The organism is uncultured Roseovarius sp. (assembly GCF_963972555.1).
GTDB classification, from domain to species: domain Bacteria; phylum Pseudomonadota; class Alphaproteobacteria; order Rhodobacterales; family Rhodobacteraceae; genus Roseovarius; species Roseovarius mucosus.
In genome coordinates this window covers 224,311-280,069 of the sequence record NZ_CAXAUM010000003.1, presented here as the reverse complement: position 1 = coordinate 280,069, position 55,759 = coordinate 224,311, and the positions used below count along the sequence as shown (strand labels likewise).

General features: G+C 62.1%; 53 protein-coding genes and 3 tRNA genes (2 of these 56 running past the window's edge). 27 read left to right on the top strand and 29 right to left on the bottom strand.

The window, feature by feature from the left end:
• The 4 genes in view from AACZ65_RS04770 to lptF are tightly spaced (at most 5 nt apart) and all read right to left on the bottom strand, a layout consistent with a single transcriptional unit that may run on beyond the window.
• On the bottom strand, positions 1-943 hold the 5' portion of the coding sequence (locus tag AACZ65_RS04770) for a peptidylprolyl isomerase (RefSeq protein ID WP_339668456.1). 302 nt of this gene lie to the left of the window's left edge; 943 of the gene's 1,245 nt are visible here — the first part of the coding sequence; its start codon is at positions 941-943; its stop codon lies off the left edge, out of view.
• 5 nt (positions 944-948) lie between these two features.
• Positions 949-3,120, bottom strand: coding sequence for an LPS assembly protein LptD (lptD, locus tag AACZ65_RS04765; RefSeq protein WP_339668455.1), 2,172 nt, complete (start codon positions 3,118-3,120; stop codon positions 949-951).
• Positions 3,117-4,208, bottom strand: coding sequence for an LPS export ABC transporter permease LptG (gene lptG, locus AACZ65_RS04760; protein ID WP_339668454.1), 1,092 nt, complete (start codon positions 4,206-4,208; stop codon positions 3,117-3,119). Before lptG ends, lptD begins: the two co-directional genes overlap by 4 nt.
• Positions 4,205-5,326 (bottom strand): LPS export ABC transporter permease LptF, encoded by a 1,122-nt coding sequence (gene lptF / locus AACZ65_RS04755; protein ID WP_339668487.1) that lies wholly within the window; start codon positions 5,324-5,326, stop codon positions 4,205-4,207. Before lptF ends, lptG begins: the two co-directional genes overlap by 4 nt.
• A gap of 149 nt (positions 5,327-5,475) precedes the next feature.
• On the opposite strand from lptF, the gene AACZ65_RS04750 reads away from it, so the two are divergent.
• Positions 5,476-6,963: a leucyl aminopeptidase gene (locus tag AACZ65_RS04750; protein WP_339668453.1), complete on the top strand. Its 1,488-nt coding sequence runs from the start codon at positions 5,476-5,478 to the stop codon at positions 6,961-6,963.
• Positions 6,963-7,421, top strand: a complete 459-nt coding sequence (locus AACZ65_RS04745; protein ID WP_339668451.1) for a DNA polymerase III subunit chi — start codon at positions 6,963-6,965, stop codon at positions 7,419-7,421. The genes AACZ65_RS04750 and AACZ65_RS04745 overlap by 1 nt, the downstream gene beginning before the upstream one ends.
• A gap of 6 nt (positions 7,422-7,427) precedes the next feature.
• Here AACZ65_RS04745 and AACZ65_RS04740 read toward each other — a convergent pair whose 3' ends face one another.
• On the bottom strand, positions 7,428-7,724 hold the full coding sequence (locus tag AACZ65_RS04740) for a septum formation initiator family protein (protein WP_037269723.1): 297 nt from the start codon (positions 7,722-7,724) through the stop codon (positions 7,428-7,430).
• Positions 7,725-7,853: 129 nt separating this feature from the next.
• Between AACZ65_RS04740 and AACZ65_RS04735 the strand changes: the two genes are divergently transcribed.
• Positions 7,854-9,485, top strand: a complete 1,632-nt coding sequence (locus tag AACZ65_RS04735; protein ID WP_339668449.1) for an acyl-CoA dehydrogenase family protein — start codon at positions 7,854-7,856, stop codon at positions 9,483-9,485.
• A gap of 38 nt (positions 9,486-9,523) precedes the next feature.
• Here the strand turns inward: AACZ65_RS04735 and AACZ65_RS04730 are convergent, their stop codons facing one another.
• Positions 9,524-10,240: a PA1136 family autoinducer-binding transcriptional regulator gene (locus AACZ65_RS04730; protein ID WP_339668447.1), complete on the bottom strand. Its 717-nt coding sequence runs from the start codon at positions 10,238-10,240 to the stop codon at positions 9,524-9,526.
• Positions 10,237-11,103 (bottom strand): glyoxalase III HchA, encoded by an 867-nt coding sequence (gene hchA, locus AACZ65_RS04725; protein ID WP_339668446.1) that lies wholly within the window; start codon positions 11,101-11,103, stop codon positions 10,237-10,239. The genes AACZ65_RS04730 and hchA overlap by 4 nt, the downstream gene beginning before the upstream one ends.
• Positions 11,104-11,394: 291 nt before the next feature.
• Here hchA and AACZ65_RS04720 point away from each other — a divergent pair, with 291 nt between their 5' ends.
• Positions 11,395-11,829: a hypothetical protein gene (locus tag AACZ65_RS04720; RefSeq protein ID WP_339668444.1), complete on the top strand. Its 435-nt coding sequence runs from the start codon at positions 11,395-11,397 to the stop codon at positions 11,827-11,829.
• Positions 11,830-11,951: 122 nt separating this feature from the next.
• On the opposite strand, the gene AACZ65_RS04715 is transcribed toward AACZ65_RS04720, so the two are convergent.
• The 3 genes from AACZ65_RS04715 to AACZ65_RS04705 all read right to left on the bottom strand — a co-directional run bounded on the left by AACZ65_RS04715 (position 11,952) and on the right by AACZ65_RS04705 (position 15,538).
• Complete coding sequence (locus tag AACZ65_RS04715; protein ID WP_339668443.1) at positions 11,952-13,748, bottom strand: ABC transporter transmembrane domain-containing protein; 1,797 nt, start codon at positions 13,746-13,748, stop codon at positions 11,952-11,954.
• 100 nt (positions 13,749-13,848) lie between these two features.
• Positions 13,849-13,922, bottom strand: a tRNA-Gly gene (locus AACZ65_RS04710).
• A gap of 56 nt (positions 13,923-13,978) precedes the next feature.
• The gene (locus AACZ65_RS04705) at positions 13,979-15,538 is read right to left on the bottom strand and encodes an asparagine synthase-related protein (RefSeq protein WP_339668441.1); all 1,560 of its coding nucleotides are present in this window, start codon (positions 15,536-15,538) and stop codon (positions 13,979-13,981) included.
• Positions 15,539-15,722: 184 nt separating this feature from the next.
• Between AACZ65_RS04705 and AACZ65_RS04700 the strand changes: the two genes are divergently transcribed.
• Positions 15,723-16,616, top strand: a complete 894-nt coding sequence (locus AACZ65_RS04700) for a hypothetical protein (RefSeq protein WP_339668439.1) — start codon at positions 15,723-15,725, stop codon at positions 16,614-16,616.
• Here the strand turns inward: AACZ65_RS04700 and rlmB are convergent.
• Complete coding sequence (gene rlmB, locus AACZ65_RS04695; protein ID WP_339668437.1) at positions 16,598-17,374, bottom strand: 23S rRNA (guanosine(2251)-2'-O)-methyltransferase RlmB; 777 nt, start codon at positions 17,372-17,374, stop codon at positions 16,598-16,600. The genes AACZ65_RS04700 and rlmB overlap by 19 nt on opposite strands.
• A gap of 135 nt (positions 17,375-17,509) precedes the next feature.
• Here rlmB and AACZ65_RS04690 point away from each other — a divergent pair.
• From AACZ65_RS04690 to AACZ65_RS04675, 4 genes are all read left to right on the top strand, one after another.
• Positions 17,510-17,593: transfer RNA gene (locus AACZ65_RS04690), tRNA-Tyr, on the top strand.
• Positions 17,594-17,802: 209 nt separating this feature from the next.
• Entirely contained in the window at positions 17,803-19,218 is a 1,416-nt protein-coding gene (locus AACZ65_RS04685) for an amidohydrolase family protein (protein ID WP_339668436.1), read from the top strand.
• The gene (locus tag AACZ65_RS04680) at positions 19,215-19,946 is read left to right on the top strand and encodes a hypothetical protein (RefSeq protein ID WP_339668435.1); all 732 of its coding nucleotides are present in this window, start codon (positions 19,215-19,217) and stop codon (positions 19,944-19,946) included. The genes AACZ65_RS04685 and AACZ65_RS04680 overlap by 4 nt, the downstream gene beginning before the upstream one ends.
• Before the next feature lie 91 nt (positions 19,947-20,037).
• Positions 20,038-21,042, top strand: coding sequence for a hypothetical protein (locus tag AACZ65_RS04675; protein ID WP_339668434.1), 1,005 nt, complete (start codon positions 20,038-20,040; stop codon positions 21,040-21,042).
• Between the two features lie 21 nt (positions 21,043-21,063).
• On the opposite strand, the gene AACZ65_RS04670 is transcribed toward AACZ65_RS04675, so the two are convergent.
• Genes AACZ65_RS04670 through AACZ65_RS04640 form a run of 7 tightly spaced genes read right to left on the bottom strand, consistent with a single transcriptional unit; the run spans position 21,064 to position 27,466 of the window.
• Positions 21,064-21,993, bottom strand: coding sequence for an AEC family transporter (locus AACZ65_RS04670; protein ID WP_339668432.1), 930 nt, complete (start codon positions 21,991-21,993; stop codon positions 21,064-21,066).
• A 5-nt stretch (positions 21,994-21,998) separates the two neighbouring features.
• Positions 21,999-22,796 (bottom strand): MBL fold metallo-hydrolase, encoded by a 798-nt coding sequence (locus AACZ65_RS04665; RefSeq protein ID WP_037268313.1) that lies wholly within the window; start codon positions 22,794-22,796, stop codon positions 21,999-22,001.
• On the bottom strand, positions 22,796-23,587 hold the full coding sequence (locus AACZ65_RS04660) for a TatD family hydrolase (protein WP_339668430.1): 792 nt from the start codon (positions 23,585-23,587) through the stop codon (positions 22,796-22,798). Before AACZ65_RS04660 ends, AACZ65_RS04665 begins: the two co-directional genes overlap by 1 nt.
• 20 nt (positions 23,588-23,607) lie before the next feature.
• Positions 23,608-24,732: a DNA polymerase III subunit delta' gene (locus AACZ65_RS04655; protein ID WP_339668428.1), complete on the bottom strand. Its 1,125-nt coding sequence runs from the start codon at positions 24,730-24,732 to the stop codon at positions 23,608-23,610.
• Complete coding sequence (gene tmk, locus AACZ65_RS04650; RefSeq protein ID WP_339668426.1) at positions 24,729-25,355, bottom strand: dTMP kinase; 627 nt, start codon at positions 25,353-25,355, stop codon at positions 24,729-24,731. Before tmk ends, AACZ65_RS04655 begins: the two co-directional genes overlap by 4 nt.
• Positions 25,352-26,515 (bottom strand): D-alanyl-D-alanine carboxypeptidase family protein, encoded by a 1,164-nt coding sequence (locus tag AACZ65_RS04645; RefSeq protein WP_339668425.1) that lies wholly within the window; start codon positions 26,513-26,515, stop codon positions 25,352-25,354. The genes tmk and AACZ65_RS04645 overlap by 4 nt, the downstream gene beginning before the upstream one ends.
• 15 nt (positions 26,516-26,530) lie before the next feature.
• On the bottom strand, positions 26,531-27,466 hold the full coding sequence (locus tag AACZ65_RS04640) for an SPOR domain-containing protein (RefSeq protein ID WP_339668423.1): 936 nt from the start codon (positions 27,464-27,466) through the stop codon (positions 26,531-26,533).
• Between the two features lie 269 nt (positions 27,467-27,735).
• Here AACZ65_RS04640 and AACZ65_RS04635 point away from each other — a divergent pair.
• Positions 27,736-27,823 (top strand) — tRNA-Ser (locus AACZ65_RS04635).
• 15 nt (positions 27,824-27,838) lie between these two features.
• On the opposite strand, the gene AACZ65_RS04630 is transcribed toward AACZ65_RS04635, so the two are convergent.
• Positions 27,839-30,178: a Tex family protein gene (locus tag AACZ65_RS04630; RefSeq protein ID WP_339668421.1), complete on the bottom strand. Its 2,340-nt coding sequence runs from the start codon at positions 30,176-30,178 to the stop codon at positions 27,839-27,841.
• Between the two features lie 83 nt (positions 30,179-30,261).
• Positions 30,262-30,732: an Rrf2 family transcriptional regulator gene (locus AACZ65_RS04625; protein ID WP_339668419.1), complete on the bottom strand. Its 471-nt coding sequence runs from the start codon at positions 30,730-30,732 to the stop codon at positions 30,262-30,264.
• A gap of 58 nt (positions 30,733-30,790) precedes the next feature.
• Between AACZ65_RS04625 and AACZ65_RS04620 the strand changes: the two genes are divergently transcribed.
• Genes AACZ65_RS04620 through AACZ65_RS04585 form a run of 8 tightly spaced genes read left to right on the top strand, consistent with a single transcriptional unit; the run spans position 30,791 to position 39,950 of the window.
• A complete protein-coding gene (locus AACZ65_RS04620; protein ID WP_339668417.1) occupies positions 30,791-31,258 on the top strand; it encodes a hypothetical protein in 468 nt (155 codons plus the stop codon).
• Between the two features lie 11 nt (positions 31,259-31,269).
• Complete coding sequence (locus AACZ65_RS04615; protein WP_339668415.1) at positions 31,270-33,477, top strand: 4Fe-4S binding protein; 2,208 nt, start codon at positions 31,270-31,272, stop codon at positions 33,475-33,477.
• Positions 33,478-33,479: 2 nt separating this feature from the next.
• A complete protein-coding gene (gene nosZ, locus AACZ65_RS04610) occupies positions 33,480-35,432 on the top strand; it encodes a TAT-dependent nitrous-oxide reductase (protein WP_339668414.1) in 1,953 nt (650 codons plus the stop codon).
• A 3-nt stretch (positions 35,433-35,435) separates the two neighbouring features.
• Complete coding sequence (locus AACZ65_RS04605; protein ID WP_339668413.1) at positions 35,436-36,770, top strand: nitrous oxide reductase family maturation protein NosD; 1,335 nt, start codon at positions 35,436-35,438, stop codon at positions 36,768-36,770.
• Positions 36,739-37,632 carry an ABC transporter ATP-binding protein gene (locus AACZ65_RS04600; protein ID WP_339668411.1) on the top strand — a complete coding sequence of 298 codons (894 nt, stop codon included), beginning with the start codon at positions 36,739-36,741 and terminating at the stop codon, positions 37,630-37,632. Before AACZ65_RS04605 ends, AACZ65_RS04600 begins: the two co-directional genes overlap by 32 nt.
• Positions 37,629-38,462 (top strand): ABC transporter permease subunit, encoded by an 834-nt coding sequence (locus AACZ65_RS04595; protein WP_339668409.1) that lies wholly within the window; start codon positions 37,629-37,631, stop codon positions 38,460-38,462. Before AACZ65_RS04600 ends, AACZ65_RS04595 begins: the two co-directional genes overlap by 4 nt.
• On the top strand, positions 38,459-39,034 hold the full coding sequence (locus AACZ65_RS04590) for a nitrous oxide reductase accessory protein NosL (RefSeq protein ID WP_339668407.1): 576 nt from the start codon (positions 38,459-38,461) through the stop codon (positions 39,032-39,034). The genes AACZ65_RS04595 and AACZ65_RS04590 overlap by 4 nt, the downstream gene beginning before the upstream one ends.
• A 1-nt stretch (position 39,035) precedes the next feature.
• Entirely contained in the window at positions 39,036-39,950 is a 915-nt protein-coding gene (locus tag AACZ65_RS04585; RefSeq protein ID WP_339668405.1) for an FAD:protein FMN transferase, read from the top strand.
• A gap of 6 nt (positions 39,951-39,956) precedes the next feature.
• On the opposite strand, the gene AACZ65_RS04580 is transcribed toward AACZ65_RS04585, so the two are convergent.
• On the bottom strand, positions 39,957-40,415 hold the full coding sequence (locus tag AACZ65_RS04580) for a GatB/YqeY domain-containing protein (protein WP_037268281.1): 459 nt from the start codon (positions 40,413-40,415) through the stop codon (positions 39,957-39,959).
• 162 nt (positions 40,416-40,577) lie between these two features.
• On the opposite strand from AACZ65_RS04580, the gene carA reads away from it, so the two are divergent.
• Both carA and AACZ65_RS04570 read left to right on the top strand, forming a co-directional pair.
• The gene (gene carA, locus AACZ65_RS04575) at positions 40,578-41,726 is read left to right on the top strand and encodes a glutamine-hydrolyzing carbamoyl-phosphate synthase small subunit (RefSeq protein ID WP_339668402.1); all 1,149 of its coding nucleotides are present in this window, start codon (positions 40,578-40,580) and stop codon (positions 41,724-41,726) included.
• Positions 41,727-41,820: 94 nt separating this feature from the next.
• Positions 41,821-43,752, top strand: a complete 1,932-nt coding sequence (locus AACZ65_RS04570; protein WP_339668401.1) for a glycosyltransferase family 2 protein — start codon at positions 41,821-41,823, stop codon at positions 43,750-43,752.
• On the opposite strand, the gene AACZ65_RS04565 is transcribed toward AACZ65_RS04570, so the two are convergent.
• The gene (locus tag AACZ65_RS04565; protein ID WP_037268274.1) at positions 43,693-44,337 is read right to left on the bottom strand and encodes a GntR family transcriptional regulator; all 645 of its coding nucleotides are present in this window, start codon (positions 44,335-44,337) and stop codon (positions 43,693-43,695) included. The genes AACZ65_RS04570 and AACZ65_RS04565 overlap by 60 nt on opposite strands.
• Positions 44,338-44,445: 108 nt before the next feature.
• Here AACZ65_RS04565 and AACZ65_RS04560 point away from each other — a divergent pair, with 108 nt between their 5' ends.
• The 3 genes from AACZ65_RS04560 to AACZ65_RS04550 all read left to right on the top strand — a co-directional run bounded on the left by AACZ65_RS04560 (position 44,446) and on the right by AACZ65_RS04550 (position 46,629).
• Positions 44,446-45,090, top strand: coding sequence for a pyrimidine 5'-nucleotidase (locus AACZ65_RS04560; RefSeq protein ID WP_339668397.1), 645 nt, complete (start codon positions 44,446-44,448; stop codon positions 45,088-45,090).
• Positions 45,091-45,175: 85 nt separating this feature from the next.
• The gene (locus tag AACZ65_RS04555) at positions 45,176-45,394 is read left to right on the top strand and encodes a hypothetical protein (RefSeq protein WP_339668396.1); all 219 of its coding nucleotides are present in this window, start codon (positions 45,176-45,178) and stop codon (positions 45,392-45,394) included.
• A 32-nt stretch (positions 45,395-45,426) separates the two neighbouring features.
• The gene (locus AACZ65_RS04550; RefSeq protein WP_339668395.1) at positions 45,427-46,629 is read left to right on the top strand and encodes a UbiH/UbiF family hydroxylase; all 1,203 of its coding nucleotides are present in this window, start codon (positions 45,427-45,429) and stop codon (positions 46,627-46,629) included.
• 3 nt (positions 46,630-46,632) lie between these two features.
• Here AACZ65_RS04550 and AACZ65_RS04545 read toward each other — a convergent pair whose 3' ends face one another.
• From AACZ65_RS04545 to AACZ65_RS04535, 3 genes are all read right to left on the bottom strand, one after another.
• Positions 46,633-47,760: an aminotransferase class V-fold PLP-dependent enzyme gene (locus AACZ65_RS04545; RefSeq protein ID WP_339668393.1), complete on the bottom strand. Its 1,128-nt coding sequence runs from the start codon at positions 47,758-47,760 to the stop codon at positions 46,633-46,635.
• Positions 47,761-47,824: 64 nt separating this feature from the next.
• Complete coding sequence (locus tag AACZ65_RS04540) at positions 47,825-48,283, bottom strand: Lrp/AsnC family transcriptional regulator (protein WP_037268264.1); 459 nt, start codon at positions 48,281-48,283, stop codon at positions 47,825-47,827.
• Positions 48,280-48,735: an Lrp/AsnC family transcriptional regulator gene (locus AACZ65_RS04535; protein WP_037268261.1), complete on the bottom strand. Its 456-nt coding sequence runs from the start codon at positions 48,733-48,735 to the stop codon at positions 48,280-48,282. The genes AACZ65_RS04540 and AACZ65_RS04535 overlap by 4 nt, the downstream gene beginning before the upstream one ends.
• Positions 48,736-48,862: 127 nt before the next feature.
• Between AACZ65_RS04535 and ilvC the strand changes: the two genes are divergently transcribed.
• A complete protein-coding gene (gene ilvC / locus AACZ65_RS04530) occupies positions 48,863-49,885 on the top strand; it encodes a ketol-acid reductoisomerase (RefSeq protein ID WP_037269717.1) in 1,023 nt (340 codons plus the stop codon).
• 65 nt (positions 49,886-49,950) lie between these two features.
• Positions 49,951-50,868, top strand: a complete 918-nt coding sequence (locus tag AACZ65_RS04525) for a DMT family transporter (protein WP_339668388.1) — start codon at positions 49,951-49,953, stop codon at positions 50,866-50,868.
• A 133-nt stretch (positions 50,869-51,001) separates the two neighbouring features.
• Here AACZ65_RS04525 and folP read toward each other — a convergent pair whose 3' ends face one another.
• The 4 genes from folP to AACZ65_RS04505 form a co-directional block, all read right to left on the bottom strand.
• On the bottom strand, positions 51,002-52,012 hold the full coding sequence (folP, locus tag AACZ65_RS04520; protein WP_339668386.1) for a dihydropteroate synthase: 1,011 nt from the start codon (positions 52,010-52,012) through the stop codon (positions 51,002-51,004).
• 75 nt (positions 52,013-52,087) lie between these two features.
• Positions 52,088-52,486 carry a DUF4864 domain-containing protein gene (locus tag AACZ65_RS04515; protein ID WP_339668384.1) on the bottom strand — a complete coding sequence of 133 codons (399 nt, stop codon included), beginning with the start codon at positions 52,484-52,486 and terminating at the stop codon, positions 52,088-52,090.
• Positions 52,487-52,539: 53 nt separating this feature from the next.
• Positions 52,540-52,944: a cytochrome c gene (locus AACZ65_RS04510; protein WP_339668382.1), complete on the bottom strand. Its 405-nt coding sequence runs from the start codon at positions 52,942-52,944 to the stop codon at positions 52,540-52,542.
• A gap of 77 nt (positions 52,945-53,021) precedes the next feature.
• Entirely contained in the window at positions 53,022-53,999 is a 978-nt protein-coding gene (locus AACZ65_RS04505; RefSeq protein WP_339668380.1) for an Ldh family oxidoreductase, read from the bottom strand.
• Positions 54,000-54,203: 204 nt separating this feature from the next.
• Between AACZ65_RS04505 and fabF the strand changes: the two genes are divergently transcribed.
• On the top strand, positions 54,204-55,463 hold the full coding sequence (fabF, locus tag AACZ65_RS04500) for a beta-ketoacyl-ACP synthase II (RefSeq protein ID WP_339668379.1): 1,260 nt from the start codon (positions 54,204-54,206) through the stop codon (positions 55,461-55,463).
• Positions 55,463-55,759, top strand: the 5' end (the start) of a protein-coding gene (gene mltG / locus AACZ65_RS04495) for an endolytic transglycosylase MltG (protein WP_339668377.1). The gene runs 861 nt beyond the window's last position; only the first 297 of its 1,158 coding nucleotides appear in the window; the start codon lies at positions 55,463-55,465; the stop codon falls past the right edge of the window. Before fabF ends, mltG begins: the two co-directional genes overlap by 1 nt.

Below are 55,759 nucleotides of genomic sequence, written 5' to 3'. Positions count from 1 at the left end.
CGTAGAGATCATCGCAAGTATCGACCGCGGCCCTAACCTGCGCCGCGCGCTGCAGAGCCGCTTCGCTGCGCCCACCGGGTATGTAATAGGCCGCGTATTCAATGGCGGAATATTCGGGCGTCGGCACCGTCGTCTCCTCGATGTCGCGCATGTAAAAGAGCGCCAAGGCTCCATCGAGCGGCAGCGGATCAGATACCTCGCCGGGGGCCAGCCCCAGCACGATGGGACGCAGCCCGGCGGGCAATTCCGACAGCGAAACCCAGTTCATCCGCCCACCCCGTCCAGCAGAAGGCGCGGCGGAATAGCGGCGTGCGGCCTCAGCGAATGCGCCTTCGCTGGCGGATTCGGCAATGGAGGCAGCCAAGGCTTGCTTTGTCTCTGCGTCCTCAAGACTTGTGACGGGCAGGATGATTTCCGACAAGAGCACACGCACCGCAGCACCACCTGTCAGAGCGCGCGTCGCGCGTTCCAGATCATCCTCGCTCACAGAGACACGGGCGGCAAAGCGCGCGCGCGTCAACTCGCGCCATGTGATCCCTGCGCGCACGAATTCGCGGAACGACTCTTGCGAGACACCTGACTGCCCTAGTGCGGTAATAAGCTGTTCGGCAGTCATATTGGCGCGTCCGGCAAATTCTTCCATCCCGGCCCGCACCATATCCTCCTCAAGCACCAGCCCCGAGATCCGGGCCGCATCAAGTTTGATGCGCTCCTCAATCAGTTGCTCGCGCGCCAGTCGCTGCGGGTCGCCGGGTGCGCGAAACAGCGTCAGAAGACGCGCACGCTGCTGCAACTCATAGCCGGTGATTGCCTGATCATTGACATGGATTTGCGGCGAGAACAGATTTTGCGCCTGCACCATACCCCCGCTCAGGGCCCCCCCCGTTACGCCGACAACGGCAAGGGTCAGAGCGGCAGTCAGGCGGCGGAGGATGGGTGTCATTCTGGTCAGTTCCTGCAAGTCCGGGTAAAGCTTGGGTCACGGGTCGCGGAGGAGAACCCCTTAAACCCTACCGTAAAGCCGATGTTGGTTTCCGGTTCAAGGATAGTCGAAGAGGTAAACCGGCGCGAGACCGAAAGCGTGACGTCCACGCATTCATTTGAATATGTCAGCCCTGCGCCGGCGCGGACGCTGCGCTCAGCCGCCGCATCAAATCGCCATTCGGCATGGCCGGTCCAGTGCTGAGCGAAACGATAACTGCCGTCAATCGCCCACTCGGACACTTTCGCGGGCCGGTTTTCGGCGGGATCAGCCGACAGCCAGACATAAGTGGCCGCAATGTTTGTGTCATCATTGCGCCAACTGGCGCGAGCCTCGGCCTTGGTCGTGTCGAACATGGCATCGAACAGCCCCCGCGCTGTGACGGTCAGGCCGGTGGCATTGCGGAACTGCCCGGCAATCAGGAGGTCCGAGGCTCGGGCGCGCAAGCCCGAAGACTTGGCAAAGCTGGGCGTCAGGCCGTCGCTCTCCAGCAAGCGCTCGTCGCGCCAGACTTGGCCCAACGCAAGGCTCCCTTGCCAACCCGCCGGATCAAACCGGGTATAGCTCACCCCATAAGCGGCAGTGTACCCACGCTCGCGGCGGTCGGGGGCATTGAACCGTGAGGGATTGAAAAGATTGCCCTCGTCAAACTCGATCAGTGTCGCCTCATCAAGCGGAATATCGGGATTCGATCCGCCGCTCCACGACAATTGCGCCACGGGCTCGATCACATGGGTCACGGCATGGCGGGTCGATTTGAGCAGCGGCCATCGCAGTTCCAGCGCGAGCGTGGGGGTCAGTTCGGTCGCCTGCGATGCGGCGGTGACACCGGCTTGCGAAATCTTGAAATGATCGACGATCAACCCGGTCTGAAGGGTGGCCAGCACGCCAGCCGGCAGGGTCCAGCCGCGATACCAGTCCACGCGGCTGGTGAGCCGCGTCACATCGCGCCCATCGGCAAAACGATCCAGCGTGGCCAGCGTCGAATCAGAGCTGCGGTAATGGCTGTGCAATGCCGCCCCAAAGCGCAGCTCGCCCCCGAGACGCGCCGGAAAGAACCGCCGTTCATACTCGGCATTGCCCGCAAACGTGGGCAAGGTCGCGTTGCTCTCGCCCACGCGACGCGACTGGAAATGCGTGATCGCACCGCGGATATATTCGTCGCGGCGCGCACGTTCGATCGACACCTCATTGATCAAGCGGTCCTTGTCGGAGAACCCGTGATCCAGCAAGAACGTATCGTCGCTCGCCAGTTCGACATTGAACCGCAGGGTGAAATCCTGCGGCAATTCGAACCGCCCCGCACCGAACAGATAGCCGCGGGTTGGATCGGGGCTGAAATCATCTTCAGCCACTGCACCATTGAATTCGATCTCGCCCTTGCGAAACACCTGCCGATAGCGGAACTCAAGCCGCTTGGAATTGGTCGCAAGGAACGGTGCAAGCGTCAGGTCGCGACTGTCGCCAATCGGAATGAAGTAAGGCACGCGGATGCCGGTGCCCAAAAGCGACGAATTCACCAGCGAAGGAGTCAGAAACCCGCGTGACCGATCAACGGTCGGATCAGGCAGGCGCAGACGCGGCAGATAGAGAACGGTTGTGTTCAGAATGCGAAACTGCGCGTTGTCAAAATAGAGCTGACGTTCCTGCTCATCATGGATCACCCGCTGTGCCCGGATTTGCCAGAGCGGCGGACGACCGTTGTCACATACCCGGCAAGACGTGACGGCGGTCTTGTAAAGCTGGTTGAAGCGCGCATCGGTGCGGCGCATCTCGACCGCCGCCAGTTGCAATTGATCCTGCATGACGATCCGCGCCCCGCGCAGAATGCCATTGGTCAGATCGCGGTCAAGCTCGGCACTATCAGCCACGACCAACGCCCCCTCGACATCCGCCAGGGTCAGCGGCCCGGTGATCACCAACTGGCCGGTGTCGTGGTCATAGGCAATTTCGCGCGCCGTGAGGCGGCGCCCCTGATAGAGTGCTTCGACATTGCCGGTCGCAATCAGGCGGTTGTCCGCCGTCAGACGCACATCATCCGCGACCAGAACCGCCGGATCAGAGGGCGGTTCCTGCGCCGCAAGCGGGGGTGCAAGACAGAGCAGCAAAGCAAGGAGAAGGCGCAAAGACCGGGTCATCCGTCCTCCAGATGCAGCAGGATACCGAGACCGATGAAGAGCGATGCCACAGGCGGCGCCCAGGCCGCCAGAAGGATCGGAAGCTGGCCGTTCTCGCCCAAGATATGCGCGAAATTGCGCACGTAATGCAGGCCGAATCCCAAAAGAACCGCCGTCAGCACCGAGAGCCCGACATTCGCCCCGCGCGTGTGCCCCATGGTCAGTGCCGCCGAAATCAGAACAAGCGCCACCAGAAAGACCGGCTGCGCCAATTCGCTCTGGAACCAGATGGCATAGCGACGCGCAGAAAATCCAGCCTCCTCCAGTTGATCTATGAACTTCGGCAACTCCCAGATCGGGATGTATTCCGGGCTGCCGAAACTGTCGAGAATGCGATCCTGGGTCAGGTCCGAAGGCACGCTCAATTGCGCCTCTTGGCGTGCGGTGGCCTCGGGGTTGATGTTCTCGGCGAGGTCCCAGATCTTGGCGTCTTCAAGCAGCCACGCCCCCGCCTCAAGCCGCGCCGTATTGGCGCTGATACGTCGCAGGGGCTGGCCGTCAGGGGCAAAGTCGTAAAAGCTGGGACCATACAGGGTGCTCAGATCAGAGCTGGACCGGGCTGCATAGATCACCGTCTGGCCGGCCGTCCCCCCCTGCCGCAACCAGAGCCCCTCCGACGCAATGGCAAGATCAGAATAGGTTCGACCAGAGTAGCTGTTGACCAGATCGTGATGCCGTTTCGCGGTGGCCGCCACCAGCGGATTGCCCACCGCCAGCCCTAAAAGGCCAATAGCAAGCGCCACCGCCGCAGGGGCCAACAGCCCGCGCAGCGCGGACCGCCCCGAGGCCCGCAACACCACCATTTCGGACGAGCGCGCCAACCGCAGGAAAAGTGCGACCGAGGCAAGGATCATCACCAGAGGAATGATCTCGTAATAGGCTTCGGGCAGTTTCAGCAGCACGATTCCCAACACCTGCCCAAAGGCCAGTTCCGGGAAATCGCCCAACTCATCCATCAGGTCAATAAGCCCCATGATCACGATCATCGTGATCGTTACCGCCATGAAGCTGATGAAGAAACGACGGCCGAAGTAGCGTTCTAGGATCATGTCGACACCTCCGCCGCGGAACCCCTGTGGCGCAGCCGCTGCCAGAGGCCCGGATAGCTGGCCAGCGTCAGCAATAGCCCCGAAAGCGCCAACCCGATCAACGCGGGAAGATATAGCAGCGGCCAGAGCGCCGCGCTGACCAGAACCGGTGCGAGAACGAGGCTCTCGACAATCTTGAGGCCCACCAGAAGTCCAAATGCCAGAAGTATCTGACGCCAGACGCCAAACCGGCTATGCGCCCCCACAAGCAGGGTGCAGAATCCAACCAGCGCCGCGATGACACAGAGAAGGGCCGCAGTGACGCGGCCATGCATTTGGGCCATCACGGCCCCGACACTGACGCCCGTACGCTCAGCAACGCTCTCCGGGTCTCGCAGCATCTCGAGCGTGCTGGCAAACGCCACCTCATCGAGGTTGACCACATCTCGCTGAACAAGGCTGCTGATGTCATAGGAAAAATCATCAAAATAGGTCGTGAAGAGCCGGTTTTGCTCCGCGCGGATATTCTGGGCAAGACCGGATACCATGACCAGCCGCGTGCCGCCCCCCTCTTGCACCAGATAGGCGCGGGACGAGGTATAGGTCACAGGTGCCTCTGGGTCGCGCCGATCAGACAGGAACACGTCACGCAATTCGCCCGACAGCGTGATCTCGCGGATATAAAAGGTCACGCCGGGGGCCGGATGCAGAAATTCGCCCTCGCTCAGCAATTTGGCGGTGATGTTGCGCGACACCTCGTCCAGCCGCAAGCGCAACTGGCTCAGACTAGTGGGAATGAGGAAATGCGCCAGGAGCGACATCATCAGGGCGACAATCACTCCAAACACAAATACCGGGCGCGCCAGGCGCAACGGTGAATAGCCGGTGGCCTGCATCACCGTCAGCTCGCTTTCGCTGGACAGGCGGTTGACCACGTAGACAGCAGAGGCAAAGGCCGCGATCGGCAGCACGACGCCGATCACCCCCGGCAGCGTCAATGCCGTGAATTCCACAAACACCCAAGCGGGCTGGCCATCCCCGATCAGCCGGTCGAACATGCGCACCGCCTTGTTGATCCAGAAGATCGAAACCAGAACGAGCGCAAAGAAACCGAACAAAACCATGAATTGCGACAGCATGTATCTGTCGAATCTGGTCACACTTATCCCCCGTGGCAGCAGTCTTGCCGGGCAACCTAGCGGAATTGATTGCGGGGGAAAACTGCTAACTGGTCATTGGCGACGAGCCGCGCTAGGTCTTGGGCTAGCCGAACCAAGGAGAGCCCCCGATGACCCAACCCGTGCCCGTTGTCTTTGCCGAAACTGACCTGGAGGCGCTCGCCACAACGCCCGGTCGTATCGCCGTGATCATTCCCCCTGAAGGCAAGCTGGATGCAGGCGCGCGCAAGATCAACCGCATGACGCGCGGCGCCCTGGCGCGGCTGGTCGAGGCGGCGGCCCTGAACGAAAAGAAACCGGGCGACGTGATCACCATCAACTGGCCCTCGGGCATGGCGGCAGAGGCGGTCGATGTGGTCATCCTGCCGCGCAGCGCCAGCTCCGCCGAGAGCCGTCGCGCAGGCGTCAATCTTGGACGTATCAAGGGAGACAAGCCACTTTTGATCCTAGGGTCGGCGCTTCGTCGCCCGGTCGAGGTCCTGTTAGGTGTGCTCTTGCGTGCCTATGAATTCACCCCGCACAAGTCGCAGCCCAAGGCCGACACCACCCCCAAAGAGCCCGGTGCCGTCACGCTGATGACCGGCAGACCGGATGAAATCAAAGCCGAGGCTGCGCCCACTTTGGCCCTCGCCGAGGGCGTGTTCTTCACCCGCGATCTCGTCAATGAGCCTGCCAATCACTTGACCACCACCGAATTCGCCAATCGCATCTCCGCGATGAAGGATCTGGGTCTCAAGATCACCATTCTTGAAGAAAAGGACATGGAGAAGCTGGGGATGGGTGCGCTCTTGTCCGTCGGCCACGGCAGCGTCAGCCCGTCAAAACTGGCGATCATGGAATGGCTGGGCGGGCCAAAAGGCGAGGCTCCTCTGGCCCTGATCGGCAAGGGCGTGGTGTTCGACACCGGCGGTATCAGCCTGAAACCGGCAGCGGGCATGGAAGAGATGACGATGGACATGGGCGGCGCCGGCGTGGTCGCTGGTGTCATGCGTACGCTGGCTCTGCGCAAGGCCAAGGCAAACGTCGTGGGCCTTGTAGGCATCGTGGAAAACATGCCGTCGGATCGTGCGACCCGTCCAGGCGATGTTGTGACCTCAATGAAGGGTGACACCATCGAGGTAATCAACACCGACGCCGAGGGACGGCTCGTGCTGGCAGATGTGCTCTGGTATGCGCAGGAAACCTACAAGCCGCGCGGCATGGTTGATCTGGCAACCCTCACCGGAGCCTGCATCGTGGCCTTGGGCCATGAGAACGCCGCCGTTCTGAGCAACGATGAAGGGCTCTGCAACGCCTTCCTGCGTGCGGCCAAGACCGAGGGCGAAGGTGCGTGGCGCTTGCCACTTGGGCAGGGCTATGCTGATATGATCAAAGGCCAGATCGCCGATATAAAGAATTCCGCCGGACGCCCCGCAGGCACGATCACGGCAGCCGAGTTTCTTCACCGTTTCGTACAAGAGGGAATGCCATGGGTGCATCTCGACATTGCGGGCGTGGCCAGTGTCAAGGCTGACACGACCTATGCACCCAAAGGCGCGACCGGCTGGGGCGTTCTGGCGCTCAACCGTCTGGTGGCGGACATGCTCGAGGAGAGTTGATGGGGGCCGCCTATTTCTATCATCTGACGCGCCAACCGCTTGAGGCAACGCTGCCCATGCTCTTGGAGAAATCCTTGGGCGCGGGCTGGCGGGTGGCGGTGCGGGGACGGGATGCAGCGCGGCTTGCCTGGCTGGATGAGCGGCTCTGGCTGGGGCCAGAGGATGGGTTTCTGCCGCATGGCATTGCTGGCGGGCTGCAAGATGCCGATCAGCCAGTTTTGCTGACAACTGAAAGCGCTTGTCCGAACGGGGCGGCCTGCCTCATGGCAATCGACGGGGCAGAGGTGCGGGCCGAAGAGGTACAGGCGATGGAAAGGGTCTGCATCCTCTTTGACGGCAATGACGATGCAGCGGTTCAGGTGGCGCGCGGTCAGTGGAAAGCGCTGACCGGCGCAGGCTGCGCCGCGCAATACTGGTCCGAAGCGGGCGGTCGTTGGGAGAAAAAGGCCGAGGCGTGACGCAGATCAGCGGATCACGATCTCGTCGCTGCGCAGCAACCCAAGCACGTCGCGCGCCTGCTGATCCAATAGATCAAGGTCAAGATAGCCATCCGACAACCGCCGGGTCAGGTTCTCCATCCGCGCCACACGAGCGTTGAGTGCCTCAAGCTGGGCCTGCAACTCTACACTTTGCGCGTCGATTTCCGCGCGGCGGAACAGCCCGTAGTCCCCTTGCACAGCCGCAAATGTAAAGTACGCCCCCAGAAAGAAAGCAATTAGGAAAAAGATCAAAAGGCCCCAAGGGCGGCTGCGGGGTGTCATGCTCTGGTCTGCCTCTTCATACCGCCTCGTATCGGGCGTTTCCGGCACCATGCCACAGGCGGGACGCTTTGTGAATCCCCTTTCACCAGACAACTCTACGCTCTAGCATACCCGCCAAAGGAGAGCCCGATGCACGGCAGCCCGCCAAAGGACATGCCCGGCACCCATGAGGTGACCAACCAGCCCGCGCCACGGGGCGATCTCGATCTCTGGGCGAATGATCCGGGCTTGCAGAGCCATGCAACGGCAGCAGGGGCAGATCCCGAAGTGCTTGCGGCCTATGGCACACGGATTGGCACCGAAACCCTTCGCGCGGCGGGGCGCGCGGCCAATCGACACCCGCCGGAACTCGTGCTTTTTGATACAGGCGGGCGCAGATTGGACGAGGTGCTCTTTCACCCCGCTTATCACGACCTCATGCGCGTTGGTATCAGCGCAGGCTACGCGGCTCTTCCGTGGGAGGGGGCAAAGGGCGGTCATGCCAGCCATGCCGCTTTGGTCTATCTCACCTCTCAGGTGGAGCCGGGTGTGTGCTGTCCAATGACCATGACCTATGCCGCTGTGCCCGCACTCCGGGCGGACAAGGCGCTCTTTGCCGACTGGGTGCCCAAGCTCACGGCCCGTGCCTATGACCCGGCTCCCAAGCCACTCGTGCGCAAGCCAGGTGCCACACTCGGCATGGCAATGACCGAAAAGCAGGGGGGATCGGACATTCGCGCCAATACCACCACCGCCACGCCCGAGGGTGATACCTATCGCCTCATCGGGCATAAATGGTTCTGTTCCGCACCGATGTCGGATGGGTTTCTGACTCTGGCGCAAGCGCCTGAAGGGTTGACCTGTTTTCTTGTGCCCCGTTGTTTAGACGACGCGCGCAATGGTATTCAGATTCAGCGCCTTAAGGATAAACTTGGAAACCGCGCCAATGCGTCCGCGGAGATCGAGTATAACGGGGCAATTGCCTATCGTTTGGGCGACGAGGGCGCAGGGCTGCGCACCATTCTCGAAATGGTGCATCACACGCGACTGGATACGGCCATGGCCCCGGCAGGGTTGATGCGCGCGGCACTGGATCACGCACACTATTGGACGCGCAATCGGTCCGTCTTTCAAAAGCAACTGATTGACCAGCCCTTGATGCGCGCCGTTCTGGCAGATCTCATACTCGATTGGGAGGGCACACTAGCGCTTGGGCTACATGTGGCGCGAGCATTTGACGGGCGCAGCGCCGCTGAGCGCGCGTTTGCCCGGCTTGGCGTAGCGCTTGCGAAATTCCTCGGCAACAAGCTTTGTCCCGGCGTGGTTTATGAGGCGATGGAGATCATGGGCGGCATGGGCTATGTCGAAGACACCCCCCTGCCCCTCTTGTATCGCGAAGCCCCGCTCAATTCGATCTGGGAAGGATCGGGCAATGTCATCTGCCTCGACATCCTGCGGACTCTGCGCAAAGAGCCCTTGGCCGGCGAGGCGTTGAGCACGGAACTGGCCAGCGTCGCGGGGCAGGACCGGCGCTTTGACGCTGCCCTCAAGGCGCATATGCAGAGCTTTCCCAAATTGCCCGAAGAGGCGCAGGCGCGGTGGTATGCCGAAAGCCTCGCCACGCTTCTGACAGCCTCGGTGCTGATGCGGCAGGCACCCGGTGTTGTCGCCGAGGCTTATATCGCCACGCGGCTCAGCGAGCCACGCGGACGGGTGGCCGGGGCAATCGGCACGCTCGACACTACAGCGATTCTGGCACGGTTGGGCGATGGGGACACCTGATCAAAGCACGCCAAGCTTGGGAACAGGTGAACTGTCGCTCAGTCTGGTAACCCATCCAATTGACCAAGCCGAATGGCCGCCTGCACCGCCTGTGCCGTGGTCTTAACAGCCAAACGATTGCGCGCGTTACGCAGGTGATTTTCAACCGTCCTCTGAGAAATTCCCAGAGTGCCGGCAATCTCGGCCCCTCGGCGCCCGGCCGCAACCCAAGCCAGAACCTCGCGTTCGCGCGTCGACAGAGGGCCCGTTTCGGGGCTCTCACCTTCGATCAAGGCGCGGCTGACCCGAAAGGCCTGCTCCGCCAACAAGGTCAACAAAAGTTGCACCCGCCGAGAGGCGTCGATGCGGCTGCCTCCAAAGCTCACCGCACCCTCCAAGCCAATCGGCCCGTAAATCGGCACCTGAAACCCATTGGTGCCCGACAGGCTCGGGGTGCGCACAACCCGATATTCGGCATTCGGCGTCTTGGTCCAGAAAAACGGCACGCTGAACTTAAGTACATTGAGGGTGATGGGGCATCTCTGGAGATAGGTTTCGGCATCAACTGTGCTGCCATCACCGAACCAATCACCTTTGACCCAATACACTCTGCTCACGATCTGCTCCCGCTGCGCAGCTGCCGAAAACAGCAGCACCCGGTCATACCCAAGCGGTTCGCAGGTCTCGCAGATAACCTGCGAGACCCCTTCAAGCGTTGTGGCCTCCTCCAGCCGCAAAAGAACTGAAAGAACCGAATCCGCGGGCTCATGGCTCACTTGTTGTGCACCTCAGCCAACAGTTCCGTCGCCGCCAGTTTGCCCAAGCCATTACCAGCCAAAGGGCTGTCACCGGTCAGGATTTTACCATCCTTGTGGACCTGACCGGAAATACCCTCGTTGAGAATCTCAAAGCCGATGGCCTGCAATTCCTCTCCGAATTTCCACGTCAGATGCCCGGGCATATAGCCAATCTTGGGGGTTTGCGCGTCCATTGCATCCGGAAAGGCCACGATCTTGCGGCCTTTGTAGATCGTGCTGTCCTTGCCCACGGCCAAAAAGGCAGCAGGGCCGTGACACAGCGAGATCAGAAACTTGTCCTCGGCTGCAACCCATTCAAGCAAGGTCTTGACCTCGGCACTCTCGGGCAGACCAATCAATGCACCATGCCCACCTGGGATAAACACCCCGATGTAGTCTGACCCTCCCTCAAGCACCTTTGCGACGACATCTCGCAATTTCATAGGTGCTTTCAAGGCTTCGGCATATTTTGCGAACAGGCCCATTACCTCAGGGTCCTGCCTCGGCATGGCCCAGAGTTCAAACTTGGCTGGATAACCAGAAATCGTCGCGAAATCGAAGCCAAACCCGGCCTTATCAAGATGATAGAGCGGAAGGAGGGTCTCGACTGGATGATTTCCGGTCGAAAACATCGTGCCATTCTCCATCCGCAAATAGCGTTCATCTGCACAGATCACCAAAATCTTCCAGCGCCCCCCGGAATAGGGACGAGGATAGTCCGCCCCCGACAGATCGGAAACCGGCGCGGTAAACTGGCTCAGGGAATAGGGCGAGGGGAAAAAGGCATTATCTTCGGCGGGATCGGGCGTGGGGCGCATGTCCGAGGACTGTGGTGTCGACATCTAGTACTCTCCGTTTCAGGCATGAGGTTACACAATTATGCCGCCAGTCGCGCTGACAAAATGGGGGAAATCCCTCAGTTTTGGTATCTCGACACGAAAGCGAGCCCAGTGAAGACGCAGAATTTGGCGCAATTTCGAACCCAGAGGGTCTGTCAGCTTTCTCTGAAGCTGCCTCAAATTCTTCTTTCCGAATGTGATTGATCCAGATCAAGGTCGATAGGCCTGCACACAGCCTAGGGTGACCCTGAAAACACGGATTCAGAATTCATCTTTGCTAGAAAAGAGGACATCATGCGCGAAGTCATCACCGCAGCGGCGCTCGGTCTGGCCACCCTCACAAACCCCGCCACCGCCGAAGACTCCAAAAAGATGGTTACGATCCTGACCAGTGCAGAGCCGCAAACCCAACTGATGGGCATGGTCCTAACCATGCAGACGATACAGGCCGGGGCGAGTTCTTATGTGTTGCTCTGCGGACCCGCTGGAGACTTGGCTCTCAAAGAGGCACCGGCCAGTGCCACCGCGCCACAGGCCCCCATGGGCATGAGCCCGCAAGGCCTGATGCAGAAGATCATCGAGGCTGGGGCCACAGTTGAGGTCTGCGCCATCTACCTGCCCAACAAGGGCGTAGATACGACAGCTTTGGTCGAGGGGATCAGCGCCGCAAAACCGCCTGCCGTGGCCGCGCGCCTTCTGGCGGATGAGACGCGGATCATGTCCTTCTGAGGGCTGATCTGCGGGGCCGCCTCACATTCCCGCCCGGTGTAATCGGTGAATTGGTCCTGAACGGGACGCGTTTGCGAGGCGGTCCACCACAACTTACGAATTACGAAGGCGCTTCGCGCCGCTCAGGCCGCCTCTCCATCGGTGAATTGCAAACGCGCAAGCCGCGCATAGAGGCCATTCTCGGCCACAAGGCTGTCATGCGTGCCCTGCGCCACGATCCGGCCCTGATCCATCACCACGATACGATCCGCCTTTTTAACTGTCGCGAGGCGGTGCGCTACGATGATCGTGGTGCGGGTCCGTGCCATGGCATCGACCGCCGATTGCACCGCGCGCTCGCTTTCGGCATCCAGTGCCGAGGTGGCCTCGTCCAACAACAAAACCGCCGCATCGCGCAGGATGGCGCGGGCGATGGCAATGCGTTGCTTCTGCCCGCCCGAGAGCATCACGCCACGCTCGCCCACATAGGTGTCATACCCATCTGGCAAGCGCAGGATGAATTCATGCGCATTGGCCGCCCTCGCCGCCGCCTCGATCTCGGCCTCGGTCGCGTCGAGACGTCCAAACCGGATGTTGTCGCGCGCCGAAGCGGCAAAGATCACCGGGTCCTGCGGCACAAGCGCCAGATCGCGGCGGAAATCGTGCCGCGCCATATCCGAGAGTGCCACCCCATCCAGAGTGATGCGCCCCGCATCCGGATCATAGAACCGCTGGATCAGTTGAATGACGCTGGTCTTGCCCGCGCCCGAGGGGCCGACAAGCGCCACGGTTTCGCCGGGGCGGATGGTCAGGGTCACGTGATCCAGCGCCGGGATACCCGGACGCGACGGATAGGCAAAGTGCACGTCCTCAAAGGCGATTTCGCCTCGCACCGGGCGCGGCACGGCCAGAGGGCCCGCAGGATCGCGCACCGGGTCTTCGGCCTGCAAGAGTTCGACCAGACGCTCGGTGGCACCTGCCGCGCGCTGCAACTCGCCCCAGATTTCCGACAGCGCCGCAACCGCCCCCGCAACCATCACCGCGTAGATGACGAATTGCACAAGGCTGCCGGCCGTCATGCCACCCGCGCGCACATCGCGCGCGCCGATCCAGAGCACACCGACAATGCCGGTGAAAACGAGGAAAATCACGATCACAGTCATCAGCGCGCGGGTATTCACCCGGCGGCGCGCGGCATCATGGCTGCGCTCCGTCACATCGGCAAAGCGTGCCCGGCTCTCGCTCTCATGCGTAAAGGCCTGCACGGTCTGCACCGACAAGAGCGCCTCGGAGGCATTGCCGGAACTCTGCGCGATCCAGTCCTGATTTTCGCGACTCAGCACGCGCATCCGCCGCCCTAGGGTGAGAATGGGCACGATAACCAGCGGCACGATCAAAAGAACCAGCCCCGTCAGCTTGGCCGAGGTCAGCATCATCAATCCCATGCCACCAATCAGGATCAACAAATTACGTAGAGCAATCGAGACTGATGACCCGATAACCGAGAGAATGAGGGTGGTATCCGTGGTGATCCGGCTGAGCACCTCGCCGGTCATCAGCCGCTCGAAGAAGGCCGGGCTCATGCCGATCACGCGGTCGAACACGGCCTTGCGGATATCGGCGACCACGCGTTCGCCCAACCGGGTCACAAGCAGATACCGCATCCCGGTGCCGACCGCCAAAAGCGCCGCAATCAGCACCGCCGCGGCGAAATACTGATCGAGGATGGCCCCATTCTCGGCACTGAAATTGTCCACCACGCGGCGCACCGCGAGCGGAAGCATCAAGGCCACACTGGCGGTGATAACCAACGCCAGAATCGCCGCCGTCAGCAGTTTGCGGTAGGGACGCAGGAATGGCCAAAGTTCAGCCAACGCGCCCACATGTTTCGATTTCTCGCGATCCAGCAGATCAGCCCCGTTTTCGGCCCTGCGCACCATAGACTTCTATTCCTCATCCTTTGCCCAAGGTTCTTGGCGGGCGATCACGCCGGGGTCAAGTGGACAGATCAGCCGCAGGTCTTATTCGCATGGGAGAGAATGGAGCGGGCGGCGGGAATCGAACCCGCGTCTCTTGCTTGGAAGGCAAGGGTCTTACCATTACACAACGCCCGCGCTCTAGGGCTAGTTAGTAGAGGCGCGCCCAAGGGTCAAGCCCGGCCGAGCCAACATCACGCGCGGCGTTTTCTCGCAGATTTGGCGCTGACCTGCTCTGGTGCACGCGCCACGGCGGTGGCGACACGCAAATCCCGTGCAGGTGAAGGGCCGTCGATAATGGACAGGTCGGCCGAAATCTCGTTGTCGAAGGGCACTGACAAGAGATCCGGGTTCATGCGATAGAGAAGATCATCCACCGGCTTTGCGCCGATGCGATAGGTCACGTCGATACTGAGGCTCAGTTCGATCATTCGACGGCTGTTGAACGGCGACATATAAAAATGACGGTGCAGGCCCGGAAAGGTCATGCCTAGGGAAGACGCGTAATAGACTTCAAGGAACATCATATCCACCGCGCGCGACCGCGCCACAGGCGACAGGGTGCGATGCCAGGCCATGAATTCCGGCATGAACCGCGTATAGACCTCGTCATTGAAATGGTTGCGCGGCACGATCAGCAGTTTCTCGATCTGCCACCGGAAATCCTTCCAATGGGACATCTCGGCCTTGCGCACAAAGACCGCGCGTAGAAGGTCGGTCTGATGCCCACGCAGCACGACCGAACCCGGTGTGAGACAATGATTGACGTCGCGCGCCAGTTCACTGGGCAACGGCAAAACCGCCCCTGCCGCCAGATGGAAACATCGCTCGCTCCGCCGAACCCGGCGTGGCACGGGACGTAGCGCGCGGCGATCATGGACCTCGTGCTCGACCTCCATCACAGCTGCAAGGCGCTTGGCGATTTCAGCATCAATCCGCGTAGCGTAATTCGTCACATGGGTAAAAACCTGGCGGATATTCTGCATATGCGGCCCGGCAAACGCCGCGAGCAGCCGGCTGTCGCGCCCTCCTGACAGGGGCATGGCGCAGTCATAGCGCGCAGCGATCGCCCCTATGCTGTGCCGGGCGGTGTTGATCAGCTCGTCATAGACCGCTTCGAGCCCGCCCTCGGGCATGTCGAAACTGTCTTCGCGCGGCCAGTAACGATTCTCGTGGAAATTCGCGAGATCGAGATAGAAGGACGGATTCATGCGCCGAACCCGCGCATCGCGCGTATGAAACAGGGAATACTTGCTGCCATAGGCCTCGTTGATGCTGTGGTCATAAAGCGGGTGATCCTGCACCGCATCCTCGATACACAGCTTCAGGCTAGAGCCGACACGGCGCGTCTGAGGGTTGTAGACAACGCCAAGCATCCCGACCGGATCGCAATAGATGCGCTCGTCTCCGCCCGAGGTCACGATGATCGTGAAGCGTCCTGCGAAGGCGTTGAGATGCCGTTCAAAATCGCTGAAAAACTCTGGCACACCGGCAGAGAGATCGCCAAAGCTGTACTCTCCCTCGATTACCCCGTCCGGTCCCGTGGCGATCCCGAGCAGCAACCCGATGAAAATCCCATCCCGATCATGCAGTCGCGCGACCGGCAGGGCACGCCCCGTCAGAACCCGCCAACCACGACAGGCAGAGACCTTCATCCCCTGAGGATCAATCCCCCGCCGACTAATCACGTATTGATATTGGAACACCTCTTCGAACGAAAGTCCGAGTTCGGCGCTTTCCTGCCTTGCCAACATGGTTTTACTGCTCAATTGTTTATTTTTTTTGAACAGTAGCCTGATTTGCGAGAATCTGTAAACGATTTTAAGGCTTTCAGGGCCAGACAGAGGGCCAAAATGCTTGGCTGGCCCCCTAAAGCGTTTCGGCTTCTGGCAGCTTTACGTTAGGCTGCTCTTGTCTGTCTGAATCAGGATATGCCCGATGGCCGATGATCTCCCCTCCCGACCGGACCTGCGCGACCTGCCCTTTGACATCGACCTGCGCCGCCTCAATCTGGGGGTGGGATATGTGGCGCTTGGTCTGCCGGTGTCGCTCGGGCTGGTGTCGATCCTGACCAACACCTGTTTCAACGCCTCAATCAGCCACTATTACTTCAGCCGGATCGGGGGCGATATTCTTGTGGGTGCCCTCAGCTTCATCGGGCTGTTGCTGATGTTCTTTTACAGCTTTCGTGCGCCGGGCCGCGAAGGGTGCCTTGGCTGGCACTGGTATGACGTCGCCCTTCTGAAACTCGCTGGGGTGGCGGCCGTCATCGTCGCCTTTGTGCCCACCACCGGTTCGGGCTGCGCCTACACCGGCCAAGTGGCGCGCGTATTTTTGACCGGCACACGCGGATCAGAGGAGTTTCACCCGCCCGGCGGCACGGTCGAGGGGACGATCAGCTATGATTTCTGGGCCAGTTTTGCCCAAATCGGACCAGATGTACCCACTGCCCTGCAAATGATGCATTTCGGCGCTGCGGGGGTGATGTTTCTGGTGCTGGGCTATTTCTCGACCTATGTTTTCACCCGCGAGAATACCACCGCGGCGCGCCTCGCGGGCAACCGCAAGGACCGGCGCAATCTGTGGTATCGCATACTTGGGCGGATCACCTTTGCGGTGGTGGGCGTGCTGGCGATCAAGGCAACACTACTGGAGGTACTCCTGCCGCTTGCGCTTGCGCAGAGCATCGAAGCCTTCTGGGACAGCCTGCGCCTGACGTTCCTGTTCGAATCCCTCGGCCTCTGCGCCTTTGGCCTCAGTTGGATGATCAAGGGGCGTTTCATCGCGGCCTTTGAGGATGCCGCATCCCGCCCTCAACCCCGCGCGGCGTAGAGGGCCACCGCGGCCGCGTTCGACACGTTGAGTGAGCCGAAGTCGCTGGCATATTCAATCCGAACCAGCGCATCGCAGACCTCGCGGGTGCGCTCGCGCAGGCCCGGCCCCTCGGCCCCGAGCACAAGCGCCACAGGCCGGTCACGCTTGCCCTCCATCGCGGTCTCGATGCTCATCTCCGCCTCACCTGCCAGCCCCAGCACCAGATACCCCATTGCCTGCAACTCGATGATCGCATCGGCCAAATTGCGCACGCGCAGATATGGCTGCCGTTCCAGCGCACCACTGGCAGTTTTGGCGAGAGCCCCGGTCTCAGGCGCGGCGTGGTGACGGGGGGCGATGACCGCCCGCGCACCGAACACTTCCGCAGAGCGCAGGATTGCGCCCACGTTATGTGGGTCCGTGACCCTGTCCAAGAGCACCACACGGGGGGCGGTGCGCCCATCTCCGAGACAAACCTCAGCCATTGGACCCCAGTCCAGCGGTTTGACCTCAAGCGCGGCCCCTTGATGCACCGAACCGGGATCAAGCGGCGCGTTGAACTTGCGCGGGTCTACCTCTTCGGGCGTGATTCCGCTGGCTGCAATCGCAGCTTCCAGCTTGTCGGCGGCGTTTTTGGTCACGATCAGGCGCAGCTTTTCGCGGTCCGGGTTTTCCAACGCATCGCGCACGGCGTGCAAGCCAAACAGCCATACGGTCTCAGAGGCTGCGGCCCGCTTGGCCTGTTCCTTGTCGATCACCCAACGGGGTTTTTTCATGGCTATTAGGCCCCTCTTTTCCGGCCCGCGACAATGCGACGGGCGGCTACCGCTTGCAAGCGATTTTCCGGTTGACGCAGCATCCGGCCACTAGTAATCAGCCCCCCACGTCCGGCACGCAAGTGCTGGGAAAGTGGGCGACAGGCCGCAAGGTGTGGCAGGGGACTGTAACTCCCTCGCGGAGACGCACGCCTGGTTCGATTCCAGGGTCGCCCACCACTTTCCCCTCTTTTTTCAAGGGCTTTTTGCCCATAAGAAAGTTTTTCCACCGCGCGCTTGGCGTGCGCCTTCGTTGACGCAGCCTCTCTTGTCGCTACCTTATGGAAAATGATGGTGCGTTCCGTGCCTTCTGCCCTCAAAGACATAGAAGAGAAGCAAGACGAATGTGTCAGATTTGCAGGTCCGCGCACCAAATCCCGCATACTTACTTGGATTGCTGTCTCTGCGGCGCGCCGACAACGCAGGCGGCCTTTGCTCGGATCGAGGCGGACCTCAACCGTCGTGCGATGTTGGGCGGAGCAGCGGCTGTTGTCGGTCTTTATGCAGGGTTTGGGCTGGCGTCAAAACCGGCACGTGCCCAGACCCCCGGTCGTCCCCTGCTCCTGACCAATCTGCGCTATTTCAACGGCCATGACCTTGCCCTGATACACGGGCGCGATATCCTGATCGAGGGCGGGCGCATCATCGGCCTACCCCCTGCGGGACAAGGACCGGCCGAAGCCGAGCGCATCGACTGCGGCGGGCGCGCGGTCATTCCTGGTCTGATCGACGCGCATTGGCACAGCACGCTTGTCGCCGTGACACAGATTCAGGCGATGAGCGCCGACATCGGTTTTGTGCATCTTATGGCAGGTCGCGAGGCCGGGGCCACGCTCTTGCGCGGGTTCACAACCGTGCGCGACACTGGCGGCCCGGCTTTTGGCCTCAAGCTCGCCATTGATCGCGGCGCTCTGCCCGGCCCGCGCATTCTTGCGTCGGGCGCGATGATTTCGCAAACCTCAGGGCATGGCGATTTTCGCATGACTTCAGAACTTCCACGCGCCGATGGCGATTTGAGCTATAGTGAAAGGGTGGGCGTGGTGGCCATCGCAGACGGGCGCGCCGAGGTTTTGCGCCGCACCCGCGAGCAGTTGATGAAGGGCGCCAGCCAGATCAAGATCATGGCCGGGGGCGGTGTCACCTCGCTCTATGATCCGCTCGAGAGCCTGCAATATACCGAAGACGAGATGCGCGCCGCCGTCGAGGCGGCAACGGATTGGGGCACCTATGTCTGTGCCCATGTCTATACACCCAAGGGCATCCAACGGGCACTCCGCGCAGGAGTGAAATCCATCGAACACGGGCAATTGGCGGATCTGGCAACCGTGCGGATGATGCGCGAAGCAGGCGCTTGGTGGTCGATCCAGCCCTTTCTTGCAGACGAGGACTCTAACCCCAGCAGCGACCCACGCCAGAATGCCAAGCGGCAGGAAGTGTCCGCAGGCACCGTTCAAGCTTTTGACATGGGCCGCACCGAGGGGGTCAGCATGGCCTTTGGCACCGACATCCTGATGAACCCCGCAGGGGCCCAAAGCCAAGGGCGGCAACTGACCAAACTCACCCGCTTCATGCCCCCGCTCGAGGCGCTGCGCATGGCGACGGGGGCGGCGGGCGACTTGCTGGCCATGTCAGGGGAGCGTATGGGCTATGAGGGACGCTTGGGCGTGATTGCCAAAGGGGCAATGGCCGATCTTTTGGTGGTCGAGGGTGATCCCGAGGCAGGGCTAGACTGGCTGGACCGGCCCGAGCAGAGCCTTGCCATGATCCTCAAGGGCGGGACGATCATGAAGGACATGCTGGGATGAAAAACGCGCTGCTGGCCTTCTGCACGATCCTCAGCCTCGCTGCCCCCGCACGTGCACAGGACTGGAGCGCGCAGATCACGCCCTATGCTTGGGGGGCGGGGATCGGTGGCACGATCACGCCGCGCGCGGGCGGCCCGTCGCTGCGCTTCGACAAGGGGCTTGCAGAGGTTCTCGAAGACCTAGACACGGCGTTTTTCCTTACGGGCTATGCGCGCTATCATCGTTTTGTGGTGATGGGAGACCTGTCGCAATCGGCCAGCTCACGGCGCGGCGTGGTGCCATTGCCCGCCCCCGGCCTGCCTGCGCGGGGCCGCATCGAGCAATCCTCGCTGACGCTGACCGCAGGCTACCGGGCGTTGACAACACCCGATGCGACGGTGGATGTCATGGCAGGTCTGCGCCATTGGCGGGTCGAGGGGCGGGCGACAACGCCAGTGCCTGGCCTTGCTGGCGGGATCGACGTGAGTTTCACCGATCCGATCCTTGCCGCGCGCACCAATATCCGCCTTTCGGACCGATGGTCCTTTATAGGCTATGCCGATGTCGGCGGCTTTGGCGGAGGCTCAGACATGACATCGCAACTTGTCGGCACGCTCAACTGGCAGGCCAATGACCGGCTTTGGCTCTCGGCGGGCTACCGGCATCTGTATGTGGATTACAGCAAGAATGGGCGCAAATTCGACGCGACATTCTCGGGACCACTTGCCGGTTTGACCCTGCGCTTTTGATCCGCGCGCGGTACCCGCCTGCGATAACTGCTTTATCTGCGCCGTGGAAAACTCCATAGTGTCAACGGCAGTCAGGCAGGATCACGACAGAATGGCCCCCCAAAAACAGGCGCCCCAGAACTATAATATCCTGATCGTCGGTCAGGCTGGCCGTTTGCAATACGAGGCCATTCTCTTTGCGGCGTCGCTGCGCGCCGCCTCGCCTGACTTTGCGGGTCGTCTCTTTGTGGCAGAGCCGCAGCCAGGGCCGCTCTGGCGCGACGACCCGCGCATAAAGGATGCGGACAGCCGCGCGCTATTGACCGATCTGGGCGTGGAGTTCTTGCCCTTCGAGAGCCATCATTTCGGTGCGGCCTATCCCTATGGCAACAAGATCGAGGCGCTCTTTGCCCTGCCCAAGGGAGAGCCTTTCGTGTTTTTCGATACCGATACGCTGATCTGTGGTGATCTCGCATCTGTGCCCTTTGATTTCAGCCGGCCCACGGCCTCTTTGCGGCGCGAAGGCACCTGGCCGCAGATCGAGCTTTATGGTCCCACCTACGGCCAGATATGGAAGTCGCTCTACAACCGCTTCGGTCTTGATTTCGAGGCCTCGCTTGATCCAAGCCAACCCGATGGCTACTGGCAGCGCTATCTCTATTTCAACGCGGGGTTCTTTTTCTACCAATGCCCGCATGTCTTTGGCCAACGCTTTCTTGACTACGCGCTCAGCATCCGCGACGACGCGCCCCGCGAACTGCTCCTGCAATCCCTGGACCCTTGGCTTGACCAGGTGGCCCTGCCCTTGGTGATCCATTCGCTTGGCGGCGGGCGCGATACCTTGCCATTCGGTCTTTTGGATGGCGAGATCAGTTGCCATTACCGGCTCTTGCCGCTGCTCTATGCGCGCGAAGCCGACCATGTTGTCGAGGTTCTGCACGAGGTGACGGCCCCCAACAAGATCAAACGCGTGCTCAAGAATTACGAGCCCGCCAAGCGGATGATCTATCAGGGGCGTGGGCTGAAAGTGCGGGCGCTGTTTGACCAGAACGACCTGCCGCGCCGCGAACAGGTGATCCGCAATACGATCAAACGCAACGGGTTCTGGATGCGTTGACTCCGCCCCAACTGCCTTGGATCACGGCAAAATCTGCAGCCAGACCCACGCCGTGACAATTGTGAGCGCGGTTGACAAGAGCACGCTCGATGCCGCAACTCGCTTGGCATGGCCGTAGATATTGGCAAAGACATAGGCATTGACCCCCGGCGCCATCGCCGCCGTCACCACCGCAGAGCGCACGCCCTCAACCGGCAGGCCAATCCCCAGACCAAGACCAAAGGTAATCGCCGGATGCACCACCAGCGAAATCAGACAGACAAAGAGGATTGCCCGCAGATCCCCCTCGGGGCGATATTGCACCAGCACCCCGCCCAAGCCAAAGAGCGCCGCCGGCAGGGCGGCCCGCGCGATCAGGTCAAACCCCTGCTGCACGGGCGAGGGCAACACCACCCCCGAAAGGTTGACCACAAACCCTGCGGCCACCCCCATGATCAGCGTGTTGGAAAACATCGCCCTCAGCACCTTGATTGCCACTCTTGGCCCAGCCGTACCCCGCGCCTTCACGATTTCCATTACGGTGATGCCCAGACCGTAGCAAAACGGCGAATGCACCGCGATGATGGCGAAATTCGCGGCCAGGGCATCGGCACCATAGGCGCGCTCCATGATTGGCAGGCCCAGAAGCAGCGAGTTGGAAAAGAGGCAGCAAAAGCCGATGGCAACTGCATCCTCCCACGAGCGGCCAAAGATAAGGCGTGCCCCAAAAAGCCCGAGGGCAAAGCCTGAGCTTGCGCCGACGTAGAAACTGAGCAAAAGCCGCCAATCGAAACTCTGCCCCAGATCGAGACGGGAAATCGCAGTAAAAAGCAAACAGGGAATGGCGAATTTCTGAGTGAAGCTCATCAACCCATCTACGCCCGCCTGACTGAACCAGCGTCGCCAGACCGCGAGATAGCCAAAGCCGATCACCAGAAAGACCGGCAGGATGATTTCGAAGAGCGCCTGCATCGCGCTCAGACCGTATAGCGCAGGATCATCCCGTCATAGGCGGGCGTCACATGCGCAGGCGTCTCCTCTTCCACGGTCTGATAATCAAGGTCGATATGCATATTGGTCAGCACCGCCCGGCGCGGGGCCGCGCGGGCGATCCATTCAAGCGACAGTGCCAGATGGGCATGCGTCGGATGTGGGGTGCGGCGCAGCGCATCCAGGACCCAGCAATCGAGCCCGCTCAGCACCGGCCAGACATCCTCGGGGATAGCGGCCACATCTGGCAAATAGGCCAGATCCCCCACGCGAAAGCCAAGAGCGTCGATCGAGCCATGATTAACCTGAAACGGCTCGAGGCGAATGGTCCCGCCCGCGCCCTCGATCTCGAACGGGCCGTCAATCGTGTTCATGTCGAGAATGGGGGGATAGGGGCTGTCTTTGGGTTGAACAAAGGCATACCCGAACCGCGCATATAGCGCGTTTTGCGTGTCGCCATCGGCCCAGACCGGCAGGCGCTGACGCATGTTGAACACGATCATCCGAAGATCGTCGATACCATGGACATGATCGGCGTGGGAATGCGTATAGACCACGGCATCCAGCGCGCCGACGCCCGCATCCAGCAGTTGTGCGCGCAAATCGGGCGAGCTGTCGATCAACACGCGGGTGATGCCGCCCTCGCTTTCCCGCTCTATCAGCAGCGAACAGCGACGGCGCGTGTTGCGCGGGTTTGTGGGGTCACACTCGCCCCAATGCCCACCAAGACGCGGCACGCCACCGGACGATCCGCAGCCCAGAATGGTAAAGCGCATCTCGGCCATCACAGCACCGCCTTGGTAAAGAGCCGCTCGAAATTGGCCTCGGTCTGCGCGGCAAACTCAGGCCAGTCCATCCCGAAGACCTCTGCGCCCTTTTGGCCCGTGTGCAGCGTATAGGCAGGCTCGTTGCGGCGACCACGATGGGGGGGTGGTGCCAGATAGGGCGCATCGGTTTCCAAGAGGATTCGGTCCACCGGGGCGCTTGCAAAAATATCGCGCAACTCCTGGCTCTTGGGGAACGCGGCGATGCCCGACATCGACAGGTAAAACCCCAGATCAAGCACCGCGCGCGCGAGCGCCGCACTGGACGAAAAGCAATGCATGACGCAAGTGTAGTCGCCGTTGCGATATTCTTCGCTCAGGATGCGGGCCATGTCGTCATCCGCGTCGCGGGCGTGGATAATCAGCGGCAGACCCGTGCGCCGCGCCGCCTCGATATGCACGCGCAGACTGGTTTTCTGCACCTCGGCACTCTCGGCGGTGTAGTGATAATCAAGGCCCGTCTCACCGATGCCGACAAACTTGGGATGTTCCGCCAGTTTCACCAGTTGATCGACCGTTACCAAGGGCTCTGACGCGGCGCTCATGGGATGGGTGCCCGCAGCGTAGAACACCGGCGCGAATTTCTCGGCTATGGCACGCACTTGTGGCTCTTGCCGCAGTTTGGTGCAGATCGTCACCATACGTTGCACGCCAGACGCGACGGCACGCGCGATCACCGCATCCCGCTCTTCGTCGAAATCGGGAAAATCGAGGTGGCAATGGCTGTCAGTGATACGAATGTCGGTGCTCATGCCTGTCCTCGGGCGGGGGCTCAGGCCCCGGCGGTTTGCTGAATCCTGAACACCGTATCTAGGACCAGACTGGCAGGGTCAAGGTTGACCGCCCGCCCATGCCGCGCGCGCGCACCAATCACCTCGGCACAATCCGCCCAATCGCGTCCCTTGCGGGCATCGGGCGCCAGTCGCGCCAAGAGCGCCGCCTCGCCGGGTGCCGCCTCGGCGCGTGGTGCGTGGCCGGTGGCCCCAGCTCGCGCCAGACGCGCCAGCAAAAGGTCTGTCAATGAAAACAGCAGGTCAAGCCGCTCTTCTGCACCCCGCGTCGCCGCCGCCTCGGCCAGGCGCAGGGCGCGAAGACGGTCAAGGCGCGGGAGACTCTCCAGCAAGCCCACAAGCTCGGCATAGAGTTTGAGGCCCCCCAGATTGAGCATCCGCACCGCGGCCCCGACCGAGCCGCCCGACAATTCCGCCAGTGCCACCGGATCGCCTTCGGGCGCTATTCCCGCCTGCTCCAGCGCCTGCGCCATCTCTTGCGGTCCCAGAGGGGCCAGCCGCAGCGTACGACAGCGCGAGCGGATCGTGGGCAAGAGGCCAGAGGGTTGATGCGAGACGAGCAACATCACCGTCCGCGCCGGCGGCTCTTCCAGCATTTTGAGGATGGCATTGGCGGCTTGGGTGTTGAGGTCGTCCGCCGCATCGACAATCACCACCCGGCGCCCACCGTCCGCCGCGGAGAGGGCAAAGAAATTACCGAGCTTGCGCACTTCGGAAACACGAATTTCGGCAGCAAGACGGTCGCCCTTGTCGGTGGGTCCCCGCCGCAACAAAAAAAGCCCCGGATCAGACAGCGCCAGCAAACGCCGCGACACCGGATGATCCGGGGCGATGTCCAGCGTTTCAGGTGGTGGTGGTGCACCAAAGAGCCCCTCCTCCTGCACCAGCGGTGTGGCCAGCAAGAACCGCGCAATGCGCCACGCAAGCGTCGCCTTGCCCACGCCACGAGGCCCGGTGATCAGCCAGCCGTGATGCAGCCGCCCGGTGTTGAACGCATCGAGAAACTCGGACTCTGCCGTGGCTTGGCCAACAAGCTGTACCGTCTCGCGCGGATGTGGCGCCCCCTCTACACGGTCCGGTTCGGCTAAGAGCCCATCCTCGCTCATGGCAGGTGCGCCTGCACCACGCGGGCCACGTCCTCGGCCACCGCGTCCAGGTCGCGCGCGCCGTCGATCACCGCAAACCGCGGGGCAAATTCCTGCGCCAAGGCCAGAAAACCGGCGCGCATTCGCGCCTGCATCCCTTCGCCAAAAGATTCAAACCGCGCCTCGCCCCCGCCACGCGACAGCGCGCGGCCCAGACCCACGCCGGGATCAATATCAATCAACACCGTCAGGTCCGGTTCACGCCCGATCATCAACTCATGCAACTGGTCCACCAGACCGCGAAGATCACTCCGGCCAAGACCCTGATACATGCGTGTGCTATCGGCAAAGCGGTCGCAAATCACAACCGCGCCACGTGCCAGAGCGGGGGCGATCACCCGCTCCAGATGGTCGCGCCGCGCAGCGGTGAAGAGCAGGATTTCCGTTTCGGCGGACCAGCGGTCCTTGTCACCTTCGAGCACAAGACGCCGGATTTCCTCGGCCCCCGGACTGCCCCCCGGTTCGCGCGTAAGCACCACGTCGCGCCCCGTGTTGCGCAACGCCTCGGCAAGCCGCCGCGCCTGCGTGGATTTGCCCGACCCGTCGATCCCCTCAAAGCTGATGAACAGCCCCTGCCCGCTCAAAGCGCCCCCTCGGGGCCCTGCTGCAAGCGCGTCAGGAGCACGCCCGAGACCGTGCGTATACGTGTCATGAACCCGCCCTGCGCCACATCCTCGGCCGCCACCAAAGGCACGCGAGTCGACGGCAGGCCCTGGGGCGCAAAGACCAACTCAGCCACCACATCGCCCTTGGCCACCGGCGCACGCACCGGCCCGGTGTAAACCACCTCGCCCTTCAATTCGCCGCCATCGAGCACCGGCAACAAGGTCGACACGTCCTCGGCCACGGTCAGACCCACGCTGGGGGCTTCGCCCATCCAAACCTCGGCACGCGCCACTTCCTGACCGGCCGTCAGCACGGACTTCTGGGCGAATTGCCGGAAAGCCCAGTTCACGATCGACTCGGATTCGCGCGCGCGATCTGCTGCGGTAGCCAGCCCGGAGATCACAAAAACCACACGCCGATCGCCCTGCTTGGCCGAGCCGGTCAGGCCAAAGCCCGCCTGTTCGGTATGCCCGGTCTTGAGCCCGTCCGCCCCGATCCCCAGCCCCAGGAGCGGGTTGCGATTGCTGATGTTGCTGGGCGCGCGCCCGTCAAACCGAAACTCGGTCTCGGAAAACATCGGATAGAATTCGGGGAAATCCTCGATGATGTGCCGCGCCAGCAGCGCCAGATCGCGCATGCTCATGACATGACCTTCGGCGGGCCAGCCGCTGGCGTTGCGAAACATCGAGTTGGTCATGCCCAATTGCTGCGCACGTTGCGTCATGAAGCGGGCAAACCCGGCTTCGGTACCATCAGGGCTGAGAGCCTCGGCGATCACGGCGCAGGCGTCATTGCCGGACAGAACGATAATCCCCCGCAAGAGGTCTTCGACCCGCACCCGGTCGGTGGTATCCAGAAACATGGTCGAGCCGCCATAGCTCATGGCGTGCTCGGACACGGGCAGACGTTCGTCCAGCGTCAGCCGCCCGTTGCGCACCGCCTCGAAGGCCACATAAAGCGTCATCAGCTTCGACATCGACGCAGGCGGCATGGGCGTGTCGGCGTTCTTGTCGAGGAGCACCGTTCCGGTGGTGACATCCATGACATAAGCAGCCTTGGCGCTGGTCTCGAAGGCGTGCACCGGCAGTGCAAACCCAAGGCAGAGTGTCGCGGTGGCGATGTGACGAATGAGGCGCATCAGACCCTCCTGATCTCAGTTGGTGACGGCATAGGCATCTTCAAAACCGATGCCTTGTATCTTCTTGAGCAGCGCAGACCGCTCCGAGGCATTGGTCGCGGGGCCCACGATCACCCGCCAAAAGGCCTTGCCCTGACTGTTTTGCTCCAGCACCGTGGGCACCATTCCGGCTTGTCGCATCGCGGTCGCCGTGTTGCGCGCATTCTCTTCAACGCTGAAAATCCCAATCTGGATAAAGGGCTTCTCGAGACCCGAGGCGCGCGCGGGAGCAGGGGTGGGCGCAGGCGCGGGCGACGGGGGCGGTGCCACCACTGCGGTCGCCTGAGGCGCAGGCGCCGTACTTGCCGCAGCTTCAGCCGCGTCAATTGCCGCCGCGGCACCGGCGACGGGATCAAGCGCTGTGGCTTCGATCTCTGATGGGGCGGCAAGTGTTGCGGCCTCTTCCGGAGCGGTTTCGGGCTCGGGGCTGCTTTCCTTGGCTTCTTCGCGGCGCAGGGCCGTCACATTCAGCTGAACCGGGGCCCCTGCCAACATGCCAAGGGCCGCTGCGGCGTCCGACGACACCTGCAACGCCGGGCCGGGAATATCCCGCGCGCGACGGAAAAGCGCGCCGATGACGAATTTCGAACCCGATGTGCTGCGGATGATGACCCGCTCGGGTTCCTTGACATCGGGATGCGCCACCCAGACACCGCCAAGCGATGGCCGCCCATCCCAAAGCCCCATATCCGTGACCTGGAACACATCCGGGGCCTCGACATCGCGCTCCACCAGCCTGACCGACGCACGCGCAGGTGTGGTCCCCTCTGCAGAGGATTGCCCGGCGCGGTCAGGTTTGAGCCATGAAGGCGCGCCCTCTTCGCATCCCGCCAGCAGCAGCATCGCCGCACCGACGAGGACGAGCCGCGACATCCGCACCTGCACGCCCTTGCCCTGTTCCGCAAATGTCATCTCTTGCCCCTTGCCCTTTGCCCCATGCCTGTGTGCGCAAGCGGTCGGCGTCCTCTGCCGGTGGTCCGGTCTTGCCTGTTATCGTCCCGGTCCTGTCGCGCGCCCGCACTCTAGCGCCTTGCCCCCCGCGTGAAAAGTGCGCAGGCGGGCGATGCGCGATTTTCCCCGTCATCCCCCCCTTTCAGAATCGCCCGGACCTCTGTAGGCACGTTTGAACCACAAATGAGTGCGACATCGGAACATCCCGAATGACGCCCTCGGCACGGCACGGAAGCTTGGCAGAGTGGTCGATTGCACTGGTCTTGAAAACCAGCGTACCGAGAGGTACCCAGGGTTCGAATCCCTGAGCTTCCGCCACCCCCCAGAGACAGCCTAGGTTTTACCGCGCATGGCCGCGCGAAGGGCGTCACCCAAGGCCCCTTGACCGGACTGCGACTCTGGTTTGGCGGCGCGCACAGGCGCATTATGGCGTGCGTTCGTCAGCTTGCCGGATTTCGATGCTTGGCCCTTGTCGGGTGCCTTGCCGCCCCTTGCCTCTGGCGCGCCGCCCTCCTTGCGCATGCTCAGGCCAATGCGTTTGCGCGCGACATCGATCTCGGTCACGCGGACCTTGACCACATCACCCGCCTTGACCACCTCATGCGGATCTTTGACGAAACGGTCGGCCAATTGGCTGACATGCACCAATCCATCCTGATGCACGCCGATATCGACAAAGGCACCGAAGGCCGCGACATTGGTAACCGTGCCTTCCATCAACATGCCCGGTTTTAAATCCTTGATATCGTCTACCCCATCGGAAAACCGCGCGGTGACAAAGCTTGGGCGCGGATCGCGGCCGGGTTTCTCCAACTCGGTCAGGATGTCCCGCACTGTGGGAAGACCGAATTTATCGTCCACAAAATCCTCGGCCCGCAGACCATTCAGCGTCTCGGGTGTGCCCATGATGGCCCGAATATCGCGCCCACAGGCCTGGACGATCCGCCGCGCCACGCCATAGGCCTCTGGGTGCACCGATGTCGCGTCCAACGGCTCAATGCTGTCACGGATACGCAGGAAGCCGGCGCATTGCTCAAACGCCTTAGGTCCCAGCCCCGCCACCTTCAACAGCGCCTTGCGCGAGGCAAAAGCCCCCTCCTTGTCGCGATGCGCCACGATGGCCTGCGCCAAGGACGCGCCCAGCCCCGCCACCCGCGCCAAAAGCGGGGCAGAGGCCATGTTGAGATCGACACCGACCGCGTTCACCGCATCCTCGACCACGGCATCGAGCGCCTGCACCAACCGCCGCTGATCGACGTCATGCTGATACTGGCCCACACCAATCGACTGCGGCGTGATCTTGACCAGTTCCGCCAACGGGTCCTGCAACCGCCGCGCGATTGACACCGCCCCCCGCAGGCTGACATCGAGATCGGGAAATTCCTTGGCCGCCAGTTCCGAGGCGGAATAAACCGACGCCCCCGCTTCGGACACGATGACGCTCATCGGTCGCTTGGCCCCCTGCGGCAAGAGTTTCAGCGCCTCCGCCACCATACGCTCTGTCTCGCGGCTGGCGGTGCCATTGCCGATGGCGATCAATTCCACGCCATGCTTGCGCACCATCTCGAGCACCGCCACTTGCGCCCCGCGCAGATCGTTCTTGGGCTGAAACGGATAGAGTGTGGCAGTCTCGATCAGCTTGCCCGTGGCATCCACCACCGCCGCCTTTACGCCCGTGCGGATACCGGGATCGAGACCCAAGGTCGGGCGCGGTCCCGCCGGGGCGGCCAGCAGCAAATCCTTGAGATTGCGCGCGAAGACGGTGATCGCCTCGTCATGGGCGCGGTTGCGCAACTCGCCCATCAGATCGACATACATCGACAGGCTCAGCTTGACCCGCCAGGTCCAAGCGGCCACGCCCCGCAACCACATGTCCCCCGGGCCTTTGCCGGGAATTCCAATCGCTGCCTCGACCATGCCCACAGCCCGCGGGGTGCCCGTGCCGGGATCCGGGGCAATATCGAGTGTCACGATCTCTTCCTTGGCAGCCCGCAGAATAGCCAGGGCGCGGTGCGAAGCAATTTTTGACCAGGGCTCGCGGTGGTCGAAGTAATCCGAGAACTTGGCCCCCGCCTCTTCTTTACCCGCCAAAACGCAGGCACTGATGACGGCCTCGGCGCGCATGAACGCGCGCAAACGGCCCAGAAGCGTGGCATTCTCGGTCAATTCTTCGGCCAGAATGTCCCGCGCGCCCTCGAGCGCCTCTTTGACGGTGCCCACGCTGTCACTGAGATAGCCTGCGGCCAGTTCCTCAGGCACGGCAGAGCGCTCGGCCAGAATCGCCCGCAACAGCGGCTCCAGCCCGTTTTCGCGCGCAATCATCGCCTTGGTGCGGCGTTTGGGCTTGAAGGGTAGGTATATATCCTCAAGCACTGCCTTGGTCTCAGCCCCGGCGATGGCACGCGCGAGCGTCTCTGTCAGCTTGCCTTGATCCTTGATTGAGGTCAGGATCACCTGACGCCGCGCTTCCAACTCGCGCAAATAGGTCAGCCGCTCAGCCAGATTGCGCAGTTGCGTATCGTCGAGACCGCCCGTCACCTCTTTGCGATAGCGCGCGATAAAGGGCACGGTCGCGCCGCCATCGAGCAGCCCCACCGCGGCGGCTACCTGATTTGGGCGCGCGTCGATTTCAGCGGCGATAATGCGGGCGATATGCTCGGCTGTGTCTGTCACTCTGGGCCCCCTCGGATGATCTGAGAGGCCCGTGATAAACGCAGATGAAACCAAGGCCAAGAGGCCGCGCGTATGACACGACCTCAGGCAGGATCGGCCATATGCGGCCCGCGTCGTGGATACTGATCCATCTGCGGCACATCGAAATAGCGCGGCGAAATTGCCAAATCAGCCAGCGTGAAGTCGTCAAAGGTGTTAAGGAAATTGGTCAGGGCGAGGTTGAGCACGATCGGCAGCCGACAGCCCTTGGTGATACGACAGGCGTTGCCTGACGAAAAACACTCTGCCAAAGCGAACTCCGCTTCCATCCGGCGCACAACCTGACCGAGGTTGATCTCACTGGGCCGGCGGGCCAGACGAAAGCCACCGCTGCGCCCGCGAACCCCCTCCAGGAACCCCTCATGGATCAGTTGCAACACCACTTTCTTAAGGTGTGCGCGTGAGATGTCATAGAGCTTTGCCGTCTCCTCGATGGTGGTCAATTCACCGGGTTTCAGGGTCGCGGCATAGAGCAGAACACGTAGAGAATAATCTGTAAACTTTGTTAGACGCATACCAACCTCCGAATACCTGACATCATTCCGAAAGCGTTGGAAATGGCAAGTGGTCAGCTTGTCACGCTACATCACAAAAGAGTTATTTTATTTGACCCATATCAAGGCCGGCTTCGGCGACTCAAGACATGCTTGCGCTATGACCCGGATATATGCCCCTTTCCTGCTGACTTGCATGCTTGCGCTTTCCTTGGCGTCGGGCGCTGTGACCGCAGGCCGGGCGGCAGGTCTTGCCGCGTTCAAGGCCACGCTGACGCAGATGGTGATCTGCGCCGGGTCCGAGGGCGAAAAAACCGTCCATCTTGCCCGCGATGGCACGCCGGTAGACCTGCCACATTGCGAAAAGATAATGTGCGACCATTGTTTACAGACCGGGTCCCACGCCGTTGTCACCGCGCCGTTTCAACTTGATGCACCGCGCGTGACAGGTGCCGGTCAGGTAGATCCCGGCGCAGACCTACATCATCCAGAAATAATCCTGATCGCTCAAATTCGCGCGCCCCCGGCCGCGAAAGCGACAGCATGAAAGACCACCCGATGCCTTTTGCCTCCCTCTTGCGCCTATGTGCGATTGCCCTTCTGGCGCGTATCGCCGCCTTCTGGATCGTTCTGCTGACTTTAGCCTCGGCGGCGCAGGCGCAATCCCCCTACCTTGCAACCTATCTGGCCGAAGTGCCCGCCGCGACGCTGGTCGAGGGTGCTGACAGCTATGGCGCGATGCGCAGTGACGTGCCTGTGGCCCCAGTGCTGCGGGGCGGAGAAACGATTGGCTGGGCCTTCATCACCTCCGATTTCGTGGGCACCACCGGCTACTCCGGCAAACCCATTCATGTCATGGTTGCTGTCGGCCTTGATGCCAAGCTGACCGGCGTCAAGCTGGTCAAACACTCTGAGCCCATCGTGCTGATCGGCATCCCCGAGGCCAAAGTGGCCAAACTGGTCGCGGATTTTGTTGGCCTCGATCTGGTCGCCGAGGCCGAAGCAGGCGGATCGGCGCATGAGCTTGACATCATATCGGGTGCGACCGTCACCATCATGGTGATCGACGATTCGATCACCCGCTCGGGCATTCGCGTGGCGCGGGCTTTGGGTTTGGGCGGCCTTGCGCCGCTCACCGCCTCGACCGGCCCGAAATTCGAGGTGAACCCTGACGCAGACGCCGCCGATGACTGGCTCACTCTGACAGGGGATGGCACGCTGCGCCGCATGTCTCTGGATGTGGGGCAGGTCAATGCCGCCTTTGCCGCGATGGACGATCCCCGCGCCGCCGCCCGCCCGATCACCGCCCCCGAAAGCGACACCTATATCGACATGTATGCCACGCTCATCAGCGTGCCCGCCATCGGACGGCGACTGCTGGGCGAGGCGGAATTCGCCAATCTGACCGATTGGCTAGAGGAGGGTGAGCATGCCATTCTGGTGGCCGCCCGTGGTCTCTATTCCTTCAAGGGATCGGGCTATGTGCGCGGCGGCGTGTTCGACCGCATCATTCTGGTGCAAGGCGAGGATTCGGTGCGTTTTCGCGACCGGGGCCACCGCCGCGTGGGCGAAATCATGGCCGATGGCGCGCCCATGCTCTCGGAAATGGATATTTTCAAGATCCCCGCCGATGCCGACTTTGATCCCGCAGAGCCATGGCGCCTGCAACTGCTGTCGCAGCGTGACGTGGCGGCCATCGAACGTGTCTTTACCACCTTCGATCTTGGCTATCAGTTACCGGCCGCCTACCTGCGCCCCGTCGCCGGTCCTGCGCCCATTGTGGCCCCCGAAGCCGTCACCGAGAGCGCGGCGCAAACCGCTCTCTGGTCCCGTATCTGGCGCGACAAGACTGCCGAAATCGCAGGTCTTGGCGCGATGCTCACGATCCTCACCCTCGCCTTCTTTTTCCAAAGCTATCTCGTGCGTTCTGAGCGGGCGACAACATGGTTCCGCATGGGGTTTCTCACGGTCACGCTGGTGTTTCTGGGCTGGTATGCCAATGCGCAACTCTCGGTCGTGAACCTGATGGCGCTCTTTGGCGCGCTGACCACGGATTTCAGCTGGCAGGCGTTCTTGCTCGATCCGCTGACCTTTATCCTGTGGTTCGCAGTCGCTGCAGCGCTGATTTTTTGGGGGCGCGGGGCCTATTGCGGCTGGCTCTGCCCGTTTGGCGCGCTGCAAGAGCTGACCAACCGCATCGCGCGCAAGCTGGGCGTGCCGCAATGGACCCTGCCCTGGGGCCTGCATGAACGCCTCTGGCCGATCAAATACATGATTTTCCTCGGCCTTTTCGGGGTGTCTCTGGCCTCGATCGAACAGGCCGAGCATCTCGCGGAAATCGAGCCCTTCAAGACCGCCATCGTGCTCAAATTTACCCGCGCCTGGCCCTTTGTCGCCTATGCTTTGGCCCTCTTGGCGGCGGGATTGTTTGTCGAGCGGTTCTATTGCCGCTACCTCTGCCCGCTTGGCGCGGCGCTCGCCATTCCCGCCCGGCTGCGCATGTTCGATTGGCTCAAGCGTTATCGTGAATGCGGCAACCCCTGCCAGACCTGCGCCCATGAATGCATGGTTCAGGCCATCCATCCCACCGGAGAGATCAACCCCAATGAGTGCCTCAACTGCATGCACTGTCAGGTTCTCTACCAGTCGGAGACCAAATGTCCGGTCGTCATCAAACAACTGAAGCGCCGCAAGAGCGCCTCAGACAGCGCGGCAGCGCTGGACCGGATGATCGCAAACCACCCAAACATGAAGAAAGGACAATGATCATGTCAACCGATGCCAAGAAATCCGGGATCAGCCGCAGGGGCCTGTTAGGGGCCACCGCTGGTGGCGCTGCGGCCTTTGGGGCAATAGGCGCGTCGCGCATGGCGCTGTTGGGCGGGGCGGCCGGTGTGGCAACCGCCGCAGCAACGGCCCCCACCAAGGCCACTGCCGCCGCAGCCTCATCTCATCTCGCGCCCGGCGAATTGGACGAATATTACGGCTTCTGGTCCTCGGGCCAGACCGGCGAGGTGCGTATCCTCGGCATTCCCTCGATGCGCGAATTCATGCGCATTCCTGTGTTCAACCGGTGTTCCGCGACCGGCTGGGGCCAGACCAATGAATCCCTCAAGGTTCTGACCGAAGGGATGTCAGAACGCACCAAAAATTACCTTGCCGCCAATGGCAAGAAGGTACACGACAATGGCGACCTGCACCACGTCCACATGTCCTTTACCGAGGGCAAGTATGACGGGCGCTTCCTGTTCATGAACGACAAGGCCAATACCCGCGTCGCCCGCGTGCGCCTTGACGTGATGAAGGCCGACAAGATCCTCGAAATCCCCAATGCCAAGGCCATCCACGGTCTGCGTCCGCAAAAATGGCCGCGCACCAACTATGTCTTTGCCAATGGAGAGGATGAGGGCCCGATGGTCAATGACGGTCAAATCCTCGACGATCCGTCGCAATATGTGAACTTCTACACCGCCATCGACGCCGACAAGATGGAAGTCGCGTGGCAGGTGATGGTCTCGGGCAATCTCGACAACACCGATGCCGACTATGACGGCAAGTATGCTTTCTCGACCTGCTACAATTCGGAAATGGGCATCTCGCTGCCGGAAATGACCGAATCTGAACGCGATCATGTCGTGGTCTTCAACCTCGCCGAGATCGAAAAAGGCATCGCTGCGGGTGATTTCATAGAACTGAACGGCGTCAAGGTGATCGACGGGCGCAAAGGCCAGAACAAAGACTATACGCGCTACATCCCCGTGCCAAACAACCCGCATGGCTGCAACATGGCCCCCGACAAGATCCACCTCTGCATCGCGGGCAAGCTTTCGCCCACGGTGTCGGTGATCGACGTGCGCAAGCTTGACGCGGTGTTCTACGAAGGGGCCGACCCGCGCTCTGCCGTGGTGGCCGAGCCGGAACTGGGCCTCGGACCGCTCCATACTGCGTTTGACGGCAAGGGCAACGCCCTGACCACACTCTTTCTCGATAGTCAGGTTGTCATATGGAACATTGAGGATGCGGTGCGTGCCTATGCGGGCGAAACCGTCGATCCGATCCGCTCCAAGGTGGATGTGCATTACCAGCCCGGCCACAACTCTACCTCGATGGGTGAGACGTTGGACGCAGATGGCAAGTGGTTCATCTCGATGAACAAATTTTCCAAGGATCGGTTCCTCAACGTCGGCCCGCTCAAGCCCGAGAACGAGCAGCTCTTCTCGCTCGATGGCACAAACCTGACACTCCTTCATGACGGCCCCACCTTTGCTGAACCGCATGACAGCATCATCGTCCACCGTTCCATCGTGAACCCGCGCAACAATTGGGATCGCAACGATCCGATGTGGGCAGATGCCCGCGCGCAGGCCGAAAAGGACGGGGTCAATATCGACGAATGGACCGATACGATCATCCGCGACGGCAACAAGGTGCGCGTTTACATGTCGAGCGTGGCCCCTTCGTTCAGCATCGAGAGCTTCACCGTCAAGGAAGGCGACGAGGTGACGGTGATCGTCACCAACCTCGACGACATCGACGATCTGACACATGGCTTCTGCATGGGCGATCACGGCGTGGCGATGGAACTCGGCCCGCAGGCCACCGCCTCGACCACCTTTGTCGCAGCCAAGCCGGGGGTCTACTGGTATTACTGCCAGTGGTTCTGCCATGCGCTGCATATGGAAATGCGTGGCCGCATGTTCGTCGAACCGAAAGGCGCCTGAGCCATGCTGCGCCTCATCCTTGGCCTGATCCTGTTTCTCACTGTGGCGATCCCGGTCGCCGCCGCCGAGCGGCATGTACCGGCTGAGATCGGGGCGCTTGCCACTGCCATCGCCGGGGCATTGCCCGGCGATGTGCTCACCCTCGCGCCGGGCCTGCACGCGGGTCCGGTGACACTCGACCGCGCCCTCACACTCGACGGGCAAGGGACGGCCACCATCGACGCAGGCAGCACCGGCAGCGTGATCACCATAACCGGCAGTGATATTACCGTGCGCGGCCTCACCCTGATTGGATCCGGCAGCGACCATGACGCCATCGACAGCGGCGTACAGATCACCCGAACTGCTGCACGTGTACTGGTCGAAGACAACGACATCCTCGGCAATCTCTACGGCGTCGATGTGCATGGGCCCAAGGATGCCACTGTGCGCGGCAACCGAATTGTCGGGCGCACGGATCACCACATGAACAGCCGGGGCAACGGTGTCTATGTCTGGAATGCGCCGGGTACGATCATCGAAGACAACGACATCCGCCTTGGCCGCGACGGCATTTTCGTGAACGCCTCAAACAACGGCATATTCCGCCGCAACCTGATGCGCGACCTGCGGTTTGCAGTGCATTATATGTATGCCAACAACTCAGAAGTGTCGGGCAATATCTCAATCGGCAATACGCTGGGTTTTGCACTGATGTTCTCGAACCGGATCATCGTGCATGACAATCTCAGCCTCGCGGACCGCAGCCATGGGCTCATGCTCAACTACGCCAACAACGCCGATATTCGCGGCAATCTCGTGCGTGGCGGGGCAGAGAAATGCACGTTTATCTACAACGCCCACCGCAACCTGATCTATGACAACCGGTTCGAGGGCTGCGAGATCGGCATCCATTTCACAGCTGGATCGGAACGCAACGCCATCACCGGCAACGCCTTTGTCGGCAACCGCACCCAAGTGAAGTACGTCGGCACCAAGGATGTGGAATGGAGTCATGACGGGCGCGGCAACTACTGGTCGGACCATCCCGCCTTTGATCTGGATGGCGACGGCATTGCCGATGCCAGCTTTCGCCCCAATGACCTGATGGACCACATCCTGTGGTCGCAACCCGCCGCCAGCCTCTTGATGGGCGCGCCCGCCGTGCAACTGATCCGCTGGAGCCAGAAACATTTCCCCGCCTCCCTGCCCGGCGGCGTGCTGGATAGCGCGCCCCTGATGCGGCCCGTCACCGTGACGGTGCCCGACGACATCGCCGCGATGGAAGCGAAAGCAATAACAGACGCGCGCAACAGAAAGAATGACGATGACACGTTTAACCCTCTCGCAAGTCACTAAGCGCTACGACGGCGTGACCGCGCTCGACGCCGTGGGCTTTACCGTCGCCCCTGGTGAACGGGTGGCGCTCTTGGGCCACAATGGCGCGGGCAAATCCACGCTCATGAAGATCATCCTCGGCCTCATCCCCGCCACATCGGGACAGATCAAGGTATTGGACGCCGCGCCAGGCAGTCAGGCCGCCCGCGAGGGCACCGCCTATCTGCCCGAAAACGTGGCCTTTCATCCCGCGTTGACCGGGCTGGAACAAATCCGCCTCTACCTGCGCCTGCGCGGTTGCGATCCGGCGCAAGCGATGGGCCTGTTGGAGCGTGTGGGATTGGGCCACGCCGCCCGCCGCCGCATAGGCACCTATTCCAAGGGCATGCGCCAGCGGGTTGGCCTTGCACAAGCGTTGATCGGACAGCCCCGCCTTCTGATTCTGGACGAGCCAACAAGCGGCCTTGATCCCGTGTCGCGGCGCGAGTTCTATGCTATCCTTGACGGTCTGGCCGCCGAGGGCGCCGCAATCCTGCTCGCGTCCCATGCCCTGACCGAGGTCGAGGCCCGCACCGACCGGATCGTGATCCTGTCTCAAGGGCGCCTCATGGCCAATGACACGCTCCATGCCCTGCGCCGTCAGGCCGCCTTGCCGATCCGCCTGCAAATCTCGGCGCATCCCGGCGCGGCGGATCAGGTGGCCGCACAACTCGCAGGCGGGCGGCGCAACGGTGTCATGGTCGATCTGACCTGCTCGCACCACGAAAAGCTGACCCGCCTTGGCCATATCGCTGCCCTCAAGGGGTTGATCGAGGATGTCGAGATCATCCCCCCCAGCCTCGAAGACCTCTACAGCCATTTCAGCCGGAGAGATGACCAATGACCGCCCTCATCCGCCCCGTTTTCGCCCTTGGGGCCACCGAATTCCGCGTCGCGCTGCGCAATCGTTGGGTGACGATCACCGTGGCGCTGATGGCGCTCTTTGCCCTTGTCCTTTCGGCCGCAGGAAGCGCGCCCACCGGCGAGGTCGGCGTGGATGCGCTCTCGGTCACAGTGGCCAGCCTGACGTCCCTTGGCGTCTATCTGGTGCCGCTGATGGCGCTTTTGATGTCCTTTGACGCCGTGGCGGGCGAGGTCGAGCGCGGCACGCTCTCGCTCACGCTGACCTACCCGGTGTCGCGCTCTGGCATTCTGATGGGAAAATTCGCGGCGCATCTGACGGTGCTGACGATCGCGGTCGGCGCAGGCTATGGGCTGGCCGCCATTGCGGCCCTTGCGACAGATCCCGAGGCGCTGACGGGTCTGCCCGCGCTCGTGCGCCTCTTCTGGTCCTCGATACTGTTGGGTGCAGTGTTTCTGGCACTCGGTTATACGCTCTCGGCCATCGCCCGGCGTCCGGGGGCGGCAGCGGGGCTTGCAATCGGCGTCTGGCTGGCATTTGTCGTGCTTTATGATCTGGGTCTCTTGGCAGCGGTGGTGGCGGATGGCGGCGGCGTCTTTACCACCCATGCTCTGCCGTGGCTCCTCTTGGCCAATCCCGCCGACGCCTTCCGCCTCTACAACCTTGCGGCCTCCGAGGCGACAGCAGCGGCCTCTGGCCTTGGCGGCGCAGCCCAGACCATTCCGGCAGCCCATGCGTTGATCTCGGTCCTGTTCTGGCCGGTTGCCGCCTTTGGTCTGGCGATTACCGCGCTGCGGAGGGTCACGCCATGAAATGGCTTCCCCTTCTCCTCTTGGCCATCACCCTTGCGGCTTGCAAGGAAGATGTGGCGACACGCCCCGAACCCGTGCCGCTGACGGCCGAGGCCGTCGGCCACTACTGTCAGATGGACCTCTTGGAGCATCCCGGCCCCAAGGCGCAGGTGCATCTTGAGGGCTTGGATCATCCGCTCTTCTTCAGTCAGGTGCGCGACGCCATCGCCTATCAGCGCATGCCCGAACAGAGCCACGCCATCACCGCTATTTATGTCAACGACATGGCCGCTCCCGTCGCCAGTTGGGAGCATCCCGGTGCCGAGAACTGGATTGACGCAACGGCGGCGCATTACGTCATCGGCTCGGATGCAACGGGCGGCATGGACGCGCCCGAACTAGTACCGTTTCTTGACGCCAAGGATGCCTCAGACTTTGCAGATATGCGGGGCGGGCAGGTCCTGCGACTGGCAGAGGTGGCAGATGCCGAGGTGCTCTCGGCTGTGCCTATCGCCCCTGACAGCACCGACCGCGCCGAAGAGGACGATTTCGAGGCACGCCTGAACCAACTGTCCCGTGAAAGGCAGAACTGATATGACCCTCTCTCGCCGCCGTTTCCTGAGCATCTCCGCCGCAACGCTCGCCTTTGCCCACAGGGCGCAGGCCACGCCGCTCTACCGCTGGCAGGGCAGTGCCCTTGGCGCACGCGCCACGATCACGCTCTGCCACCCCGAGGCCGAGCGGATCAGCGAGAGCGCCCGCGCCGAAATCGAACGGCTGGAACAGATTTTCAGTCTCTATCGCGCGACCTCTGCGCTCAGCCAACTCAACGCCGCCGGTCATCTCGCCGCGCCACCTTTCGAGTTGCTCGATTGCCTGTCTCTGGCTGCCGCCGCACACCGAGCCACTGCAGGGCTCTTTGACCCGAGCGTGCAACCGATCTGGGATCTCTACGCACGCAGTTACAGCGCAGGCAATGCCCCCGCAGAGACCGACATCGCCACCGCCCGTGCCCACGGCACATGGGCTGATTTGCGCTATGATACCGATGTCATCAGGTTACGCGCCGGTATGGCGCTCACGCTCAATGGCATTGCGCAGGGCTATATCGCGGACCGTATCGCGCATCTCTTGCAGGCCGAGGGATTGAACGACATTCTAATCGACACCGGCGAATTATGCGTCCTTGGCGGCAATCCGCAGGGGGGCGACTGGTCCGTGACGCTCGACGCGCCTGACCGCCCGCAAATCGGCCTGCGCGATCGCGCTCTGGCTTCCTCCGCCCCATTCGGCACTGTGTTTGACACAGAGGGTACAGCGGGTCACATCCTTGATCCTCGCACCGGCACCCCCGCAACTGCACGCTGGCAACTCATCAGCGTCACCGCCAAAAGCGCCGCCATCGCTGATGCACTCAGCACGGCCATGTGCTTGATGTCCGCAGAGGAAATGAAAACGGCTGAGTCCTCTCTCTCTGGCGTCAAGGTGGTGCACAGCGCCCCCGCTTGAGACGACTTAACCCAGTCGCGCCTTGACCTGCGGCCCAACCGCGCCAAAGTCCATCTGGCCTGCGTGACGCTCTTTGAGCTTGCCCATGATCTTGCCCATGTCGCGGATCGTGCTTGCGCCCACATCGGCGATCGCCTTGTCGATGGCGGCTGCAATTTCATCGTCTGCCAATTGACGCGGTAGGAATTCCTCGATCACCGCGATTTCCGCGCGCTCACGCTCTGCCAGATCAAGCCGGCCACCCTCTTCGTAGGCGCGCACGCTTTCGTTGCGCTGCTTGGTCATCTTGGCAAGAATAGCCATGATTTCCGCGTCCCCGACCGGGGTTGCCCCGTCCGCGCTGCGGCCGGCAATCTCCTGATCCTTGATCGCCGCGTTGATGAGACGCAAGGTCGCCAACCGGCCCGCCGCCTTGTCGCGCATCGCCTGTTTCAGGGCCTGATCGACCCGTGCACGCAGTTCCATTCCGTGTCATCCCCATGATCGTCACAAGAGCGAGAGCCTAACGCCAAGCGCCCGCGATGGCAACCGCCGAGCAAGCCGCCCGCTGCCGCGATCAGACCCTTGACCCGACCCCGCCCCCCCCGTAGGTATGCGCAAATTTGCCCGAGCCGGAGACTCGCCCCCATGGCCCAAGCGTCCACCCCCCGCCCGACTGCCTGTCTTGCCCTTGCCGATGGCTCGCTGTTTTATGGCTACGGGTTCGGTGCAGTGGGTGTGACCACAGCGGAACTCTGCTTCAACACTGCGATGACCGGCTATCAAGAGATCATGACCGATCCCAGCTATGCCGGACAGATCGTGACCTTTACCTTTCCGCATATCGGCAACACAGGCGTAAATCCCGAGGATGACGAGACGGCCGAGCCGGTGGCCGCAGGCATGGTCGTGAAATGGGATCCGACCGAACCGAGCAACTGGCGCGCGCAGGAACATCTGATCAGTTGGCTGGCGCGGCGGGGCCGCATCGCGATTGGTGGCATCGACACCCGCCGTCTGACACGCGCGATCCGTCAACAAGGTGCGCCGCATGTCGCCCTCGCCCATGATCCCGAAGGCAAATTCGATGTCGAGGCTCTGGTGGCGCGTGCGCGCAGCTTTGCCGGACTCGAAGGCATGGATCTCGCGAAGGACGTGACCTGCGCGCAGTCTTATCGGTGGGACGAAATGCGGTGGGCTTGGCCCGAGGGGTATGTCCGCCAGACCGATGCGCGGCACAAGGTGGTCGCAGTCGACTATGGGGCAAAGCGTAACATTTTGCGCTGCCTCGCAAGTGCCGGGTGCGATGTCACAGTGCTGCCCGCTTCCGCCACCGCAGAGGATGTGCTGGCCCATTCCCCCAATGGCGTATTCCTGTCCAACGGCCCCGGCGATCCGGCGGCAACGGGCAAATATGCGGTGCCCATGATCCAAGGCGTGCTGGAGGCAGGGCTACCCCTCTTTGGCATCTGTCTTGGGCATCAGATGCTGGCCCTCGCTCTTGGGGCGCAGACCATCAAGATGAACCACGGTCATCACGGTGCCAATCACCCGGTCAAGGACCTGGAAACCGGCAAGGTCGAGATCACCTCGATGAACCACGGGTTCGCAGTCGATAGCCAGACCCTGCCCGCCGGTGTGGTCGAAACCCATGTCTCGCTGTTTGATGGGTCGAATTGTGGTATCCGGATCAAGGATCGCCCGGTCTTTTCGGTGCAGCACCACCCCGAAGCCAGCCCCGGCCCGCAAGACAGCTTCTATCTCTTCGAGCGATTTGCCGCGTCAATGGCGAAATAACTGCGAAAATCCCACAGCTGTTAACCTGTCGTTAAAACATCGTTAACCAAGCGCGCGCTAGCCTTTCCTCAGCCGCAAGGGGAAGGGTCGCGACATGGGGATTTCCGAACTGCGTCACATGGGGGCACGTGGCCCGGGCGCGCGCGCGTCGATCAACCCGCTGGGGCGCGAACTGGTTCGCGCCGGCGCGATCAGCCGACGGGATGCGACACTTGCGGAAATGGTACGTCGCCATTGCGACACCTCGCTTGACCGCATTCTTCAGGCCGAGGGGCTGGCCACCGAAGACGACCTGCTCGAAGCCCACGCCCGCCGTCTTTCCAGCAAACGGCTCAGCGCCGAGGATCTGGCACGCGCAGACATGCTAGACGCAGGCGTTGATCCGCGCCTCCTGCTCAAACATGGTGTGTTGCCGCTCACCTCTGCCTCCGGCGCGCCGGTTCTGGCCACAGGCGGGCCTGAGAGCCTTGCCGCCCTGCGCCCCGCCCTGCCCGTCACGCTTGCGCACGCGCGCGTCGTGATGGCCCCGCGCCACGCGATACAGGACCGCATCGCGCAAGAGCATCGCGACATTCTGCGCCAAATGGCCGAGGCGCGAGTGCCTGAAATTGAGAGTTGTCGCACCTGGGGTTTCCATCAGCACCGCCGTCTGCGATTGACGCTCGTGGGCCTTGCGGTGATCATAGCGCTGAGCCTTGCCTTTCCGATCACGGTTTTTGCCCTCTTTGCGGTCTGGGCATGCTTTACGCTCATTGTCTCAGCCGGGTTGAAAATCGCGGCCTTTCTGGCTCAGACTTCTGCCCGCTCTGACACGCCCCGTGGCCCCGCCCCGCCACAACCCCTGCCCAAGGTATCGGTTCTCGTGCCGCTCTTTCGCGAAACCGAAATTGCCCATGCGCTGATTGCCCGTCTCAGCCGCCTCACATATCCAAAATGCCTGCTTGATGTGATCCTTGTGCTGGAGGAAGAGGATGCGCTGACCCGTCAGACACTGGCAGGTATCGACCTGCCGCCATGGGTTCGGCCCGTGATCGTGCCAGATGGCAAACCGCGCACAAAACCCCGCGCGATGAATTACGCGCTCGATTTCTGTCAAGGCGATATCATCGGCATTTTCGATGCAGAGGATGCGCCCGAGGCCGATCAGATCACCATCGTCGCGCGACGGTTTCAACAGGTGCCGCGCGACGTAGCCTGCCTTCAAGGGATACTTGATTATTACAATCCCACGCAAAATTGGCTCGCTCGGTGTTTTACCATCGAATACGCGACCTGGTTCCGCTCCCTGATGCCCGGAATGGCCCGGCTTGGGCTGGCCATTCCGCTTGGCGGCACCACGCTCTATTTCCGCCGCGACGCGCTCGAGGAGTTGGGCGGGTGGGATGCGCACAATGTGACCGAGGATGCCGACCTTGGCTTTCGTCTGGCAAGGCATGGTTATCGCACCGAAATGATACAAACCGTGACCGAGGAAGAGGCCAATTGCCGCGCCTGGCCTTGGATCAAACAACGCTCTCGCTGGCTCAAGGGGTATATGACCACCTATCTCGTGCATATGCGCCGACCAAGATTGCTATATCAGCAGCTTGGGCCGCGCAAGTTCTGGGGATTTCAGGCACATTTCGTCTCGGCACTCTCGCAATTCCTGCTGGCCCCGTTTCTTTGGTCATTCTGGCTGGTACTCGTTGGCTTGCCGCACCCGCTCGATCCGGTTCTGCCGCATATGGCAATGGTCGGTTTGGGCAGCCTCTTTCTGCTGGTCGAGGTATTGAATGTCTGCATTCACATGTCCTCGGTGTCGGGGCCCCGACACCGACATCTTATTGCGTGGGCCCCGACGATGCATTTCTACACACCGCTCGGGGCGATTGCTGCCTACAAGGCGCTTTATGAGCTGATCCTCAGGCCGTTCTTCTGGGACAAGACCACGCATGGCCTCTCCGTTACGGCCCGAGGGAGCCGCATCTCAGACGGTGGATTTGACCTCTCCGGAATCAAGCTTGAGCCGGGTCACAAAGGCCTTTGAGATGTGATCGCGCAGCGCCTTCGCGGCCCCAGCACTATCATGCGCCTCAATTCCAGCCACAATCGCATCATGTTCGCGCAGCGCATCCTCATCCCGACCAACCGCCGCGAGAGATGTGGTCGCCAAAAGGGCCATCGAGCGATGCACAAGGTCCAGCTGCTGCACCAGAAAGCGGTTGTGCGAGGCCAGATGTATCTGTTTGTGAAACCGCCGGTTTGCGCGTGCCAGCTCCACCGGCTTACCCAAGAGCGCACGATCATCCTCGACCATATCGCGCAACACGCGCACCTCTTCGGGCGTGGCGTGGCGCGCGGCCAGCTCTGCGGCCAGACCTTCCAACTCGGCACGCACCACGTAGAGTTCTGCCAACTGGTTGTAATCCAACGAGGACACGATCAGGCTGCGCCCGTCCCGAGTGAGCATGGATTGCGTCTCGAGCCGCTGTAACGCCTCGCGTATGGGTGTGCGCGACACGCCAAAGCGTTCGGCCAGATCGCTCTCGACCAGACGGTCTCCGGGCTTGAAGATGCCGACGTCAATTGCCTCAAGGATCAGCGAATAGGCATCTGTGGGGGGCGGTTTCATCGGTAAGTCCGTTTGTTCTGTGCATTGGCTGGGAACCTTACGCGCTTTGGCCGCGGGATCAAGCCTTGGGCGATTGCGCGCAATGTCGCGCCCGCTTATATCAGCGCTATGCCCAAACCTGATTTCACCCATATCCGCACCTGGGTCTTTGACCTCGACAATACGCTCTATCCGCCCTCTGCCCGCCTCTTCGATCAGATCGAGGCGCGGATGACGCGGTTCGTGATGGACACGCTGCGCGTGACCCATGCCGAGGCGGACCGTCTGCGCCGTCACTACTGGCGCGAGCATGGCACCACGCTGGCGGGGCTGATGCGGGTGCATGATCTCGATCCCGGTCCCTATCTTGCAGCGGTGCATGACATCTCGCTCGACCAACTGGAGCCTGATGCCGCGCTGAATACTGTCATCCGCGCCCTGCCAGGGCGCAAGATCGTCTATACCAACGGCTCTGCCCCCTATGCCGAGCGGGTGATCGCGGCGCGCGGCCTGGCAGGCGCGTTCGACGCGGTGTACGGCGTGGAACATGCGGGCTACCGGCCTAAACCCGAACCCGAGGCATTTCAGACCATCCTGACACAGGACCAAAGCGCGCCCGCCACAGCGGCGATGTTCGAGGATGAGCCACGCAATCTGGCGGCTCCGCATGCCATGGGGATGCGCACCGTGCATGTGGCTCCGGAGCGGGTCGAGGCAGACCACATTCACCACCACACCAATGATCTGGGCGGTTTTCTGGCGCGCCTGGTCTGACAGCTGCGGCGTTCCGTCCCTTTGAAGGCGGGGGCCGGGACATATCTATGCAGGGTGAGATTCATCTTTGACCAAGAGGCCCGACATGACCGCGACCACAGCCCCCGCCAATGCCAAACACGCCGCCACCAAGAGCCATGATCCCGACGCGGCTGCCGTTGGCCCGATCCTGCTCAGCGTGGCGGTTTTTCTGGCTGGATGGGCAACAAGCATTGTGCTCTGGGGGATTCCGGGGCTTTATATTCCCGCACTGGCCCTTGTGCCGGTGATCTGGGTGATGCTGATCCTGATTTCACGGGGCTGAGCGGGCGCTCGCCCCTTTCGGAGGCTCTGAGAATGGTGCAGGCGGACTATGACATCGTGGTCTCAGGCGGCGGTGTCGCCGGTCTGACCGCAGCAGCGGTTTTCGGCAGCGCAGGATTTTCCGTGCTCTGCGTCGACCCTGCCCCGCCCGTGACCGTGCGCGATGCGGACGGGTCGGACCTGCGCACCACGGCTTTTCTTCAACCGGCGCAGGCTCTCTTGGATCGGGCCGGTCTTTGGGCGCGTCTGGCCCCACATGCCACCGATTTGCAAGTGATGCGGATTGTCGATGCGGGCGGCGAGATACCCGAACCGCGGGTCGTGCGCAAATTCAACGCCAGCGATATTTCCGACCGTCCCTTTGGCTGGAACCTGCCCAATTGGCTCTTGCGGCGCGAGATGGTGGCGCATCTGGACAGCCTGCCCTCGGTCACGTTCAAGCCCGGCACCGGCACCAGCACGCTCTTTACCCGCGAGGCCGAGGCGCGCGTGGGGCTTAGTGACGGCACCCGCGTGCGCTGCCGCTTGGTGATTGCCGCCGACGGGCGCAACTCTCCAATCCGTTCGGTCGCGGGAATTGACGTGAAAACAACGCGGTATGGACAAAAGGCCCTTGCCTTTGCCGTCACCCATCCGATCCCGCATGACAACGTCTCGACCGAGATTCACCGCTCTGGCGGGCCTTTCACCCTAGTGCCGTTGCCCGATCACGACGGGCGGCCGTCTTCGGCCATCGTCTGGATGGAAGAAGGGCCAGAAGTTGTGCGTTTGGCCGCCCTGCCGGTACCTGAATTCGAGGCCGCGATGAATACGCGGTCCTGTCACCTTTTCGGTCCTCTGACGCTTGCGTCGCGCCGCACCGTCTGGCCGATCATCAGCCAGGTGGCCGAGCGGATGAGTTCTGAGCGCGTGGCGCTGGTGGCCGAGGCTGCGCATGTGGTGCCGCCGATTGGCGCACAGGGGCTCAACATGAGCCTTGGGGATATGCGGGTATTGCTGGAACTGGCCGAGGCGAACCCCGACCGTTTGGGCGACCGCCAGATGCTCGACACCTACCATCGCCGCAGACATCTGGAGGTGCAGGCGCGCGTGACGGGGATTGACCTTCTCAACCGCGCCTCGATGCTGAGCGCGCAGCCCCTGAGGGATGCGCGGGCACAGGCGCTAAGCGCGATCTATTCGCTGGCCCCGGTGCGCAAGACCCTGATGCAAATGGGCCTTGGCGCGCGGGGGTAAGGCTCAGAGCACCTTATCAAGCACCGTCTCCAGCCGCTTGAGCGCGGCGGGCACATCATAGAGCTTATCCAGACCAAACAGCCCGAGGCGGAAGGTGCGAAAGCCCTCGGGTTCGCCCACTTGCAGCGGCACACCGGCAGCAATCTGCATACCCTCTGCCATGAATTTCTTGCCGTTCTGGATGTCGGGATCGTTGGTATAGCTTACCACGACACCGGGCGCGCCAAAGCCTTCTGCAGCCACGGACGTCACGCCGCGCGCGGCCAGCATGGCCCGCACACCATTGCCCAGTTCCCATTGCGCATCGCGCAGCCGCTCGAACCCGTAATCGCGGGTTTCGATCATCGTGTCGCGGAACCCGCGCAGCGCATCGGTGGGCATGGTCGCGTGATAGGCATGGCCGCCGTTCTCATAGGCCTGCATGATCGCACGCCATTTCTTGAGGTCGAGCGCGAAACTGTCCGACGTCGTTTCTTCCAACCGCGCCACCGCACGTGTGGACAGCATCACCAGACCGGCGGAGGGCGAGGCAGACCATCCCTTTTGCGGCGCGGAAATCAGCACATCGACGCCCGTGGCGCGCATATCGACCCAGGCACAGCCTGAGGCGATGCAATCAAGCACCATCAGCGCGCCCACCTCATGCGCGGCATCGGCCAAGGCGGTGATATAATCATCCGGCAGGATCAGGCCGGCCGAGGTTTCCACATGCGGGGCAAAGATCACATCGGGCTTGGATTCATGAATTTTCGCCACAACCTCTTCAATGGGCGCCGGGGCAAAGGGCGTGGTCGCACCATTGCCGGTCTGTCGCGCCATGCAGACGGTCGTATCAGAGGTGAACTGACCCGCGTCGAAAATCTGGGTCCAGCGGAAGGAGAACCAACCATTGCGCACGACCAGCGCATGCGCGCCGCGCCCGAATTGCCGCGCCACGGATTCCATCGCATAAGAGCCGCCGCCGGGGACGAGGGCCACCGCATCAGCGGCATAGACATCCTTGAGCATGGATGAAATATCACACATAACCTCTTGAAAAGAGGCAGACATATGGTTGAGCGAGCGATCGGTGAAGACCACCGAATATTCCAGCAGGCCATCTGGATCTACATGGTCGAGCAGGGCAGTCATGGGATGTCTCCTCTATCTTGCGGGCAAGATGGCGCGGGACGGCTCATAAGTCCAGTGCGTCACGTCAGCCGATTGGACCGGGACGGCGTTCTTCGCTCAAGAGCACATTGGCCTCGACATCGCCAACCCCCGGCAAGGTCATGATCCGGCGGCGCAAAACCCGTTCAAAATCGGAAATGTCGCGGGCCACGACGCGCAGGCGATAATCATAGAGGCCAAGGATATGTTCCACCGTCTGCACCTCGGGGATGGCCGATACCGCGCGTTCGAAATCCTCTAGGCTGACACGGCCCTTGGTGGCGAGCTTGACACCAAGAAAAACCATGACCCCGAAGCCCAGTTTTTCATGATCCAATTCAAGACGTTGCCCCTTGATCACCCCGGTCTCGCGCAGGCGTTGCAGACGCCGCCATGTGGCAGGCTGCGACAGGCCAAGCGCGCGGCCTATCGCACTTGCCGATTGGGTGGCATCGCGCACCAGTTCGCGCAGGATCAGCCGGTCGGTGGTATCCAGTTCGATCATAGTGGCAGCACCTCGTCGGATTTGATCCGTGCCACATGCATCAGCGCCTCGATGTCGGCGATATGCGGCAGGGTCAGGATGGCGCTACGATAAAGCTGTTGATAATGCGCCATGTCGCGGGCAATGACCGAGAGGCGCAGGTCAACACGGCCCAGAAATGTCTGAATTTCAATAACTTCCGGCACGTTTCTTGCGGCTTCGATGAATTCGTCAAAGGCGCGGGGCTGCGTCTTGTCCAAGGTGATGCGCAAGGATACCTCGACCTCATAGCCAAGGGCGCGCCAGTCGATCACGGCACGGTTGGCGCGGATCACGCCGTCTTGCTGCATCCGCTCCAAACGGCGGGCACAGGTGGCAGGGGTCACACCCGCCCTCTCTGCCAAATCGGCGGCGCCGAGCGTGGGGGCATGTTGATAGTGGCGCAGGATGCGACGGTCCGTGTCGTCGAGCATGATTTTTACCAATATTTCCGATATGGCGAATGATTACTCTGAAAATCCCCTGAAATAAACCGAAATCACCGGTCCCTCTCGCCCACACATGCCTATGATGCCCCCATCAACCGAAGAGGAGAACGCCATGCGCGTCTATTACGATCGTGACTGCGACATCAACCTGATCAAGGATAAGAAAGTCGCCATTCTGGGCTATGGCAGCCAGGGCCATGCCCACGCCCTTAACCTGCGGGATTCAGGGGCAAAAAACCTTGTGGTGGCGCTGCGCGAGGGCTCGAAATCGGCCAAGAAGGCCGAGGCAGAAGGCCTCAAGGTCATGGGCATCGCCGAAGCGGCGGCCTGGTGCGACCTGATGATGTTCACCATGCCCGACGAACTGCAGGGCGAAACCTATCGCAAATACGTGCATGACAACATCCGCCCCGGTGCGGCGATCGCCTTTGCCCATGGTCTCAACATCCATTTTGGCCTGATCGAACCGAAAGAGGGCGTGGACGTCATCATGATGGCCCCCAAGGGCCCCGGCCACACGGTGCGCGGTGAATACGTCAAGGGCGGCGGCGTGCCCTGCCTCGTGGCAGTCAACAACGACGCGTCCGGCAAGGCCCTGGAAATCGGGCTTTCCTACTGCTCGGCCATTGGCGGCGGTCGCTCGGGGATCATCGAGACCAACTTCCGCGAAGAGTGCGAAACCGACCTCTTCGGCGAACAGGCAGTGCTGTGCGGTGGCCTCGTCGAACTGATCCGCATGGGCTTTGAGACGCTGGTCGAAGCGGGCTATGCCCCTGAAATGGCTTACTTTGAGTGCTTGCACGAGGTGAAGCTGATCGTCGATCTGATCTATGAAGGCGGCATCGCCAACATGAACTATTCGATCTCGAACACGGCCGAATATGGCGAATACGTCAGCGGTCCGCGGGTCCTGCCCTATGAGCAGACCAAGAAAGAGATGAAGGCCATTCTGCGCGACATCCAGACCGGCAAGTTCGTGCGCGACTTCATGCAGGAGAATGCCGTGGGTCAGCCGTTCTTCAAGGGCACGCGCCGGATGAACGACGCGCATCAGATCGAAGAAGTGGGTCAGAAGCTGCGCGCCATGATGCCGTGGATCTCCGCAGGCAAGCTGGTGGATCAAGAAAAGAACTGAACCCATTGAAATATAATGGGAAAGGGCATCCCTTTGGGGTGCCCTTTTTGTCTGAGGGCCAAACCATGCAAGAGATTTCCACACTCAACTGGCTGAGGATCGGTGCTTTGGGCGTGATCTGGGGGGCATCCTTCATGTTCGTCTCGGTCGCTCTGACCGGGGTGGGACCGTTTTTTCTGGCCGCTGTGAGGATCGTCCTGGGGGCGGGGTTTCTGCTGTGTCTGCTGCGGGTGAAGGGGCGGAAATTGCCGCCAAGAAACGGCGTGGACGGGCGAAAAATCTGGCAGTTCGCCTTGGTTATGGCATTGTTTTCAAATGTTTTACCCTTCATCCTTTTGTCATGGGCGCAGCAGTCCGTGGCCTCGGGATTTGCCGGGGTCTGCATGGCAGCGGTGCCGCTCCTGATCCTGCCTTTGGCGCATTTTCTGGTGCCGGGAGAGCGGATGCATCTCAGGCGGTTGGTGGGGTTTGTTCTGGGCACGACGGGCGTTGTGGTGCTGATCGGGCCGGGTGCCTTCACATCGACCGGCAAGGACCTGGAATCCTTGGCAAGATTGGCCTGTCTCGGGGCGGCGGGGGGCTATGCGATTGGCTCGATTGCGACGCGATTGTCGCCGGAGGTGGACCGTTTGGCCCTGTCCGCGCTGGTTCTGACATTGGCCGCCGGGATGATCCTGCCCTTGGCGCTGGTGGTTGAGGGATGGCCTAGTGCATTGAATACAAAGAGCTTATTGGCGCTGCTTTATCTTGGCGTCCTCCCGACCGGGGTGGCGCAAGTCCTGCTGGTGCAGGTCAACCGCGAGGCGGGCCCGAGTTTCTTCAGCCTTGTCAATTACATGGTGCCGGTCTGGTCGGTGATCCTTGGGGCGCTCGTGCTCGGCGAGGCATTGCCGCCGAGTTTGCTGGCGGCGATGACGCTGATTCTGGTGGGTGTCGGCATGAGCCAATGGGGGGCCCTGCGCCGGGTGTTTGGCGCGAGGTGACGTTTACAGAACTTACGAAATACCCCCGGATTCTGTAAGGTCCCTACCCTACCGCGCGCCCCGATCAGGATTTGGCAAGCAACGGGCTTCAATCTGTGGACAAGTCACGATCCTAGACGAGGTTTCGACAAGTCTAGGATCGCGGCGCGGCAAGGGTCGCGCGCCAGAGGTCGATCGCGGCGCGGGTTTCCGCGACGTCATGCACGCGCAGGATCTGCACCCCATGCGCCGCGCCGCCCAAGGCCACGGCGAGCGAGCCGGGCATACGGTCAGCGGCAACGGGCGTGCGGCTGATGTCGCCGATGAAGCGCTTGCGCGAGGCACCAAGGAGGATCGGACAGCCGAGGCTGTGAAAAAGCGAGAGGTTTTGCAGAAGGGTAAGGTTATGCGCGACTGTCTTGCCAAAGCCGATGCCGGGATCGGTCACGATGCGCGCGCGGGGAATACCAAGCGCGACAAGCGCCTCGATCCGCGCGGCGAGCCAATCGTAGACATCAAGCAGGACGTGGTCGTAACGCGGGTCTTGCTGCATGGTCTCGGGCGTGCCCTGCGCGTGCATCACGCAAACCGGCAGGGCATGGGTGGCGGCATAGGGGCCGAGGGCGGGATCATAGGTAAAGCCCGCCACATCGTTGATGAGATTGGCCCCCGCCGCATGGGCGGCCTGAGCCACGGGTGCCTTGCGGGTGTCGATGGAAATGGGCGTGGCGATACCGGCGCGCAGGGCCGCGATGACCGGGGCGGTGCGGGCGATTTCGTCGTCCACGGGCACGGGGGCCGCACCGGGGCGGGTGGATTCGCCACCCACGTCCAGAATTGCGGCCCCGTCGGCGGCCATCTGACGGGCATGGGCAAGGGCCACCTCGGGATCAAAATGCTGCCCGCCGTCGGAAAAGCTGTCCGGGGTCACGTTGAGGATGCCCATGATCTGCGGAGCGGCCATATCGAGCCCCGCCACCGGCGCGCGGGGCGTGGTGAGGCGATGCAGCGCCTCGGTCGGCAGGTCAGCGGCGGGCATGAGATAGGAGGGCGCAGAGCGATCCAGCACCTCGACCGTATCGAACCAACACAAGCCGCCCGCGAGGGTCAACGCACCGGCGGGGCGGGCGGGATCGGTGCGGGGGATGGGGCGATAATAGGGCATGGGCGGCCTCGATGCGGCATGGGATCAGGCCGGGGAGGTAAGGGGCTGCGCCGTCGCGGTCAAGTCCGTGCCGGTTCAGACGCTTGCGTCGGGCGCGCGGCGCACCGTCACGCCATTGATGCGCCAGCCCTCGGGGGTTTCGATCATCTCGTAATCCACGATCCAGGCCGCGCCCGCCGCATCGAGGACGCGCACCCCCTGCCAAAGGCGTCCGGCAATCTCGCGCATCTCGAGAAAGGTCACATCGGAGGGGCGCCAGACCATTGGATAACCCTCGCGCACCATAGCCCCGAATTGCTCGGGCGAGCCAAATTTCTGCTGGATGAAGGGGCTGGCATAGCCATAGGCGCGGGTGACATCCTGTGCCAAAAACGCCTCGATCTGCGCTGTGATGACAGCCTGCGCGTCCTCATCGGCGCGCAGGGGGGCTGCAAGACCAAGCATAAGGATCAACGACAGAATGATAGAGCGCATGGCGCACCTCCCGCTGCACGAGAGGTAGCCCCCTCTTTTCCTGCGTCAAGCGATCAGGGGGTTTGCAGCGTTTCGAGATAGGCCACCAGATCGACAACCGGCTGGCTGGTCAGCATGGTCTGACCGCGTTCGGTGCGCAGGCCCACGTCGCGATCCTCGAAAAAGCTGCCATAGATCGGCATCGGGCTACCGTGCGACACGAGAGGGTCACGCCCGTCGATGCGGCGCACCACCCGCTCCACCGGGAAATGGCCATTGTTGCTGGATTTGAGCGCGGTCAGGTCGGTGGGATGCAGCGTCAGCACCGCCCGCATGGGGCCAAAGCCCGTGCCGTCAATCCCGTGGCAGGCGGCGCAATAGCGCTCATAGGTTTGGGTTCCGGCGCGGATGTCCTGAGCTTGCGTGGAGTTTGCCAAAGCGAGGCTTGCCAAGATTACGATCGAGAGTGTCGCGCGCATGAGAGGTCTCCTTGCGGTGTCCAAAGGCGGTGGTTCTCTTTTATAGGTCCGGAGCGTGCCCCGTGCCTTGATCGGGATCAAACGGCAAGGTCACAGACCTGAGCCCAGAGGGCATCCGGCACTGTGACGGGATCGCAGGTGCGCTTGCCCTGCCCCGGCATCCGCGCGCCTGCGTCAATGGTCGCGGCCTCAGCCACCTGCGCCAGCCGGTCAAAGAAGGCGCCTGACAGGTCCGGGTCCATCAGCAGGTAATACTGGCCCAGATCATGCGGTGGGCCATCCGGTGCCTTGAGCGGTTTCACATCGCGGCTGACCACGCCGCCGGTCATGCCAGCGGCCAAAAGCTCGGCCATGAGGCCAAAGCCCCAGCCCTTTGCCCCGCCGATGCTGACCAAGGACCCGGCCAGCGCCGCCTCGGGGTCGGTGGTGGGGTTTCCTTCCGCGTCAAGCGCCCAACCGAGCGGGATCGGTTGGCCTGCCGCCTTGGCCATGGTGATCTTGCCAAGTGCTACAACGGTGGTGGATTGGTCGAACTGCATGGCAAGGCCACCCTGCCCGTCGGGCACCGAGAATGCGATGGGATTGGTGCCGATCACCCGCGTCTTGCCGCCCGGGGCGGCAACGATGGGCGAGGCATTGGTCATGCCGAGGCCAATGAGCCCGCGCCGCGCGATCTGTTCGGTAAAATAGCCCAGCGACGTGCAGGTATGAGCGTGACCGATGGCAAGGCTGGCCACGCCATTGTCGCGCGCGGCCTGAGCGGCGCGGTCGATGCCACGGGCAAAGGCGGGTTGGGCAAAGCCCATGCGCGCATCGACCATGACCGCAGCGGGGCGGGGCTGGGTCACCTCTGGTTCGACGGTGCCGTTGACGCGGCCCGAGCGCAATTGCTGGCAATAGCTTTCGAGATAGTAGAGGCCGCAGATGCGGTTGCCGATGCTTTCGGCGGCACGCACGGCGCGGGCGACCTCTGCCGCGATCCAAGGGGCGGCCCCATGGCGAATTAGGGCCGCCGTGGTGCGGGTCTCGATGTCGTTCAGGTCTATGTCGGCCATGGTGCCCCCTCTCGCGATGTTTGCGCCGACAGCTATGGGTGCGCGGGCGGCGCGTGGTCAATCCAATCCTTCTGAAGCGGAGTTCAGTTTGGCCGAAATGGCAGCCCGGTGGCGGGGCTTTGCAGGGGATGGCGCGATGCTCTTGCCCCTTGGGGCCAAGGCGGGGTAAGAGCAGCAAAAGCGCAATAAGGGAAGGGCAGCATCATGCGGCGTGTCGTTGTCACAGGTCTGGGTCTGGTGACCCCGCTGGCCGATGGGGTCGAACTGAGCTGGAGCAGGCTCTTGGCGGGGCAATCGGGGGCGGGCACCATCATCCGCTTTGACCCGGTCAATGTGGTGACGAAATATGCCTGCCAGATTCCCTTGGGCGATGGCACCGACGGCACCTTTCACTCCGATAAGTACATGGAACCGAAAGAGCGCCGCAAGGTGGATGATTTCATCCTCTATGGCATTGCCGCGGCCCAGCAAGCGGTCGAGGATTCAGGCTGGATGCCCGAGGATGAGGCCGCGCGCGAGCGCACCGGCGTGATGCTGGGATCGGGCATCGGCGGGCTGCGCTCGATCGAAGAGACTGCCGGGATCATCCGCGAAAAGGGCGTGCGGCGGGTGTCGCCGTTCTTTATCCCCGGCGCGCTGATCAACCTGATCTCGGGTCAGGTGAGCATTCGCTATGGGTTCAAAGGACCGAACCATTCGGTCGTGACCGCCTGCGCCACCGGCGCGCATGCGATTGGCGATGCTGCGCGGCTCATTCAATGGGGTGACGCAGATGTGATGGTGGCGGGCGGCGCCGAAGCCTCGATCTGCGAAATCGGGATTGCCGGGTTCAACGCCTGCAAGGCGCTGTCGACCAAGCGTGCCGACGATCCGCAAGCCGCCAGCCGCCCCTATGACATGGACCGCGACGGGTTCGTCATGGGCGAAGGTGCGGGCGTGGTCGTGCTTGAGGAATACGAGCATGCCAAGGCGCGCGGTGCCAAGATCTATGCCGAGATCCTCGGCTACGGTCTCTCGGGGGATGCCTATCACATCACCGCGCCGTCCGAGACGGGCGATGGCGGGTTCCGCGCGATGCAGGCGGCGCTGAACCGCGCCGGGCTCAGCCCGTCGGATATTGATTACGTCAACGCGCATGGCACCTCGACCATGGCCGATACCATCGAGTTGCAGGCGGTTGAGCGGCTCTTGGGCAATGCAGCGGCGAATGTGACGATGAGTTCGACGAAATCCTCAGTCGGGCACCTTCTCGGGGCTGCGGGCGCGGTTGAAGCGATTTTCTGTATTCTGGCGATCCGCGATCAGGTGGCCCCGCCGACGATCAATCTGGACAATCCGGCGGTGGAAACCCCGCTTGATCTGGCCCCCAATGCCAAGCGTGAGCGCAAGATCGACGTGGCGCTCAGCAACAGCTTTGGCTTTGGCGGCACCAATGCCGCCCTGATTGTCGGGAAGCCGCGCTGATGTGGCGACACATCGTCTCGAACTTTCTGACGCTGCTGGTGGTGGTGGTGTTTCTGCTCGGCGGTGTGATCCTCTGGGGGCAGCAGCAATATTCGGCGCGCGGTCCCTTGTCGGATGCGATCTGTCTGCGGGTTGATCCCGGCAGCACGATGCGGCGCGTCTCGAGCCGGTTGGAAAGTGACGGGGCGGTGACGAGCGGCGCGATTTTTCGCATCGGCGCGGAATATACCGAGAAGGACGCGCTGCTCAAGGCCGGAAGCTGGCTGATCCCCGAAGGGGCAAGCATGGCGGAGATC

What these genes read in the sequence shown, in the direction of transcription:
- lptD (WP_339668455.1), bottom strand. Translation starts at nt 3,120, where the DNA reads ATGACCCGGTCTTTGCGCCTTCTCCTTGCTTTGCTGCTCTGTCTTGCA.
- lptG (WP_339668454.1), bottom strand. Translation starts at nt 4,208, where the DNA reads ATGATCCTAGAACGCTACTTCGGCCGTCGTTTCTTCATCAGCTTCATG.
- lptF (WP_339668487.1), bottom strand. Translation starts at nt 5,326, where the DNA reads ATGCTGTCGCAATTCATGGTTTTGTTCGGTTTCTTTGCGCTCGTTCTG.
- AACZ65_RS04750 (WP_339668453.1), top strand. Translation starts at nt 5,476, where the DNA reads ATGACCCAACCCGTGCCCGTTGTCTTTGCCGAAACTGACCTGGAGGCG.
- AACZ65_RS04745 (WP_339668451.1), top strand. Translation starts at nt 6,963, where the DNA reads ATGGGGGCCGCCTATTTCTATCATCTGACGCGCCAACCGCTTGAGGCA.
- AACZ65_RS04740 (WP_037269723.1), bottom strand. Translation starts at nt 7,724, where the DNA reads ATGACACCCCGCAGCCGCCCTTGGGGCCTTTTGATCTTTTTCCTAATT.
- AACZ65_RS04735 (WP_339668449.1), top strand. Translation starts at nt 7,854, where the DNA reads ATGCACGGCAGCCCGCCAAAGGACATGCCCGGCACCCATGAGGTGACC.
- hchA (WP_339668446.1), bottom strand. Translation starts at nt 11,103, where the DNA reads ATGTCGACACCACAGTCCTCGGACATGCGCCCCACGCCCGATCCCGCC.
- AACZ65_RS04720 (WP_339668444.1), top strand. Translation starts at nt 11,395, where the DNA reads ATGCGCGAAGTCATCACCGCAGCGGCGCTCGGTCTGGCCACCCTCACA.
- AACZ65_RS04715 (WP_339668443.1), bottom strand. Translation starts at nt 13,748, where the DNA reads ATGGTGCGCAGGGCCGAAAACGGGGCTGATCTGCTGGATCGCGAGAAA.
- AACZ65_RS04705 (WP_339668441.1), bottom strand. Translation starts at nt 15,538, where the DNA reads ATGTTGGCAAGGCAGGAAAGCGCCGAACTCGGACTTTCGTTCGAAGAG.
- AACZ65_RS04700 (WP_339668439.1), top strand. Translation starts at nt 15,723, where the DNA reads ATGGCCGATGATCTCCCCTCCCGACCGGACCTGCGCGACCTGCCCTTT.
- rlmB (WP_339668437.1), bottom strand. Translation starts at nt 17,374, where the DNA reads ATGAAAAAACCCCGTTGGGTGATCGACAAGGAACAGGCCAAGCGGGCC.
- AACZ65_RS04680 (WP_339668435.1), top strand. Translation starts at nt 19,215, where the DNA reads ATGAAAAACGCGCTGCTGGCCTTCTGCACGATCCTCAGCCTCGCTGCC.
- AACZ65_RS04675 (WP_339668434.1), top strand. Translation starts at nt 20,038, where the DNA reads ATGGCCCCCCAAAAACAGGCGCCCCAGAACTATAATATCCTGATCGTC.
- AACZ65_RS04670 (WP_339668432.1), bottom strand. Translation starts at nt 21,993, where the DNA reads ATGCAGGCGCTCTTCGAAATCATCCTGCCGGTCTTTCTGGTGATCGGC.
- AACZ65_RS04665 (WP_037268313.1), bottom strand. Translation starts at nt 22,796, where the DNA reads ATGGCCGAGATGCGCTTTACCATTCTGGGCTGCGGATCGTCCGGTGGC.
- AACZ65_RS04660 (WP_339668430.1), bottom strand. Translation starts at nt 23,587, where the DNA reads ATGAGCACCGACATTCGTATCACTGACAGCCATTGCCACCTCGATTTT.
- AACZ65_RS04655 (WP_339668428.1), bottom strand. Translation starts at nt 24,732, where the DNA reads ATGAGCGAGGATGGGCTCTTAGCCGAACCGGACCGTGTAGAGGGGGCG.
- AACZ65_RS04645 (WP_339668425.1), bottom strand. Translation starts at nt 26,515, where the DNA reads ATGCGCCTCATTCGTCACATCGCCACCGCGACACTCTGCCTTGGGTTT.
- AACZ65_RS04640 (WP_339668423.1), bottom strand. Translation starts at nt 27,466, where the DNA reads ATGACATTTGCGGAACAGGGCAAGGGCGTGCAGGTGCGGATGTCGCGG.
- AACZ65_RS04625 (WP_339668419.1), bottom strand. Translation starts at nt 30,732, where the DNA reads ATGCGTCTAACAAAGTTTACAGATTATTCTCTACGTGTTCTGCTCTAT.
- AACZ65_RS04615 (WP_339668415.1), top strand. Translation starts at nt 31,270, where the DNA reads ATGCCTTTTGCCTCCCTCTTGCGCCTATGTGCGATTGCCCTTCTGGCG.
- nosZ (WP_339668414.1), top strand. Translation starts at nt 33,480, where the DNA reads ATGTCAACCGATGCCAAGAAATCCGGGATCAGCCGCAGGGGCCTGTTA.
- AACZ65_RS04605 (WP_339668413.1), top strand. Translation starts at nt 35,436, where the DNA reads ATGCTGCGCCTCATCCTTGGCCTGATCCTGTTTCTCACTGTGGCGATC.
- AACZ65_RS04600 (WP_339668411.1), top strand. Translation starts at nt 36,739, where the DNA reads ATGACACGTTTAACCCTCTCGCAAGTCACTAAGCGCTACGACGGCGTG.
- AACZ65_RS04595 (WP_339668409.1), top strand. Translation starts at nt 37,629, where the DNA reads ATGACCGCCCTCATCCGCCCCGTTTTCGCCCTTGGGGCCACCGAATTC.
- AACZ65_RS04590 (WP_339668407.1), top strand. Translation starts at nt 38,459, where the DNA reads ATGAAATGGCTTCCCCTTCTCCTCTTGGCCATCACCCTTGCGGCTTGC.
- AACZ65_RS04585 (WP_339668405.1), top strand. Translation starts at nt 39,036, where the DNA reads ATGACCCTCTCTCGCCGCCGTTTCCTGAGCATCTCCGCCGCAACGCTC.
- AACZ65_RS04580 (WP_037268281.1), bottom strand. Translation starts at nt 40,415, where the DNA reads ATGGAACTGCGTGCACGGGTCGATCAGGCCCTGAAACAGGCGATGCGC.
- carA (WP_339668402.1), top strand. Translation starts at nt 40,578, where the DNA reads ATGGCCCAAGCGTCCACCCCCCGCCCGACTGCCTGTCTTGCCCTTGCC.
- AACZ65_RS04570 (WP_339668401.1), top strand. Translation starts at nt 41,821, where the DNA reads ATGGGGATTTCCGAACTGCGTCACATGGGGGCACGTGGCCCGGGCGCG.
- AACZ65_RS04565 (WP_037268274.1), bottom strand. Translation starts at nt 44,337, where the DNA reads ATGAAACCGCCCCCCACAGATGCCTATTCGCTGATCCTTGAGGCAATT.
- AACZ65_RS04560 (WP_339668397.1), top strand. Translation starts at nt 44,446, where the DNA reads ATGCCCAAACCTGATTTCACCCATATCCGCACCTGGGTCTTTGACCTC.
- AACZ65_RS04555 (WP_339668396.1), top strand. Translation starts at nt 45,176, where the DNA reads ATGACCGCGACCACAGCCCCCGCCAATGCCAAACACGCCGCCACCAAG.
- AACZ65_RS04550 (WP_339668395.1), top strand. Translation starts at nt 45,427, where the DNA reads ATGGTGCAGGCGGACTATGACATCGTGGTCTCAGGCGGCGGTGTCGCC.
- AACZ65_RS04545 (WP_339668393.1), bottom strand. Translation starts at nt 47,760, where the DNA reads ATGACTGCCCTGCTCGACCATGTAGATCCAGATGGCCTGCTGGAATAT.
- AACZ65_RS04540 (WP_037268264.1), bottom strand. Translation starts at nt 48,283, where the DNA reads ATGATCGAACTGGATACCACCGACCGGCTGATCCTGCGCGAACTGGTG.
- AACZ65_RS04535 (WP_037268261.1), bottom strand. Translation starts at nt 48,735, where the DNA reads ATGCTCGACGACACGGACCGTCGCATCCTGCGCCACTATCAACATGCC.
- ilvC (WP_037269717.1), top strand. Translation starts at nt 48,863, where the DNA reads ATGCGCGTCTATTACGATCGTGACTGCGACATCAACCTGATCAAGGAT.
- AACZ65_RS04525 (WP_339668388.1), top strand. Translation starts at nt 49,951, where the DNA reads ATGCAAGAGATTTCCACACTCAACTGGCTGAGGATCGGTGCTTTGGGC.
- folP (WP_339668386.1), bottom strand. Translation starts at nt 52,012, where the DNA reads ATGCCCTATTATCGCCCCATCCCCCGCACCGATCCCGCCCGCCCCGCC.
- AACZ65_RS04515 (WP_339668384.1), bottom strand. Translation starts at nt 52,486, where the DNA reads ATGCGCTCTATCATTCTGTCGTTGATCCTTATGCTTGGTCTTGCAGCC.
- AACZ65_RS04510 (WP_339668382.1), bottom strand. Translation starts at nt 52,944, where the DNA reads ATGCGCGCGACACTCTCGATCGTAATCTTGGCAAGCCTCGCTTTGGCA.
- AACZ65_RS04505 (WP_339668380.1), bottom strand. Translation starts at nt 53,999, where the DNA reads ATGGCCGACATAGACCTGAACGACATCGAGACCCGCACCACGGCGGCC.
- fabF (WP_339668379.1), top strand. Translation starts at nt 54,204, where the DNA reads ATGCGGCGTGTCGTTGTCACAGGTCTGGGTCTGGTGACCCCGCTGGCC.